This is a genomic window from Kitasatospora sp. NPDC043950, from assembly GCF_056435345.1.
Genome location: NZ_JBWKER010000009.1, coordinates 57,276 through 114,946, shown reverse-complemented (window position 1 = coordinate 114,946; position 57,671 = coordinate 57,276). Strand labels below are relative to the sequence as shown.

At 73.3% G+C, this 57,671-nt stretch carries 46 protein-coding genes, 1 tRNA gene and 2 riboswitches (2 of these 49 cut by a window edge); of the genes, 21 read left to right on the top strand and 26 right to left on the bottom strand.

Going from position 1 to position 57,671, the window contains the following annotated elements:
* From hpnE to AC07BF_RS08755, 9 genes are all read right to left on the bottom strand, one after another.
* Positions 1-911: the 5' portion of a hydroxysqualene dehydroxylase HpnE gene (hpnE, locus tag AC07BF_RS08795; protein WP_478333113.1), read on the bottom strand. It extends 526 nt beyond the left edge of the window; the window shows 911 of its 1,437 coding nt (coding positions 1-911); its start codon is at positions 909-911; the stop codon falls past the left edge of the window.
* Positions 912-1,053: 142 nt separating this feature from the next.
* The gene (gene hpnD / locus AC07BF_RS08790) at positions 1,054-1,911 is read right to left on the bottom strand and encodes a presqualene diphosphate synthase HpnD (RefSeq protein WP_350875695.1); all 858 of its coding nucleotides are present in this window, start codon (positions 1,909-1,911) and stop codon (positions 1,054-1,056) included.
* 41 nt (positions 1,912-1,952) lie between these two features.
* Positions 1,953-2,933: a squalene synthase HpnC gene (hpnC, locus tag AC07BF_RS08785; RefSeq protein ID WP_400984499.1), complete on the bottom strand. Its 981-nt coding sequence runs from the start codon at positions 2,931-2,933 to the stop codon at positions 1,953-1,955.
* A gap of 258 nt (positions 2,934-3,191) precedes the next feature.
* The gene (locus AC07BF_RS08780; protein WP_350875547.1) at positions 3,192-4,001 is read right to left on the bottom strand and encodes an ABC transporter ATP-binding protein; all 810 of its coding nucleotides are present in this window, start codon (positions 3,999-4,001) and stop codon (positions 3,192-3,194) included.
* Entirely contained in the window at positions 3,994-4,935 is a 942-nt protein-coding gene (locus AC07BF_RS08775; RefSeq protein ID WP_363585864.1) for an ABC transporter permease, read from the bottom strand. The genes AC07BF_RS08780 and AC07BF_RS08775 overlap by 8 nt, the downstream gene beginning before the upstream one ends.
* A 136-nt stretch (positions 4,936-5,071) precedes the next feature.
* Positions 5,072-5,971 carry a glycosyltransferase family 2 protein gene (locus tag AC07BF_RS08770; RefSeq protein ID WP_363585863.1) on the bottom strand — a complete coding sequence of 300 codons (900 nt, stop codon included), beginning with the start codon at positions 5,969-5,971 and terminating at the stop codon, positions 5,072-5,074.
* Positions 5,968-6,705 (bottom strand): CDP-alcohol phosphatidyltransferase family protein, encoded by a 738-nt coding sequence (locus AC07BF_RS08765; protein WP_363585903.1) that lies wholly within the window; start codon positions 6,703-6,705, stop codon positions 5,968-5,970. Before AC07BF_RS08765 ends, AC07BF_RS08770 begins: the two co-directional genes overlap by 4 nt.
* 91 nt (positions 6,706-6,796) lie before the next feature.
* Complete coding sequence (locus tag AC07BF_RS08760; protein ID WP_063350092.1) at positions 6,797-7,858, bottom strand: iron-containing alcohol dehydrogenase family protein; 1,062 nt, start codon at positions 7,856-7,858, stop codon at positions 6,797-6,799.
* Positions 7,846-8,601: a phosphocholine cytidylyltransferase family protein gene (locus AC07BF_RS08755; protein WP_478333112.1), complete on the bottom strand. Its 756-nt coding sequence runs from the start codon at positions 8,599-8,601 to the stop codon at positions 7,846-7,848. The genes AC07BF_RS08760 and AC07BF_RS08755 overlap by 13 nt, the downstream gene beginning before the upstream one ends.
* Positions 8,602-9,093: 492 nt before the next feature.
* On the opposite strand from AC07BF_RS08755, the gene idi reads away from it, so the two are divergent.
* Positions 9,094-9,750 carry an isopentenyl-diphosphate Delta-isomerase gene (idi, locus tag AC07BF_RS08750; RefSeq protein WP_350875539.1) on the top strand — a complete coding sequence of 219 codons (657 nt, stop codon included), beginning with the start codon at positions 9,094-9,096 and terminating at the stop codon, positions 9,748-9,750.
* Positions 9,751-9,782: 32 nt separating this feature from the next.
* On the opposite strand, the gene AC07BF_RS08745 is transcribed toward idi, so the two are convergent.
* Positions 9,783-10,274, bottom strand: a complete 492-nt coding sequence (locus AC07BF_RS08745) for an ATP-binding protein (RefSeq protein ID WP_478333122.1) — start codon at positions 10,272-10,274, stop codon at positions 9,783-9,785.
* 384 nt (positions 10,275-10,658) lie between these two features.
* On the opposite strand from AC07BF_RS08745, the gene AC07BF_RS08740 reads away from it, so the two are divergent.
* Together AC07BF_RS08740 and AC07BF_RS08735 are read left to right on the top strand one after the other, a co-directional pair.
* Positions 10,659-10,743, top strand: a tRNA-Leu gene (locus AC07BF_RS08740).
* Between the two features lie 339 nt (positions 10,744-11,082).
* Complete coding sequence (locus AC07BF_RS08735; RefSeq protein ID WP_363585862.1) at positions 11,083-12,756, top strand: APC family permease; 1,674 nt, start codon at positions 11,083-11,085, stop codon at positions 12,754-12,756.
* A 130-nt stretch (positions 12,757-12,886) separates the two neighbouring features.
* Here AC07BF_RS08735 and AC07BF_RS08730 read toward each other — a convergent pair whose 3' ends face one another.
* Positions 12,887-13,876 (bottom strand): class I SAM-dependent methyltransferase, encoded by a 990-nt coding sequence (locus AC07BF_RS08730; protein WP_363585861.1) that lies wholly within the window; start codon positions 13,874-13,876, stop codon positions 12,887-12,889.
* A 591-nt stretch (positions 13,877-14,467) separates the two neighbouring features.
* Between AC07BF_RS08730 and AC07BF_RS08725 the strand changes: the two genes are divergently transcribed.
* The gene (locus tag AC07BF_RS08725; RefSeq protein ID WP_363585860.1) at positions 14,468-15,898 is read left to right on the top strand and encodes an aldehyde dehydrogenase family protein; all 1,431 of its coding nucleotides are present in this window, start codon (positions 14,468-14,470) and stop codon (positions 15,896-15,898) included.
* Between the two features lie 106 nt (positions 15,899-16,004).
* Here AC07BF_RS08725 and AC07BF_RS08720 read toward each other — a convergent pair whose 3' ends face one another.
* Positions 16,005-17,495 carry a glycine hydroxymethyltransferase gene (locus AC07BF_RS08720; protein ID WP_478333111.1) on the bottom strand — a complete coding sequence of 497 codons (1,491 nt, stop codon included), beginning with the start codon at positions 17,493-17,495 and terminating at the stop codon, positions 16,005-16,007.
* A 29-nt stretch (positions 17,496-17,524) separates the two neighbouring features.
* A riboswitch (ZMP/ZTP riboswitch) is annotated at positions 17,525-17,620 on the bottom strand.
* A gap of 305 nt (positions 17,621-17,925) precedes the next feature.
* Between AC07BF_RS08720 and AC07BF_RS08715 the strand changes: the two genes are divergently transcribed.
* The 4 genes from AC07BF_RS08715 to AC07BF_RS08700 all read left to right on the top strand — a co-directional run bounded on the left by AC07BF_RS08715 (position 17,926) and on the right by AC07BF_RS08700 (position 23,578).
* The gene (locus tag AC07BF_RS08715; RefSeq protein ID WP_478333110.1) at positions 17,926-18,888 is read left to right on the top strand and encodes an ABC transporter permease; all 963 of its coding nucleotides are present in this window, start codon (positions 17,926-17,928) and stop codon (positions 18,886-18,888) included.
* 75 nt (positions 18,889-18,963) lie between these two features.
* Complete coding sequence (locus tag AC07BF_RS08710) at positions 18,964-20,715, top strand: ABC transporter substrate-binding protein (protein ID WP_478333109.1); 1,752 nt, start codon at positions 18,964-18,966, stop codon at positions 20,713-20,715.
* 123 nt (positions 20,716-20,838) lie between these two features.
* Positions 20,839-21,831 carry an ABC transporter permease gene (locus AC07BF_RS08705; RefSeq protein ID WP_063350084.1) on the top strand — a complete coding sequence of 331 codons (993 nt, stop codon included), beginning with the start codon at positions 20,839-20,841 and terminating at the stop codon, positions 21,829-21,831.
* Between the two features lie 106 nt (positions 21,832-21,937).
* Entirely contained in the window at positions 21,938-23,578 is a 1,641-nt protein-coding gene (locus AC07BF_RS08700) for an ABC transporter ATP-binding protein (RefSeq protein ID WP_363585856.1), read from the top strand.
* Here AC07BF_RS08700 and AC07BF_RS08695 read toward each other — a convergent pair.
* Entirely contained in the window at positions 23,575-23,841 is a 267-nt protein-coding gene (locus tag AC07BF_RS08695; RefSeq protein ID WP_363585855.1) for a hypothetical protein, read from the bottom strand. The two genes, AC07BF_RS08700 and AC07BF_RS08695, sit on opposite strands and share 4 nt — an antisense overlap.
* A gap of 41 nt (positions 23,842-23,882) precedes the next feature.
* On the opposite strand from AC07BF_RS08695, the gene AC07BF_RS08690 reads away from it, so the two are divergent.
* The gene (locus AC07BF_RS08690) at positions 23,883-24,314 is read left to right on the top strand and encodes a cytidine deaminase family protein (protein WP_363585854.1); all 432 of its coding nucleotides are present in this window, start codon (positions 23,883-23,885) and stop codon (positions 24,312-24,314) included.
* A gap of 118 nt (positions 24,315-24,432) precedes the next feature.
* Positions 24,433-24,996: an EF-hand domain-containing protein gene (locus AC07BF_RS08685; RefSeq protein ID WP_363585853.1), complete on the top strand. Its 564-nt coding sequence runs from the start codon at positions 24,433-24,435 to the stop codon at positions 24,994-24,996.
* Between the two features lie 82 nt (positions 24,997-25,078).
* On the opposite strand, the gene AC07BF_RS08680 is transcribed toward AC07BF_RS08685, so the two are convergent.
* Positions 25,079-25,654, bottom strand: coding sequence for a TetR/AcrR family transcriptional regulator (locus AC07BF_RS08680; RefSeq protein ID WP_363585852.1), 576 nt, complete (start codon positions 25,652-25,654; stop codon positions 25,079-25,081).
* Positions 25,655-25,803: 149 nt separating this feature from the next.
* Between AC07BF_RS08680 and AC07BF_RS08675 the strand changes: the two genes are divergently transcribed.
* The 6 genes from AC07BF_RS08675 to AC07BF_RS08650 all read left to right on the top strand — a co-directional run bounded on the left by AC07BF_RS08675 (position 25,804) and on the right by AC07BF_RS08650 (position 30,419).
* Positions 25,804-26,397: a dihydrofolate reductase family protein gene (locus tag AC07BF_RS08675; RefSeq protein WP_363585851.1), complete on the top strand. Its 594-nt coding sequence runs from the start codon at positions 25,804-25,806 to the stop codon at positions 26,395-26,397.
* A 120-nt stretch (positions 26,398-26,517) separates the two neighbouring features.
* The gene (locus AC07BF_RS08670) at positions 26,518-26,937 is read left to right on the top strand and encodes a gamma-glutamylcyclotransferase family protein (protein ID WP_063350078.1); all 420 of its coding nucleotides are present in this window, start codon (positions 26,518-26,520) and stop codon (positions 26,935-26,937) included.
* A 103-nt stretch (positions 26,938-27,040) separates the two neighbouring features.
* Positions 27,041-28,279 carry a precorrin-6y C5,15-methyltransferase (decarboxylating) subunit CbiE gene (gene cbiE, locus AC07BF_RS08665; RefSeq protein WP_478333108.1) on the top strand — a complete coding sequence of 413 codons (1,239 nt, stop codon included), beginning with the start codon at positions 27,041-27,043 and terminating at the stop codon, positions 28,277-28,279.
* Complete coding sequence (cobM, locus tag AC07BF_RS08660; RefSeq protein WP_478333107.1) at positions 28,276-29,037, top strand: precorrin-4 C(11)-methyltransferase; 762 nt, start codon at positions 28,276-28,278, stop codon at positions 29,035-29,037. Before cbiE ends, cobM begins: the two co-directional genes overlap by 4 nt.
* Positions 29,038-29,042: 5 nt before the next feature.
* A complete protein-coding gene (locus AC07BF_RS08655) occupies positions 29,043-29,786 on the top strand; it encodes a cobalt-precorrin-6A reductase (protein WP_478333106.1) in 744 nt (247 codons plus the stop codon).
* A 129-nt stretch (positions 29,787-29,915) separates the two neighbouring features.
* Positions 29,916-30,419 (top strand): DinB family protein, encoded by a 504-nt coding sequence (locus AC07BF_RS08650; protein ID WP_363630616.1) that lies wholly within the window; start codon positions 29,916-29,918, stop codon positions 30,417-30,419.
* Positions 30,420-30,490: 71 nt separating this feature from the next.
* Here the strand turns inward: AC07BF_RS08650 and AC07BF_RS08645 are convergent, their stop codons facing one another.
* A complete protein-coding gene (locus AC07BF_RS08645; RefSeq protein ID WP_363579107.1) occupies positions 30,491-32,020 on the bottom strand; it encodes a UDP-N-acetylglucosamine 1-carboxyvinyltransferase in 1,530 nt (509 codons plus the stop codon).
* 137 nt (positions 32,021-32,157) lie between these two features.
* A complete protein-coding gene (locus tag AC07BF_RS08640; RefSeq protein ID WP_478333121.1) occupies positions 32,158-33,327 on the bottom strand; it encodes a cobalt-precorrin-5B (C(1))-methyltransferase in 1,170 nt (389 codons plus the stop codon).
* A 398-nt stretch (positions 33,328-33,725) separates the two neighbouring features.
* Here AC07BF_RS08640 and AC07BF_RS08635 point away from each other — a divergent pair, with 398 nt between their 5' ends.
* Positions 33,726-35,465, top strand: coding sequence for a TIGR03767 family metallophosphoesterase (locus AC07BF_RS08635; protein ID WP_478333105.1), 1,740 nt, complete (start codon positions 33,726-33,728; stop codon positions 35,463-35,465).
* Between the two features lie 88 nt (positions 35,466-35,553).
* Here the strand turns inward: AC07BF_RS08635 and AC07BF_RS08630 are convergent, their stop codons facing one another.
* From AC07BF_RS08630 to AC07BF_RS08620, 3 genes are read right to left on the bottom strand one after another with little or no spacing between them, the layout of a single operon-like run.
* Positions 35,554-37,074, bottom strand: coding sequence for a precorrin-2 C(20)-methyltransferase (locus AC07BF_RS08630; protein WP_478333104.1), 1,521 nt, complete (start codon positions 37,072-37,074; stop codon positions 35,554-35,556).
* Positions 37,071-37,697: a precorrin-8X methylmutase gene (locus AC07BF_RS08625; RefSeq protein WP_063350072.1), complete on the bottom strand. Its 627-nt coding sequence runs from the start codon at positions 37,695-37,697 to the stop codon at positions 37,071-37,073. The genes AC07BF_RS08630 and AC07BF_RS08625 overlap by 4 nt, the downstream gene beginning before the upstream one ends.
* Entirely contained in the window at positions 37,694-39,007 is a 1,314-nt protein-coding gene (locus AC07BF_RS08620; protein WP_400843578.1) for a hypothetical protein, read from the bottom strand. The genes AC07BF_RS08625 and AC07BF_RS08620 overlap by 4 nt, the downstream gene beginning before the upstream one ends.
* A 167-nt stretch (positions 39,008-39,174) precedes the next feature.
* Positions 39,175-39,260, top strand: a riboswitch (cobalamin riboswitch).
* Between the two features lie 301 nt (positions 39,261-39,561).
* Here AC07BF_RS08620 and cobN point away from each other — a divergent pair.
* On the top strand, positions 39,562-43,260 hold the full coding sequence (cobN, locus tag AC07BF_RS08615) for a cobaltochelatase subunit CobN (protein WP_363579119.1): 3,699 nt from the start codon (positions 39,562-39,564) through the stop codon (positions 43,258-43,260).
* A gap of 89 nt (positions 43,261-43,349) precedes the next feature.
* Positions 43,350-45,020 (top strand): apolipoprotein N-acyltransferase, encoded by a 1,671-nt coding sequence (lnt, locus tag AC07BF_RS08610; RefSeq protein WP_363579121.1) that lies wholly within the window; start codon positions 43,350-43,352, stop codon positions 45,018-45,020.
* A 64-nt stretch (positions 45,021-45,084) separates the two neighbouring features.
* On the opposite strand, the gene AC07BF_RS08605 is transcribed toward lnt, so the two are convergent.
* From AC07BF_RS08605 to gdhA, 4 genes are all read right to left on the bottom strand, one after another.
* Entirely contained in the window at positions 45,085-45,849 is a 765-nt protein-coding gene (locus AC07BF_RS08605) for a VOC family protein (RefSeq protein ID WP_400805088.1), read from the bottom strand.
* Between the two features lie 76 nt (positions 45,850-45,925).
* On the bottom strand, positions 45,926-46,834 hold the full coding sequence (locus tag AC07BF_RS08600) for an NADP-dependent oxidoreductase (RefSeq protein WP_363579125.1): 909 nt from the start codon (positions 46,832-46,834) through the stop codon (positions 45,926-45,928).
* Positions 46,835-47,077: 243 nt separating this feature from the next.
* Entirely contained in the window at positions 47,078-47,947 is an 870-nt protein-coding gene (locus AC07BF_RS08595) for an AraC family transcriptional regulator (protein ID WP_363579127.1), read from the bottom strand.
* A 116-nt stretch (positions 47,948-48,063) separates the two neighbouring features.
* Positions 48,064-49,452, bottom strand: a complete 1,389-nt coding sequence (gene gdhA / locus AC07BF_RS08590) for an NADP-specific glutamate dehydrogenase (protein ID WP_363579129.1) — start codon at positions 49,450-49,452, stop codon at positions 48,064-48,066.
* A gap of 349 nt (positions 49,453-49,801) precedes the next feature.
* On the opposite strand from gdhA, the gene AC07BF_RS08585 reads away from it, so the two are divergent.
* Positions 49,802-50,431, top strand: a complete 630-nt coding sequence (locus AC07BF_RS08585) for a GTP cyclohydrolase II (protein WP_363579131.1) — start codon at positions 49,802-49,804, stop codon at positions 50,429-50,431.
* Between the two features lie 43 nt (positions 50,432-50,474).
* On the opposite strand, the gene AC07BF_RS08580 is transcribed toward AC07BF_RS08585, so the two are convergent.
* The 3 genes from AC07BF_RS08580 to AC07BF_RS08570 form a co-directional block, all read right to left on the bottom strand.
* Positions 50,475-53,891, bottom strand: coding sequence for a protein kinase domain-containing protein (locus AC07BF_RS08580; RefSeq protein ID WP_363579133.1), 3,417 nt, complete (start codon positions 53,889-53,891; stop codon positions 50,475-50,477).
* Positions 53,892-54,123: 232 nt separating this feature from the next.
* The gene (locus tag AC07BF_RS08575) at positions 54,124-56,238 is read right to left on the bottom strand and encodes a putative bifunctional diguanylate cyclase/phosphodiesterase (RefSeq protein ID WP_478333103.1); all 2,115 of its coding nucleotides are present in this window, start codon (positions 56,236-56,238) and stop codon (positions 54,124-54,126) included.
* 157 nt (positions 56,239-56,395) lie between these two features.
* Positions 56,396-57,202: an SAM-dependent methyltransferase gene (locus tag AC07BF_RS08570; RefSeq protein WP_363579137.1), complete on the bottom strand. Its 807-nt coding sequence runs from the start codon at positions 57,200-57,202 to the stop codon at positions 56,396-56,398.
* A 276-nt stretch (positions 57,203-57,478) separates the two neighbouring features.
* On the opposite strand from AC07BF_RS08570, the gene AC07BF_RS08565 reads away from it, so the two are divergent.
* Positions 57,479-57,671 carry the 5' portion of an SRPBCC family protein gene (locus AC07BF_RS08565; RefSeq protein WP_400325588.1) on the top strand. The gene runs 272 nt beyond the window's last position, so 193 of the gene's 465 nt are visible here — the first part of the coding sequence; it begins with the start codon at positions 57,479-57,481; its stop codon lies off the right edge, out of view.

The window sequence follows — 57,671 nt, the reverse complement described above, 5'->3', positions numbered from 1 at the left end:
CCGAAGTCGGCCAGCCGGTCCTGGCCGGGGAGGGCGTTCGGGGGCAGCAGGGCGGCCGCGCTGTCCTGGGCGCCGGCCAGCACGACGGTCTCGGCGGCGAGCGGCTCCGCGTCGCCTTCCAGATGGACGGCGTGCTGGGGCACCGCCGGCTTGAGCTCCGCGACGCGGGCGCGCAGCAGCACCTTCACGCCGGCGCGTTCCAGCTCGGCGAGCGCCCGGTCGTGGTGGATCACGCCGAGCGGGACGGCGGCCGTGCCGATGTCGGAGGCGCCCGGGTCGGAGAGCAGGCCGGTCTTGAAGACCATCGCCGCCAGCGCCAGCGACACCTGGTCGGCCCGGGCGTTCAGGGTGGCGACGCCGACCAGGTCCCAGAGCGCGGCGAGGGTGTTCGCGTTCTGCCCGTTGCGGCGCAGCCACTCGCCGAAGGAGATCTCGTCCAGTGCCGGGTCGGCGAGGTCCAGGCCCTGGAGCGCCAGCGCGCCGCGGACCACCCGGGCGCGGTCGGCCGGCCCGAGGTGCGGGTAGCGGGCGAGGCTGCCGGCCAGGTGCAGCGGGACGGGCAGGCCGGCCCGGCGCAGCCGCCCGAGGGTGCGCACCGGGGCCGCGTCCGGCCCGGAGACGGAGAGCACCGGGACGTCCAGCCGGTCCTGCAGGTGGACCAGCCGGGCGGCGCCGAGCCGCTCCAGCAGGCCGCGGTAGGCGGTGCAGCAGCGCAGGTACACGTGCTGGCCGTTGTCGACGGTCAGCTCGCCGCGCTGGAAGGAGAACGCCAGCCCGCCGAGCCTGGGCCGCCCCTCGACCAGCGTGACCCGGTGGTCGGCCTCGGCCAGCCGCAGCGCGGCGGTGATCCCGGCCAGGCCGCCGCCGACCACCACGGCGGCCGGGCGCGCGGCATCGGCTCGCCCGGTCATCGGCCCTCCCCCTCGCGATTGCTGGACCGCCCTGCGGCGGTCGCTCCGGCCGGCACGCTCGTGACCGGCCCGGTCGTGGTCAACACTGCCCTGCCCGCTTGTGATTCCCCGCTGACACAGCGTGACAGAACTGCGGTGAGAATCAAGAACGCCCCCCGGCGAGCCCGGAAAGCGCGACGTACGCCTTCTCCCAGCCCGGCAGCGAGACCCGGCCGCGCAGTACGGACTCGGGGTCGGCGGCGATCCGGCCGAGCAGCCGGTGGTAGATCCCCGCCATCGCGGCGGTGCAGGCCCGGCTGCGGCGGTCGAGCATCGGCAGCAGCCGCAGGCCCTCCTCGAAGGCGGCCTGGGCGCGGGCGGCCTCGAAGGCCACCAGGCCGGTGAAGTCGGCGCCGACCGGCGGCCTGGGCAGCGCGAAGCCCTGCTCGCAGCCGAACCGGGCCAGGTCCTCGGCGGGCAGGTAGGTGCGGCCGTTCAGGGCGTCCTCGCGCAGGTCGCGCAGGATGTTGGTGAGCTGCAGGGCCAGGCCCAGGGTGTCCGCGTAGCCCGCGCCGCGCTCGGGGTCGTCGCAGCCGTACACGCCGAGCGAGAGCCGGCCGACCGAGCCGGCCACGCAGCGGCAGTAGACCTTCAGTTCCTCGTAGGTCTGGTACTCGGCGCCCTTGAGGTCCATCTCGACGCCGTCGATCAGTTCGTCGAAGCCGCCGAGCGGGATCGGGAAGCGCCGGGCCGCGTCGGCCAGGGCGACCTTGATCGGGTCGGTGTCGTCCTCGGCGACCGCCCCGGCGCGGACCTCGTCCACCAGTTCCCGGGTGCGCACCAGCGCCTCGGCCTTGCGGTCGGACGGGAGGTCCCCGTCGCCGATGTCGTCGACCCGGCGGGCCAGGGCGTACAGGGCCGACATGGCCAGCCGCTTGGGTTCGGGCAGCAACCGGATGCCGTAGCTGAAGTTGCGTGCCTGAAGTCCGGTGACTGCCTCGCAGTACCGGTACGCCGCCATGACCTGGGCCGACGCCAGTGGTGATGCCGCCACTCGGGCGTTCACCTTCCCTTCGCGAAGATGGCCGCCGCCTTCGCTGCGAGGCGGCGCTTGTCAGGCTTCGCCTGCTGCGCGAGCACGTCGTACCCGGCGTCCTCGATGGCCGCCAGGGCCGCGTACCCGCCGGCGGTGAATCCCGCCAGGAGCAGTCGAAGCCTCCCCCGAACCGTACCTACCAATGGCGCGCCGCGGTCGAGCAGGGTGCGGGCCCGCTGCACCTCGAAGGCGATCAGCTCGCGCACCGGGCCGCCGGCGGTGGGAGCGGCGAGGTCCGCCTCGGTGACGCCGAACCGGGCGAGGTCCTCGGCGGGGAGGTAGATCCGCCCGTGGGCGAGGTCCTCGGCGACGTCCTGAAGGTGTTCGACCACCTGGAGGGCGCTGCAGATCGCGTCGGACAGCTCGATCCGCTCGGGGGTGGAGACGCCGGCGATGGCCAGCACCAGGCGGCCGACCGGGTCGGCGGAGAGGGTGCAGTAGCCGATCAGGTCGTCGTAGCCGGCGTAGCGGGTGGTGGTCTGGTCCACCCGGTTGGCCTCGATCAGGCGGCGGAACGGCTCCGGGGTGAGCCCGTGCCGGTCGACCAGCGGCACGAGGCTGCGCAGCAGCGGGTGACGGGGGCCCTCGGAGGCTCCCGGGTGGAACGCCGCCTCGAAGACCCGGTCGAGATCGCGCTCCAGTCCGTCCAGCAGTGCGAGGCGGAAGGCGACCTCCTGCGGAGTCGGCGGGCCGGACTGGGCCGAAGGGGTGGCGGGAGGCGTGGCCTCGACCCCGAGCAGGGCGGCGGTGGCGGCCGGATCGGCCAGGTCGCCGTCGCCGGCGTCGTCGACCAGCCGGGCGTAGCCGTAGACGGCCATCAGGTCGTCGCGCCAGGCCGCGGGCAGGAAGAACGGGGCGACCGGGAAGTTCTCCGCGCCCGCCTTGTCCAGGGTCTCCCCCGCGGAGCGGTTCACCGACGTATCTCTGGGCTGGGCCGAAGCCGACACTGCTGTCACTCCCCCGTTCTACACCGCTGGGCATCACCGGCCCGACTCGGACACGCGTCCGAGCGGGGGCGCCACCTCCGGCACACCGCCCCCGCGCATACAGCCTGACACCACGGGGCGCGCCGGAGAAGAGCGCCCCGCCCGGCGCACGGGGGCGCTCACCCCCGCGGCGGCGGGCCACCCGGGGTACCGGCGGGGGCGCACGAACAGGGGGCCGGCCCCGGAAACCCCGGAACCGGCCCCCTGGACGGCCTGCTGCTACGGGCGCTCGCCGCGCTCGTAGCGGCCGACGACCTCTTCGGTCGGGCCGTCCATGATCAGCTCGCCGGCCTCGATCCAGATCGTCCGCTCGCAGACCTCGCGGATCGAGCTGTTGTCGTGGCTGACCAGGAAGACCGTACCGGCGGACTTGCGCAGTTCGTCGATCCGCTTCTTGCTGCGCTGCTGGAACGCCTGGTCGCCGGTGGCCAGCGCCTCGTCGATCAGCAGCACGTCGTGGGTCTTCGCGGCGGCGATGGCGAAGCGCAGGCGAGCGCCCATGCCGGAGGAGTACGTGCGCATCGGCAGCGAGATGAAGTCGCCCTTCTCGTTGATGCCGGAGAACTCGACGATGTCCTGGTAGCGGCTGCGCACGTCGGCCGGCGCCATGCCCATCGCCAGGCAGCCGAGGATGACGTTGCGCTCACCGGTGAGCTCGTTCATCAGCGCCGCGTTCACGCCCAGCAGCGAGGGCTGGCCATTGGTGTAGATGCCGCCCTTCTCGGTCGGCAGCAGGCCCGCGATCGCGGCCAGCATGGTCGACTTGCCGGAGCCGTTGGAGCCGATCAGGCCGATCGCCTCGCCCTTGTAGGCGGTGAAGCTGACGCCGCGCACGGCGTGCACCTCGCGCACGCCCGCGGAGCGCTTGCGGCTGATGATGCGGCTCAGCGCCGAGGTGGCGCTGCCCTTGCCGGAGCCGGCGCCGTGCACCCGGTAGACGATGTGCACGTCGTCGACGACGACGGTGGGCTCGCGGGCGACGTCCGCGTCCCGGATGGTGTCCAGCTTGCTCAGTTCGACGTCAGCCACGGCCGTACTCCTCCTCGGCCTTCCAGAAGAAGACGTATCCGATCACGAACATCACGACCGCCCACCCGATGGCGTAGGTCCACTGGTGGTGCGGAAGTACCTGGTGCTGGGGCTGGTGCGGGTTGTAGATGATCGGCGCGAAGGCGTGCCGGAGCAGGTCCATGTAGACCGACGCCGGGTTGAGGGACATCAGCGTCTGGATGTAGTCCGGCCATTCCTTGATCTTGTCCTCGATGCTGAACATCACGCCGGACAGGAACATCCAGGCCCGCATCACGAACGGGATCAGCTGGGAGATGTCGCTGGTCTTGGAGCCGAGCCGCGCCATGACCAGGGCGATGCCCGTGTTGAACATCATCTGCAGCAGCAGGGCCGGGATGATCAGCAGCCAGGTCCGGCCCGGCTTGATGCCGCTGACCAGCACGGTGCCGACCAGCACCACCATCGAGATCAGCAGCTGCTGGAGCTGGATCACGGTGAACGCGATCGGCAGCGAGGCCCGGGGGAAGTGCAGCGCCCGGATCAGCCCGAGGTTGTCGGCGATCGCCCGGGTGCCGGACTGCACCGCGTTCTGGGTGAACTGGAAGACGAAGACGCCGATGCAGAGCCAGGCGATGTAGGTGTCCGGCGGGAAGTTGTCCTTGCTCTTCAGGATCACACCGAAGACCAGGTAGAACACCGCGCAGTTCAGCAGCGGCGTCACGACCTGCCACAGCTGGCCGAGCTTGGCGTCGGTGTACTGGGCCACCAGGCGGGCGGTGGCGAAGGCCCAGATGAAGTGGCGCCGGGCCCAGAGCTGCTTGGTGTAGGAGATCAGGCCGGGCCGCCTGCCGCTCACGGCCAGGCCGTACTTGTCCGCAAGCTGCTTGGGGGTCAGGCCCGCGTCCACCCCCCTGGGGGATGAGAGGCTGACGGGTTCACTCACTGTCGACACATTCGTCCTTCACGCGGGATCGGTCGGGGCGGCCGGTCGACGGGGGTCCGCCGGCCTTGCGCCGATGGGGATCCACTGGATCACGGGGAGAGTCCGGCCGGTGTGTGGTCACCGGCCGCAGCGATCGATCATTCGATCAGATGACCGGTGGCCGGCCCAGCCTGGTCAATCGCCAAACGGTACGCCATCGCATGGGCCGCCGCGGACCGCAGGGTTCGCGCCAGCCCGCCCGGAACCCGCCCCACCAGGCCTTCAGCGCCTCCGAGGAGGGGCGGCGGGCCAGGGTCAGCAGGAACCAGGTTCCCAGATAGAGAGGCACCAACAGGGCCGGAAGGTTCCGTCTGGCGAGCCAAACCCTGTTACGGGCAATGTTGTGGAAGTAGGTGGCGTGCCGGGCGGGCGAGGTCGTCGGGTGGTGCAGCACCACGTCCGCGCGGTAGTCGATGGCCCAGCCGGCGTCCGCCGCGCGCCACGCGAGGTCGGTCTCCTCGTGGGCGTAGAAGAACTCTGCGGGCAGCTGCCCGGCCTGCTCGAACACCGCGCAGCGCACGGCGGTCGCGCCACCCAGGAAGGTGGTCACCCGGGACGAGCGCAGCGGGTCGCTGGCGCGCAGCCGGGGGACGTGCCGGCGCTGGGTCACGCCGGTGTCGGGGTCGGCGATCCGGAAGGCCACGATGCCCAGCTCCGGGTCGGCGGTGAAGGCCTCGCGCAGCAGGCGGGCCGAGTCGGTGCGCGGCAGGTGCCCGTCGTCGTCCAGGAAGAGGACGGCGTCCACGTCCCGGCCGTCGCGGCCGAACAGCTCGATGCCGACGTTGCGCCCGCCCGGGATGCCGAGGTTCTCCGGCAGCTCGACGCTGCGCACGCCCTCCGGCAGCGGCGGCAGCTGGGCGCCCTGGCCCACCACGGCCAGCTCGACCGCCGCGCCCTCCTGGGCGCGCACCGATTCGATCAGGGCGGCCAGTTCCTCGGGGCGGTTGCCCATGGTGATGATGACGGCTCCGAGGCGGAAGCTCTCCGCGCTGGTCGGGGCGCTCATCGCAGCCTGCTGGAGAGGACGATGCTCAGCAGGTGCAGCACGGTCTGCAGCATGGCGATCGCCGCCAGCGCCACCACCGCGACCCGGGTGAAGAACAGCCCGCCGTGGACGGCGTCGGCGATCCCGGCCGCGAGGATCAGCAGCGAGGCCTCGACCGCACCGACCAGTCGGTGGAACTTCAGGAAGGAGGCCGCCCGGCGGGCCTTGGCCACCGAGGACGAGCGCGGCACCGAGGCGCTGTCCTCGACCGCCGTCAGGCCGCTGCGGGCCCGGGCCACGTCCACCAGGTCCGTCTCGGACTTGATCAGGATCGCGCCGAGCGCGGCCAGCGTGCCCAGGAACGCCCACTCCCAGTGCGAGCCGCCGCCCTCGCGGTGCAGCAGGTCGGTGGCGCGCAGGCCCAGCCCCGTGAGCAGGGCCGCCTCGGACATGTAGTGGCCGACCCGGTCCAGGTAGACGCCGGTGAGCGAGGTCTGCCGGCGCCAGCGGGCCACCTCGCCGTCCACGCAGTCCAGCAGCAGGTAGACCTGGATCAGCAGGGCCCCCAGGACCGCGCCCGCGATGCCCGGCACGACCAGCGCGGCGCCGGCCAGGACGCCGGTGAACATCATCAGGTACGTCAGGCCGTTCGGCGTGATCGCCGTCACGGTGGAGAGCACGCGGGTGATCCGCAGCGAGATCCGCCGCATGTACAGGCGCCCGGCCCAGTGCTCGGCGCTGCGGCGCTGGAGCATGCCCTCCGGGTGGATCACCGCGCGCAGTTCCTCGATCGAGGGCCGGCGGGTCAGGTCCACCGGGGGCCGCTCGGCGCCCGCGGTGGAGGGGTCAGCTGTTGACGGCTTGGACATAGTCGGCGTACGCGTCCCTGATTGCTGAGGGGGAGAGGTCGAGGTGCTCAAGGATGGTGAAGCGCCCCGGGCGGGTGTTCGGAGCGTAGTGCACCGCGTCGGTGAACTCCGCCTCGGTGAAGCCGATCTGAGCTGCGGTCACCGGCAGCCCGTGGCTCGCCAGGCGCTCCACGATCAGACCGGTCAGCTCGCGCTCGCCCCGCAGGAAGCTGGCGAACGCGGCGCCGAGGCCGACCTGTTCGCCGTGCTGGGCGGAACGCTTGGGGTACAGCACGTCCAGGGCATGCGAGATCTCGTGGCAGGCGCCCGAGGAAGGCCGGGTGCTGCCCGCGATGTTCATCGCGATGCCGGACAGTACCAGGGCTTCCGCGAGGGCCGTGAGGAGGTCCTGATCCTGAGTGTTACCTGGGTGCCGCAGCAGGTTCTCGCCGGCCGAGCGGGCCATCGCCACGGCCAGTCCGTCCACCGGCTCGCCGGTGACCGCGTGCGACAACTCCCAGTCCGCGCAGGCGGAGATGTTGGAGACCACGTCGCCGATGCCGGCTGCCACGAAGCGCGGCGGGGCCTGCCGGATCACATCCAGGTCGACGATGATGCCGATCGGGCTGGGCACCCCGTAGGAGCCGCGGCCGGCGTCGTTGTCGAGCGTGGAGACCGGCGAACAGATGCCGTCGTGGGCCAGGTTGGTGGCGACCGCGACCAGCGGCAGTCCGACCCGGGCGGCGGCGTACTTGGCGGCGTCGATGATCTTGCCACCGCCGAGGCCGACCATCGCGTCGTAGTGCCCGCCGCGCACCGACTCGGCCAGGCGCACCGCGCTGTCCAGGCTGCCGTCGTCCACGTTGTACCAGTCGGCACCGGGCAGGGCCGGCTCCAGGCGCCGGCGCATCGCCGCTCCCGAGCCGTTGCTGATCGCCACCGCGATCCGGCCCGATGCGGACAGCCGCTGGTCGGCGAGGATGCCGCCGAGCGCGTCCAGCGCGCCCGGGCGGACCTCGACGAACAGCGGCGACGGAACCAGCCGGGTCAGTACTGGCACGCGATCTCCCGCGCCTTCGCCAGGTCGTCGTGGTTGTCGACCTCGACCCAGGAGACCTCGCCGATCGGCTGCACGTCGATCCGCAGGCCGCGGTTGACCATCTCCTGGTAGCCGTCCTCGTAGTACAGCTGCGGGTCGCGCTCGTAGGTGGCGCGCAGCGCGTCGGTCAGGTCGACGGCGGCGGCGGGGTTGATCACGGTGACGCCGATGTACTCGCCGGTGGCCTCGGTCGGGTCCATCAGCTTGGTGATGCGGCGCATGCCGGCGGCCGGGTCGACGACGACCTTCATCTCCTCGTCGGCGAGCTTCTTCACCGTGTCGAGGGCCAGCAGGATGCCGGGGGCGGTGCCGGCCTCGACGAGGCGCTGGTTGCCCTCCAGCATGGTGCGCTGCACGGACGCCGGGTGCACGGTGTCGCCGTTGGCCAGCAGCAGGCCCTCGGCGAAGAGCTCGCGGGCGCACCAGAGCGAGTACGCGTTGTTCCACTCCTCGGCCTTGTCGTTCTCGACCAGGTGGAGCTTGACGCCGTACTTGCTCTCCAGGGCGTCCTTGCGGTCGTACACCGCCTCCTTGCGGTAGCCGACGACGATCGCCGCCTCGCGGATGCCGACCTCGGCGAAGTTGCCGAGGGTGAGGTCCAGCATGGTCCGCTCCCCGTCGACCGGCACCAGCGCCTTGGGCAGGGTGTCGGTGTACGGGCGCAGCCGGCGGCCGGCGCCGGCTGCCAGAACGAGGCCGATCATGCGGGGTCTCCTGATCCGTCGTGCGGTGCGCGGGGCGGTGCGCGCGGGGTGCCGGGGCACCGGCTTTCCGTCCGGCCGGGCCGCGAATCGGCGCGCCGGTGCCGCCGCGAGTGCGGGCACCGTGCCGTAAGCGATGGTAGGCGACCCGGGCGGCCGGCCCGAACGCGGCCGGGGGCTGCGAGGTGACGGGAGGGTGGCGAAGGAGTGATCGAACGCGCGGGCGAGGCGGCGATCGAACGCGAGGGGAACGGATACCGAACAGTCCTGCTATTCCGATGACCCTTCCGGGAACGTATCGGGCCCATCTCTGCCCGGAATCGACCTGCCGACGGTCATGATCCGCCCGGTTGTGCGTGGGACCCGTACCCACCGCCACCCATACGGCAGACTGGAGCCCGACGCCGGCGCCGGTGCCCCCGCTGCGTCCGCTGCACCCGGTGTACCGGACGTACCCCGATGCTTCCGTTGCTCCCCCCTCCCGAAAGAGGCCCCATGCCCCAGAGCCTGCCGACCAACCCGACACACTTCGACTCCGAGATCGACACCGGTCTCGACGTCGAGACGGACGTGACGGTCGCCCCGGGGGCCTCGACCGGGACCGCCGGCGCCGGTCCCGAGATCCTGCTGGAACTGGTCGACGACGAGGGCGTCACCACCGGCACCGCCGAGAAGCTCTGGGCACACCAGCAGCCCGGCCGCCTGCACCGCGCGTTCTCGGTGTTCCTCTTCGACCGCCAGGGGCGGCTGCTGCTCCAGCGGCGGGCGCTCGGCAAGTACCACTCCCCCGGCGTCTGGTCGAACACCTGCTGTGGCCACCCGTACCCGGACGAGCCGCCGTTCGTCGCCGCCGCCCGCCGCACCGCCGAGGAACTCGGCATCGCGCCGGCGCTGCTCTGCGAGGCGGGCACGGTCCGTTACGACCTGCCGGACGAGGCCTCCGGGCTGATCGAGCGGGAGTGGAACCACCTGTTCGTCGGGCTGGTGACCGCGCCCGTCGAGCCCAACCCCGACGAGGTGGACGACTACGCCTTCGTGACCGCGCAGGAGCTGCGGGAACTGCGCGCCGAGCGGCCGTTCTCGGTGTGGTTCGAGACGGTCTTCGAGGCGGCGCTGCCGGGGATCCGGGAGATCGCCGGGCGGGACTGGTAGGCGGGCGGGACCGGTCGGCGGGCCCGCGGCGCTCAGTCGTCGGTCTCCGGGGGGACGGGCAGCGAGGCCCAGATGACCTTGCCGCCCTCCCCCGTCCGCTCCACGTCGCACACCCCGCCGGCCTGCAACGTCACGCTCTTCACCAGCAGCAGGCCGCGGCCGCCGGTCCGCCCGGTGTCGCTCTCCAGCGCCTTCGGCCGGTACGGGTCACCGTCCTCGACCGACACCCGGACCCAGCCCCGGCGGACCGCCAGCTCGGTCGTCACCTCCGGCGACAGCTTCGCCGCGTGCGTCACCGCGTTGCTCACCAGCTCCGAGACGATCAGCAGCACGTCGTCCACCAGCTCCTGGTAGCGCACCCCGGCCATCCCCTGGGCCAGCAGGCGGTCACGGACCGCGTGCCGGGTCAGCGGCACCGAGGCCTCCTCGGCCGGCACCGGGAAGCGCCACACGCCCTCGACCGGTCCGGCGGGTGCGCGTTCCGGCCCGGCGCGTCTCGGCTCGGCCTTCGCCGCCCCGCTGATCTGCTCCACGTCCAGCCGCCCTTCGTCCGCGACCCGGGGGTGTCCGCGACCCGGGAATCAGGCGTTCCGCTCATGGCGCCCTCGATCCACAGAGGCTAGGAGAGGCACCGACGGGACCGTGGCACCGTCGACAACTTGCCCGTGTCGGACCGCTTCCGGCCGGAACGGACCGCAGCCACCGCCGGGGTCGACCGTTTCCTTCGCGCTCGCCACCACTTCGGCCGGGGTTCGCGCACCGTGGCGACCCATCCCAACCAGCCCGACCACCCCTGCCGACCCGGACGTCCCCCCACCCGGGGAAACGCAGGTGAGAAGCACTCCAGAACCCTGGTAATGTTCTCTCTGTCGCCGAGGGGGCGAGAAAAACCCCGAAGCACACACCCTGTCCGGGTGGCGGAATGGCAGACGCGCTAGCTTGAGGTGCTAGTGCCCTTTATCGGGCGTGGGGGTTCAAGTCCCCCCTCGGACACAACCGAATTCCCCGTGGGATCCGAAAGGAACCCGCGGGGAATTTCTTTTTCCCGGCGCGCCGCCGCCGTCCACGGGTTCTCGCGGGTTCTCCCGGATTCTCCCTGCGGACCGGGTGGCCGCCGCGGCGCTCGCGACCCCCCGCAACCGCTGTGACCCAGGCGACTTCTGCGGCTGTCGTGACCCGGAAAGCGGACACGAGATGGCAACGATCGGACAGTTTGAGCTTCCCTTGAGGTATTCGCCCCTTTTGGCCCCATAGGCTGTCTCCGTTTGTCCGGAAACCAGCACAAAAACCACGACACCACCCGATGAAACCCCGAGCGAGAGGACCGATACGTTGAGTGAGCCAGAGTCTCCGACGGCATCACATCAGAACTACCGGCGATCGCTCGGCACCATCAGCCTGACCGCCGTGGGGCTCGGATCCATCATCGGATCCGGGTGGCTGTTCGGCGCCGAGCGCGCCGCCCGGCTGGCCGGCCCCGCGTCGATCCTGGCCTGGGTGATCGGGGCCGCGGTGGCACTGACCATCGCGCTCACCTACAGCGAGCTCGGGTCGATGTTCCCCAAGGCCGGCGGCATGGTCCGGTACGGCCAGTACTCGCACGGCTCGCTGGCCGGCTACCTCGCCGCCTGGGCCAACTGGATCGCCATCGTCTCGGTCATCCCCGGCGAGGCCACCGCCTCCGTCCAGTACATGAGCTCCTGGCACTTCGGCTGGGCGCAGGGGCTGTACAACGGCAAGGAACTCACCCTGAGCGGGGTGGCACTGGCCAGCGTGCTGCTGGTCGGCTACTTCGTCCTCAACTGGTTCGCCATCACGATGTTCGCCAAGACCAACACGGCGATCACCGTCTTCAAGGTCATCGTCCCGACCCTGACCGCCGGCGCGCTGCTGTTCGCCCACTTCGACACCGCCCACTTCACCGACCACGGCGGCTTCGCGCCGAACGGCTGGAGCGCCGTGTTCACCGCCGTCGCGGTGTCCGGCATCGTCTGGGCCTTCAACGGCTTCCAGTCCCCGCTCAACCTGGCCGGCGAGGCCCGCAACCCCGGCAAGTCGCTGCCCAAGGCCGTCATCGGCTCGATCCTGATCGCCCTGGTGATCTACGTCGCGCTGCAGATCGCCTTCCTCGGTGCCATCCCGGCCGCCGACCTGTCGCACGGTTGGAGCAGCCTCGCCTACACCTCGCCGCTCGCCGACCTCGCGATGGTCTGGGGCCTCAACTGGCTCGCCCTGCTGCTGTACGCGGACGCCTTCGTCTCCCCCAGCGGCACCGGCATGATCTACGCCGCCACCACCTCGCGCATGATCCACGGTGTGCAGGAGAACGGCCACCTGCCGAAGATCTTCGGCAAGGTCGACGCCAAGACCGGCATCCCGCGCCCGGCCCTGGTGCTCAACCTGGTGGTCGCCTTCCTGTTCCTCGCGGTCTTCCGCGGCTGGGGCTCGCTGGCCGAGATCGTCTCGGTCGCCACCGTGATCTCGTACGTCACCGGCCCGGTCGCCGTGATGGCACTGCGCCGCCTCGCCCCGGACCTGCCCCGGCCGGTCCGGCTGCGGGCCATGCCGGTCATCGCCCCCGTGGCGATGGTGTTCGGCTCGCTGGTCCTGTACTGGGCCCGCTGGCCGCTCACCGGCAAGGTCATCCTGCTGATGGCCGCCGGTCTGCCGATCTGGGCCTGGTACGAGCTGCGCAAGCCGTGGGCCGAGCTGAAGCCGCACCTGAAGGCGGGCGCCTGGATGGTCGCGTACCTGTTCGTGATGGCCGGTGTCTCCTGGGCCGGCAGCACCGACTTCGGTGGCCAGGGCTACCTGCCCGAGGGCTGGGACCTGCTGGTCGTCGCGGCCATCGCGCTGGCCTTCTACCACTGGGGCGTCGCCAGCGCCTGGGCCAACCCGTCCCTGGCCGCCGTCCGGCGCGAGCTGGCCGAGGAGGCCGCGGCCGGCGAGGGCGCCGACGGCCCTGCGGGCTCCGGGCGGGAGCCGCGGGAGGCCTCGCGGGCCTGAGGGAGCGTGCAACGCCGAAGGGTCGGTCGAGTCGTCGACCGGCCCTTCGGCGTTGACGGGGGCCGGATGGGACAGGACGGGGCGGGGTGCCGGGTCCCGGTCGGACCCGTCGGCCGTCGGGGGGCGGCCGTCAGCCGCGGCGGGCGCGGCGGATGACGGCGGTGACGACCGGGGGGAGCAGGTCGCGGGCGGCGCGCTTGGCGACATTGGCCGGGCGGCGCAGTTCGGCGGCGCGGGCCCGGCGGGCGGCGAGGTCGCGGGCGGCCTCCTCCTGGGCCTCCTGGGCCGCCCGGCGGGACTGCGAGGCCTCGTTCCGGGCCGCCTCGGAGGTCAGCCGCCGGTGGTGGCGGGAGGGGCGGAACGCGTCGATCCCGTCCGAGCTTCCGGTCATCCGGAGCACCTGCTGCCCGTTCAGGGTCTCGGAGCTGAGGTAGCAGCCCTCGGCGAGGTCCACCCGGTCGAGCAGGTCGCGCTGGAACGGCTCCGGATCCCCCCAGGTGCCGTAGAACTTGCACTCGGTCAACATGATCGGCTTGAGCCCGTGGTTGAAGACCGCGCCCCAGGTCGCGGCGGCCACGCCCGGGGTGTGCTGCGAGCGGTAGTCGTCCAGGACGACGACACCCTGGTCCTGGAGCGCGACCCGGGCCACCTGGAGGTCGCCCACGACGTGCTCGTACAGGTGCGAGGCGTCGATGTGGATGAAGCGGAACGTGCCCGCCGCGATCCGCCCGCCGGCCAGGACGGAGGTCGGGGCCTGGATTATCTCCGGCAGTTCCTCGTGGAAGGCGAGGTAGTTGACCTCGAAGGCCGAGCGGGTCAGCGACTTCCGGTAGGAGATGTCCATCTCGGCCGCGTTCTCGTCGTCCGGCGCGTCCGAGTCGAAGAGGTCACAGACGGTGAAGGACTCGCCGGGCTGGAGGTGCTCGCCGATCACGATCGCGCTGCGGCCCAGGTACGCACCCATCTCCAGCAGGTCGCCGGTGACCCCGGTCTTCTCCTGCCGTCCCATGAACCAGTCGAACGAGTGCCGGTCATGCTCCCAGAACCAGCCCGGAACGTCGTCCAGCACGGCTGGTTCGGCAGGCCGCTGCGACTCGTCCTTCAACGCGGCATCGGTCACGGGATGCTCCTTATGCGGTACGGATGACCTGCGGATTTGAGCCAGATCTCAGCCCGGTGGCAGCCCCCGCCCGACCGTGGGACACGCTGGTCCCGGACCATGTGCACCACTACGAACCACTGGCAACAGTAGTGCCTCACCGCTGAGTTCGCTGCAATCTACAGCGGTGCCCGCGGGCGTGAGGAGCTTTTCGCGCAATGATTTTCGCGGACCGTCGTTTCGCTGCCGGAGGGTGAACACGGAGCCTTCGGGACAGTTCGTCCGGTGTCCCGCGGCGGCGGACCACGGCGCGACCGGTCGCGCCGCACGCTGATCGTCAACTGGACGTCCAACGGCGGGCGGTGGAGCTGACGGCGGAGGCGGTGGGGGGCGGCCCGGTGCCGTGGCCGTGCGAGGCCCTTGAGCGGTCGGACGAGCGGCGCGCGGGCGCGGGGCCGAGCCGTCCGACGAGTACACCGCGCGGTTCGCCCCGGGGTGACCCGTCGGCCCACCGGGCCGGATTGGCTCTTGCGCGCGGCCGACCGGGCCGCCTTGACTGGCCCTTTGACTAGCGCTGTTGGTCAATCGGCCGACCGGATGAGAGGACACTCGGTGCAGCAGCACGCGGAGTACGGCGACCAGTACATCGACGGCGCCTGGCGGCCCTCCCTGGATGACGCCGGGTCGATCGAGGTGCTGAACCCGGCGACCGAGCAGGTGCTCGCCACCGTGCCGGCCGGCGGGCCCGCCGACATCGACGCCGCGGTCGCCGCGGCCCGCCGGGCGGCCCGCGGCTGGGCGACGACCGCCCGCGCGGACCGGCTCGCCCTGCTGACCCGGTTGCGGGACGGAATCGCCGCCGCCCAGGAGGAGATCACCGCCACCGTGGTCGCCGAACTCGGCGCCCCGGTCGGCTTCGCCGCCGCCGTGCACGCCGGAGCGCCGCTGACCGTGGCGACCTCCTACCTGACACTGCTCGCCGAGCACCCCTTCGAGGAACGGATCGGCAACTCGGTGGTGCTCGCCGAGCCCGCCGGGGTGGTCGCGGCGATCACGCCGTGGAACTACCCGCTGCACCAGATCGTCGCCAAGGCCGTCCCGGCCCTGGCGGCCGGCTGCCCGGTGGTCCTCAAGCCCGCCGAGGACACCCCGCTGGTGGCCCGGCTGTTCGCCCGGCTGGTGCACGAGGCGGGCTTCCCCGCGGGCACGTTCAACCTGGTGACCGGCACGGGCGTGGTGGCGGGTGCGGCGCTCGCCGCCCATCCGGGCGTGGACATGGTCTCGTTCACCGGATCCACCGCCGTCGGCCGACAGGTCGCCGAGACGGCGGGCCGGGGCCTGAAGCGCGTCGCCCTGGAACTCGGCGGCAAGTCCGCCAACGTGGTGCTGCCGGGCGCGGACCTGGCCCGGGCGGTCAACGTCAACATCGCCAACGTGTTCGCCAACTCGGGCCAGACGTGCAGCGCGTGGACCCGCCTGCTGGTGCACCAGGACCAGTACGAGGAGGCCGTCGCGACGGCCGCGAAGGCCGCCGCCAAGTACGCCCCGGGCGATCCGACCGACCCGCAGACCCGGATCGGCCCGCTGGTCAACGCCAAGCAGCTGGCCAGGGTGCGCGGTTACGTCGAGGGCGCGCTCGCCGCGGGCGCCCGGCTGGTCGTCGGCGGCGCGGAGCCCGTCCCCGGCCTGCCCGCCGGCTTCTACGTCCACCCGACCGTGCTCGCCGACGTCACGGGGGACATGGCGATCGCCCGGGAGGAGGTGTTCGGCCCCGTCCTGGTGGTCCTCCCCTACCGGGACGAGGACCACGCCGCCGAACTCGCCAACGACACCGAGTACGGCCTGGCCGGCGGCGTCTGGGCCGCGGACACCGACACCGCCGCCGCCTTCGCCCGCCGCCTCGACACCGGCCAGGTCGACCTCAACGGCGGCCGCTTCAACCCGCTCGCGCCGTTCGGCGGCTACAAGAGCTCCGGCCTCGGCCGCGAACTGGGCCGCCACGGCCTGGAGGAGTTCCTCCAGTGCAAGTCGCTCCAGTACTGACCGCGGCGCCGAGCGGGGTACCGGCCGCGGCACCGGCTCCGGGCCCGCCGCACGTGGGGCGGCGGGCCCGGGGGTTCGGGCATCGAGGCCGGTCGGGCGGGGCCGGTCAGGTGAGGTCGACGCCCGGGTAGAGGGGGAAGGGGGCGAGGAGGTCGGCGGCGCGCTTGGCGGCGCCGTCGCGCACGGCGTCGTCGAGGCGGTACTGGGCCTTGGAGGGGGCGCCGCCCGCGGTGGTGGTCGGGGTGGTGGCGCGCAGCACGGTGTCGATCAGGGCGGCGATCTCGTCCATCTCGGCGGTGCCGAGGCCGCGGGTGGTGAGCGCCGGGGTGCCGAGGCGCACGCCCGAGGTGTACCAGGCGCCGTTCGGGTCCTGCGGGACGGAGTTGCGGTTGGTGACGACGCCCGAGTCCAGCAGCGCCGCCTCCGCCTGACGACCCGTCAGGCCGTAGCCGGAGACGTCGGCGAGGACGAGGTGGTTGTCGGTGCCGCCGGTGACCAGCCGGCCGCCGCGGCGCAGCAGGCCCTCGGCGAGCGCCCGGGCGTTGTCCACGACGGCGCGGGCGTAGGTCCGGAACTCGGGCCGGCGGGCCTCGGCGAAGGCGACCGCCTTGGCGGCCATGACGTGCGAGAGCGGCCCGCCGAGCACCAACGGGCAGCCACGGTCGACGTGTTCGGCCAGTTCGGTGTCGCACAGCACCATGCCGCCGCGCGGGCCGCGCAGCGACTTGTGGGTGGTCGTGGTGACGATCTGGGCGTGCTGGACGGGGTCGTGGTCGCCGGTCAGCACCTTGCCCGCGACGAGGCCGGCGAAGTGCGCCATGTCGACCATGAGGGTCGCGCCGACCTCGTCCGCGATCTCACGCATCCGCCGGAAGTCGACCAGTCGAGGGTAGGCGGAGTAGCCGGCGACCAGGATCAGCGGGCGGAACTCCCGGGCGGTCTCGCGCAGCGCGTCGTAGTCGATCAGGCCGGTGGCCGGGTCGGTGCCGTAGCTGCGCTGGTCGAACATCTTGCCCGAGATGTTGGGTCGGAAGCCGTGGGTGAGGTGGCCCCCGGCGTCCAGGGACATGCCGAGCATCCGCTGGTTGCCGAGCGACTGGCGCAGCTGCGCCCAGTCCTGCTCGGTGAGGTCGTTGACGCCCCGGACCTTGGCCCGCTCCAGCGCCGGGCTCTCCACCCGCCGGGAGAGGACGGCCCAGAAGGCCGTGAGGTTGGCGTCGATGCCGGAGTGCGGCTGGACGTAGGCGTGGTCGGCGCCGAACAGGGCGCGGGCGTGCTCGGCGGCGATGGTCTCGACGGTGTCGACGTTGCGGCAGCCCGCGTAGAAGCGCCGGCCCGCGGTGCCCTCGGCGTACTTGTCGCTGAGCCAGTTGCCCATGGCGAGCAGCACGGCCGGGGAGGCGTAGTTCTCGCTGGCGATCAGCTTGAGCGAGGCGCGCTGGTCCTCCAGCTCCCGGCCGATGGCGGCGGCGATCCGCGGCTCCACGCCGGCGACCACGTCGAGGGCGCTGCGGAAGGCGGTGTCGGCGGCCTCGCCGGCGGCGGTGTGCGGGGCCTGAGCGGCCTCAACGGCATGAGGGGTGTGCGGGGTGGCCAAGGCGGTCTCCTCGTGGTGCACGGACGAGTACGGACGGCCCAGGCGCTCGGCAACTGTCGTGCGGGTGCACGGAGCCGCTTCCCGATGGTCGGTTCCATCCGTGCGCGCCAGTCGCGGCTCCCCGGGATCGTACCAATGCCCGGGGGGATGTGGCGGAGATCTCAGGATTCGGGACGGCACGCCCGTTTCGCCCCTCGATGTCCGTTCTTCCGCAACGCCGGTATTGCGGCGCAATGACGCCGAATGAAGCCGCAATACGCGCCGAAACAATGCCGGGAAAAACCGCCGGAGGTGATTTGCGGACCTCCCCGCGCATCCGGTCTGATGGCGCTCGAACGGCCGACGGGAAACCCCCGGGGGCCGGTTCGGAAATGCACACCAGCGCACCCTCACCCACAGGGCGACGGAGAATTCGGGGAGTACGCCTCTCATGGCCGTGGTCGAAACAGCAGCGGGCTCCGTCCCCGCACCCGCGCCGAGGCTGCTCGGCCGGCTCCTGCGCGACCGGGTCGGCGCCGCCGCCCTCGCCGTCGTCCTGCTCTTCCTGCTGCTCGCCCTCGCCGCCCCGCTGATCGCCGCCCTGTACGGGAAGAACCCGGTCGAGCACTACGGCCAGAACTCCCCCGGCCTGCTCAGCGACAGCGGCCTGCCCGTCCTGCCGAACGGCGGCATCTCGGGCGACTTCTGGTTCGGCCTGGAGCCGGGGCTCGGCCGGGACGTCCTGACCCAGTTGCTCTACGGCATCCGCACCTCGCTGCTGATCGCCTTCGCCTCCGCCGCCGTGACCACCACGCTCGGCGTGCTGGCCGGGGTCGCGGTCGGCTACCTCGGCGGGATCGCCGACCGGCTGTTCGGCTTCCTGGCCAACGTGCTGCTGGCCTTTCCGACCCTGCTCCTGCTCCTCGCGCTGAGCCCCGTCATCCAGTCCCGACTGGTCGATCCGGGCACCGCGGAACCGGAGTGGATGCAGTTCCTGGTGCTGATCCTGGTCTTCTCCGCGTTCGGCTGGATTCCGCTCGCGCTTTCCCTGCGGGCCACCGTGCGGTCGCTCCGGGAAAGGGATTTCGTGCAGTCCGCCCGGGCCCAGGGCGCCGGCCGATTCCATGTCGTCGTCCACGAACTGCTGCCGAACGTCCGCTCGCAGCTGCTGGTGCACGCCACCATGGCGGTGCCGACCTTCGTCGCCTCCGAAGCGGTGCTGTCCTTCCTCGGCGTCGGCATCACGGAGCCGATCCCGGACTGGGGGCGGATGATCTCCCGCGGCTCCGAGGTCTTCCAGGCCGATCCGACCTACATGGTCTTCCCCGGTGTCGCCCTGCTGCTCTTCGTGCTCGCCTTCAACCTGCTCGGCGACGCCGTCCGGGACGCGCTGGACCCGCGCGCCGCCCGCTGAGCCCCGCCCTTCTCCGTCCATCACCCCAAGCCCGCCCCGACCCGCCCCGGCTCCCGGGGCAAGGAGAGATTCGCCATGCGCTGGACCAGACCGTCCCTCGCCGTCGTCGCCACCGCCCTGCTGGCGACCGCCTGCTCGGCCGGCGCGGGCACCGGCCCGGCGCCCGCCGGGGCGGCCGCCAAGGAGACGTCCCCGCTGACCGCCGCGCTCGGCGGCGAGAAGGAGAGCGCCGGACCGGCCCCCGCCGTTGCCGGCGCCCGCGTGGGCGGCATCGTGAACGTGTACAACAGCGTCGAGTTCCGCCACCTCGACCCGCAGAAGGTCTACGCGGGCGCGACGTACAACGCCTCGCTGCTCTGGGGCCGCCAGCTGACGCAGTACCAGGTCGTCGACGGCAAGGCCAAGCTGGTCGGCGACCTGGCGACCGACACCGGCACCTCCGGCGACGGCGGGCGCACCTGGACGTACAAGCTCAAGGACGGCGTGGCCTGGGAGGACGGCAAGCCGATCACCGCCCAGGACGTCAAGTACGGCATCGAGCGCAGCTTCGGCAAGGGCTACGAGGTCGGCCCGCCGTACTGGCCGCAGTGGCTCACCGGTGAGGCCAGCTACGAGGCGGCGCGCGCCAAGTACGCCGGCCCGCAGGACGGCGACCTGGCCGCGATCGAGACGCCCGACGAGCACACCATCGTCTTCCACTTCCCGCAGCCGGAGGCCGACGTCCCGTACATGGCCGCGCAGTCCTCGTCCTCGCCGGTGCGCCGGGACAAGGACACCGGGACGGACTACGACCGGCAGCCGTTCGCCACCGGCCCCTACCGGATCGTCGAGCACGTCCAGAACACCCGCATGGTGCTGGAGCGCAACCCCGCCTGGAAGGCCGAGACCGACCCGATCCGCAGCCAGTACCCGGACAAGTTCGTCTTCACGTTCGGCAAGGAGGCGCTCAACATCAACCAGGAGATCCTGTCCGGGCGCGACGGCGGCGCCAGCGCCACCACCGCCTCCGACGTGCTCTCCCCCGAGCTGTACCAGACCGCCGACACCGACCCGAAGGCCAAGGACCTGGTCGTCTCCGGGCGCCAGGGCGCCTTCGTCACCCAGCTGGTGATCAACAACGAGCGGGTGCCGGACGTCGAGGTCCGCAAGGCCCTGCACCTCGGCTACCCCCGCCAGCAGGCCCGCCAGGTCCAGGGCGGCTCCCGGATCGGCGAACTCGCCACCACGCTCAGCTCGCCGGCGCTGATCGACTGGGAGAAGTACGACCTCCACCCGGTCAAGCCCGAAGGCGACCCGGAGGCCGCCAAGGCCGCGCTCGCCAAGGCCAAGCAGGCGCCGACGAGCCTGACCTACGGGTACAAGAACACCCCGGACGGGCAGCGCACCGCGCAGGTGCTGGTGGACGGCTTCGCCAAGTCGGGCATCACCATCGTGCCCAAGCCGATCGACCCCAAGGCGTTCCTGGACGAGGTGCACCGCGCCGACTCCCCGTACGACCTGTTCGAGGAGACCTCCTCCGTCGACTGGCCGACCCCGTCCACGCTGATCCCGTTCTCCTTCGACGGCCGCGCCGGCAGCGACCTCAACTCCGCGCGCTACCGCAACCCGGCGGTGGACAAGGAGATCGACCGGATCAACCAGATCGGCGAGCCGCGCGCCAAGGCCAAGGAGCTGTACGCGCTGGAGAAGACCGTGATGCAGGACGTCCCGGTGCTGCCGTTCGTCTACGCGAACGTCAACCAGGTGCGCGGCTCCAACGTCGGCGGGGCGTTCATCCACCCCATCTACGGCACGGTCAGCCTGGCGTGGCTGTACCTGAAGTCCTGACCGCCGCACCCGCCCCCGCGCCGGTCGGTGCGGGGGCGGGCCCCTGAACTCCCGCACTCCCCGTGCACTCCACGTAGTCCTGCCCCGCGTACGCCTCCCCGTCCCGTCGACCCCGGACCGGCCATGCTCTCCTTCGCCCTGCGGCGGACCCTCCAGGCCCTCGCCGTCCTGGTCGCGGTCTCCGCCGCCGCCTTCGCCCTCTTCTACGCCGCGCCCGCCGACCCGGCCCGCGCCGCCTGCGGCCCGCGCTGCGACAGCGGCCAAGTCGCGGCGGTGCGCCAGAGCATGGGCCTGGACCAGCCGCTGCTCACCCAGTACACCGACTACCTCACCGGGGTCGTCGCCGGGCGCGACATCAGCGACGTGGACGGCTCGGTCATCCACTGCGACGCGCCCTGCCTCGGCTACTCCTACCGGCTGCACCAGCCCGTCACCGAGGCCCTGGCCGACCACCTGCCGGTCACGTTCTCGCTCACCGCCGGCGCCCTCGCCGTCCTGCTGGTGCTCGGCCTCGGCACCGGGTTCGTCTCCGCGCTACGGCACGGCGGCCGCACCGACCGGCTGCTCTCCGGCTTCACCCTCGTCGGCGCCAGCGTGCAGATCTACTTCCTCGGATACGTCGCCCAGTGGGCACTGGTCTACTCCACCGGCCTGCTGCCACTGCCCTCCTACACCCCGCCGACCGAGGACCTCGCGGCCTGGGCGGGCGGGCTGCTGCTCCCCTGGCTCGTCCTCGGATTCGTCAACTCCGCCGTGTTCGCCCGGCTTTCACGCTCCCAGCTGCTGGAGACGATGAACGAGGAGTACGTCCGCACCGCGCGCGGCAAGGGCCTCGGCCGGCTGCGCGCCCACCTCAAGTACACCTCGCGCGGCGCCGCCGGGCCGCTGGTGCAACTGCTCGGCCTGGAGGCCGGAGTGCTGCTCGGCGGGGCGGTCATCACCGAGACGGTGTTCGGGCTGAACGGGGTCGGGCGGTTCGCCGCCCAGGCGGTGTCCGGGCAGGACCTGCCCGCAGTGGTCGGCGCGGTACTGCTGGCCGCCTGCTTCGTGGTGCTGTTCGTCGCGCTGGCCGACCTGGTGGTGGCCTGGCTCGACCCGCGAATCCGCCTGAGCTGACTGGAGCCGTTCGATGACGTCCACTGTTGAGTCCGTGCCCGGGGGCGCGCCCGGAGCCGTGTCGGAGGCCGTTCCTGGGCCTGGTGCCGCGCCTGCCGCAGAGCCCGTGCTGAGCGTTCGCGATCTGACCGTCACCTTCGCCGACCCGCGCGGCGGCGCTCCCGTGACCGCCGTCCAGGGGCTCTCCTTCGACCTGGCCGCCGGTGAAGTCCTCGGCCTGGTCGGCGAGTCGGGCTCCGGCAAGTCGGCCACCGGACTCGCCGTCCTCGGCCTGCACGACCCGCGCACCACCACCGTCACCGGCTCGATCCGGCTGGACGGGCAGGAGCTGGTGGGCGCGACGGAGTCAGCGCTGCGTCCGGTCCGGGGCGGCCGGGCCGCGCTGGTCTTCCAGGACGCGCTCACCTCGCTCAGCCCCTTCCACGGCGTCGGCGCCCAACTCGCCGAGATGTACCGGCTGCACCACCCCGGCGCCGGTCGCGCCGAGGCCCGCCGACGCGCCGCCGCGATGCTCGACCGGGTCGGCATCCCGGCCGCCCGGGTGCGTGACTTCCCGCACCAGTTCTCCGGCGGGATGCGCCAGCGGGTGATGATCGCCATGGCGCTGATGAACGACCCGCAGGTGCTGATCGCCGACGAGCCCACCACCGCCCTGGACTCCCGAGTGCAGCGGCAAGTCCTCGACCTGCTCAGCGAGTTGCAGCGCGAGCACGGCACGGCGGTGCTGCTGGTCAGCCACGACCTCGGCGTGGTCGCCGGAACGACGGACCGCACGCTCGTGCTGCGCGGCGGCGTCCAGGTCGAGTCCGCGCCGACCGCCGAGCTGCTGGCCGCGCCGCGCGAGCCGTACACCCGCGCACTGGTCGGGGCGGCGCTCACCCTGGACTCCGTACCCGGCTCACCACTGCCGACAGTTGACGATCCGTCACCCGTCGCCGCATTCGCGCCCCGGGCTGTCGGGCGCCCCGAGCGCTGGCTCGTCGAGGTGGCGGACCTCGCCGTCCACTTCCCCGGACGGCGCCGCCTCCCCAGCCTGCGCGCCGAGCCCGTCCGGGCAGTGGAGGGCGTAGGACTGCGGATCGCCCCCGGCGAGACGCTCGGACTGGTCGGCGAGTCCGGCTCCGGCAAGTCCACCACCGCCCGCGTCCTGGCCGGCCTCCAACAGCCCACCTCGGGAACGGTGTTGTACGACGGCCAGGACGTCACCCGCCCGGGCCGGGAGCTGCGGCGCCGGCTCAGCCGGGAGATCCAGCTGGTCTTCCAGGACCCGTACGCCTCCCTCAACCCGCGCCGCACCGTCGCCCAGACCCTCGACACCCCGCTGCGCCTGCACACCTCACTCGACGCGGCGCAGCGGCGGGAGCGCTCGGCCGAACTGCTGGACCAGGTCGGGCTGCCCGCCGCCCACCTGGACCGCTACCCGCACGAGTTCTCCGGCGGACAGCGCCAGCGGATCGGCATCGCGCGGGCCCTCGCCCCGCAGCCGCGCCTGATCATCGCGGACGAACCGGTGTCGGCCCTGGACGTCTCGGTCCAGGCGCAGGTGCTCAACCTGCTGATGGAGCTGCGCGAACGCCTCGGCGTCGCCTTCCTGTTCGTCTCGCACGACCTCGCCGTGGTACGGCACTTCTGCGACCGGGTGGCCGTGATGCACCGGGGCCGGCTGGTCGAGTCCACCGACCGCGACCGCCTGTTCAGCGCGCCGCACACCGAGTACACCCGGGAACTGCTGGCCGCAGTGCACTAGCGCTGGCGCCGGTCCTCGCGGGGGGCGGCGGCCGTGAGGGGACTGGCCGTGGCCTCGCGGGGGTCGGTGGGGAGGAGTGCGTAGAGGCGCATGTCGCGGCGCTCGTCGTCGTACCCGGCGGAGGCGGCCGGGACGGTCGTGACCAGCGGGACGTACGGGTCGGTGCCCGCCTCCCGGACCACGGCGAGGTCGGTGAGGCGCCAGGGGCGAAGGATGAAGGGGCCCTCGTAAAGCGTTGGCACGATCAGGGGCGGTCGGTCCATGCTCGAAGCCTGTCATGTGCGATCAAGGAGCCCCAGCGAATATGTCCACCAGCGATCAACCCGACTCCGCAGGAGACCGCGCAGCCGTCGACCGCGAGCTCGTCGAGGCCGCCCGGGCGGTGGCCCGGCGCTACTGCCGGGGCGACAACCACACCGTCGCGGCCGCCGGGCGCAACGCCGACGGGCGGATCGTCACGGCCGTGAACGCCTACCACTTCACCGGCGGCCCGTGCGCGGAGCTCGTCCTCATCGGCGCGGCCGCCGGCCAGGGCGCGTACGACCTCACCACGGTCGTCGCGGTCGGCGACCAGGACCGGGGCGTCGTGCCGCCGTGCGGCCGCTGCCGGCAGGTGCTGCTCGACTACTTCCCGACGGTCGAGGTCATCGTCAAGCGGGGAACGGAGCTGCTCGCCCTGCCCATCCTCGACCTGCTCCCCGAGGCGTACGTCTGGGCCGAGCACCAGGACGGCTAGCGGCCCTGCCTTCGAGTCGCCCGAGTGGCCGTTCGCCCGTCGTTCGGCTGCGCGAGCGCGACTCCAGGCACTAGCGTGCTGGCGACGTGTCGTAGTGATCGCCAACCGAGGGGGCACATTGTCGGACGACCTGCTCACAGCAAAGATCAACCACGGGTTCGACCACCTCGACGCCGACGGCGACGGGCTCCTCACCGAACGGGACCACGCCCTCATGGGCATCGCCGTCGCCCGCTCGCTCGGCCACCAGGAGGGCTCGGAGGCCGAGGCCGTCATCGTCCGCGCGTACCTGACGGTCTGGCACGACCTGCACCTCGCCCACCTGCCCGCCGGCACCGAGGCGATCACCCGCGAACAGTTCGTCCGCTCGACCGGCGCCCTCTCCGATGACCCCGAGGCCGCGCGGACCAGCTTCGGCGCACTCGCCGACGCCTTCCTCGCCGTCGCCGACACCGACCGCAGCGGAACGGTCGACGCCGGCGAGTTCTTCGTCTTCCAGCGCGGCCACTTCGCCGGCCTCTCCCGCGACGACGCCGACGAGGCCTTCCGCCACCTCGACCGCGACGGCGACGGCACCCTCTCCGCAGCCGAGTTCACCAGCGCGATCATCGAGTTCTGGACCAGCCGCGACCCCGACGCCCCCGGCAACTGGTGGACGGGCAAGCCCCCGCACACCCTCTGACACCCCCTCCGGCAGAGCCGCCCCCTCGCCCGCCGGAACGCGAGGCCGGCGGCCCGCCCAACTCGCCGTGCCCGCCGGGTGGTCAGGTGGCGGGGACGATGCGCTCGACGATGGTCTCGATCAGGGCGGGCAGGGTGTCGGTGCCCAACACCTCGGGCAGGGTGAGGTGTTCGACGATCAGGCCGGTCATCGCGAGGTAGAGGACGAGGACGGTCTCGCGGTCGCCGGGCAGTCCTCCGTCGAGGTGGTAGGCGACGTTGGCCTCCAGCTGCTCGCGGATGGTGCCGGTGAGCTGGGCCCGCAGGCCGGGGCGGCGGGTGGCCTCCAGGCGCAGTTCGAGCATCGCGAGGTAGCCGGCCCGGTCGGCGGAGATGCGGCGGATCAGGTCGTGCATCAGGGCGGTGACCAGGGCGCGGTCACGCGGGGCCCGCAGCAGGTCGGCGATGACGGCCGGGTCCGGGGTGAGCCGGTGGTGGATGTGCCGGGCGGTCTGGTGGAGCAGGTGGTCGCGGTTGGCGAAGTAGTTGGAGGCCGTGCCGTTGGGGACGCCGGCCTGCACGTCGACCGCGCGGAAGGTGAGGCCGCGGGCGCCGTCGCGGGCGAGGACCTCGATGGCGGCGTCGGCGAGGGCGGTGCGGCGGGCGGGGTTCTGGACCATGGGCCGATTCTCTCTCGCGGGGTTTTCGGGGACCGGGGCGCCCGGGCCTGAAAACATCCCGGCAACCACTATGGCTGGAGTACTATAGTCGGAGTGGTTAGGCGACAGGCCGCGCGGTCCGCGCCGCTTCCCGACTCCAGAGGACCTGCATGCGCAAGCTCAGCTACTTCATCGGCACCACCATCGACGGCTTCATCGCCGGCCCGGACGACAGCTTCGACTTCTTCGCGCCGTTCCTCACCGAGGACTACACCTCGGCGCTCTTCGCCGAGTACCCGGAGACCATCCCCACCCCCGGCCGCGCGGCGTTCGGCATCGCGGAGGCGCCCAACAAGCGCTTCGACACCGTCGTCATGGGCCGCGGCACCTACGCACCGGGGCTGGCCGTGGGCCTCACGAGCCCCTACGCCCACCTGCGGCAGATCGTGGTCTCCCGCACCCTCGGTGCCGGCCCGGACCCGGCGGTGGAGGTCACCGCGGAGGATCCGGTGGCCCTGGTCCGCAGGCTGAAGCAGCAGGACGGGCTCGACATCTGGCTCTGCGGCGGCGCCGACCTGGCCGGCCAGCTGCTGCCCGAGATCGACGAGTTGATCATCAAGCAGTACCCGGTGGTGGCTGGGTCGGGCATCCCGCTGTTCCGCGCGGAGTTCGAGCCCCGCGCCTTCACGCTCACCGACAGCCGCGTCTTCGAGCACGGCAACGTCGTCCTCACCTACGCGCGGACCACCCCGGACGCCGCCTGACGCCCACCACGGGGCGGACGCGCGGGGCGCGGGGCACGGGACACACGGGGCGAGAGGCGCTATCGCGGCGCGGGCACGAGGACGTACCGTGGGCGCTCCCCAAGCCGAGAGGTCGAACCCGTGTCCGAGGAGGCCCTGCCGTTCTTCGTCTACGGCACCCTGCGCAGCGGCGGCCGCAACCACGCCGCCCACCTGGCCGGACGCTGCGCCGACATCCGCCCGGCCGTGCTGGACGGCGCCACGCTGCACGACGGCCCCGGGTACCCGTACGCGGTGCCGGACGCGACGCCCGGGCGCCGGATCGTGGGCGAGCTGATCACCGTACGGCCCGGCGCGTACGCCGGAGCGCTCGCGGCGCTGGACCGGCTGGAGGACTGCCGGGCGGACGGGACCGGCCTGTACGTACGGCGGCGGCTGCCGGTGCGGACGGCGGCGGGCGAGGTGCGGGAGGCCTGGGTGTACTTCGCCGGGCCCGTCGTCGAGAGCCGGCTGCGGGAGCGGCCCGCGGTGATCGACTCGGGGGACTGGGCGGACCGGTAGCGGGGGACGGGCGGGAGACGACCGGCCGGATACCGCCAGGTAGGCTGCCCCGACAGTTGTTCTCTCTACTCACGGCGCCCGCCGAACGACAAGGAGCCACCCGGTGCCCGAGCTGCCACCCCCGATCACCGTCGTCGGGATCGGGGCCGACGGCTGGCCCGGCCTCTCCACCATCGGCCGCGCCGCCCTGCGGGCAGCCGAGGTGGTCGTCGGCGGCCCCCGGCAGCTGAACCTCCTCCCCCACGACGAGGTCGCCGCCGAGCGCGTCCCGTGGCCGTCCCCCCTGCGCCCGGCCGTCCCCGAACTGTTCGCCGCGCACGCGGACCGCCGGGTCGCCGTCCTGGCCAGCGGCGACCCGATGTTCCACGGCATCGGCCGCACCCTCGCCGAGACGGTCGGCGCCGGGCGACTGCGCGTCCTGCCGCACCCCTCCTCCGTCTCCCACGCCTGCGCCCGACTCGGCTGGCCGCTGGAGTCCACCGAGGTGGTCAGCCTGGTCGGCCGCCCGCTGGACACCCTCGCCCTGGCCCTGAACCCCGGCCGCCGCCTGCTCGTGCTGAGCGCCGACGCCACGACCCCGGCCGCCGTCGCCGCGCTGCTCACCGCGCGCGGCTACGGCGCCGCCCGCCTGCGCGTGCTCGAACAGCTCGGCGGCCCGACCGAACGACAGCTCGACGGCACCGCCGACGGCTGGCCGCACCCGCCCGGCGACCCCCTGAACGTCATCGCGGTCGACCTCGGCGACGGCCCCCGCAGCTCGCTCGTCCCCGGCCTGCCCGACGCCGCCTACGAGAGCGACGGCCAGCTCACCAAACGGCACGTGCGCGCCGCCACCCTCGCCGCCCTCGCCCCCTCCCCCGGCGAACTGCTCTGGGACGTCGGCGGCGGCTCCGGCTCGATCGCCGTCGAGTGGCTGCGCGCGCACCGCGACTGCCGGGCCGTCAGCATCGAACGCGACCCGGTGCGGGCCGAGCGGATCGCCCGCAACGCCGCCGCCCTGGGCGTGCCACGACTGCGCGTGGTGACCGGTCCGGCCCCCGCCGCGCTCGCCGAACTCCCCACCCCCGACGCGGTGTTCATCGGCGGCGGCCTCACCGCGACCGGTCTGCTGGACAGTTGCTGGGCCGCCCTGCGGCCGGGCGGCCGGCTGGTCGCCAACACCGTGACGCTGGAATCCGAGGCGCTGCTCACCGAGTGGTACCGGCGCCACGGCGGGGAGCTCGTCAAGCTCGCCGTCGCGCACGCCGTCCCGGTGGGCGGCTTCACCGGGTGGCGGCAGGCCATGCCGGTCACCCAGTGGTCCGCCGTCAAGCCCAACACCCCTCAGGAGAACGCGTCGTGACCGTCCACTTCATCGGAGCCGGCCCCGGCGCCGCCGACCTGATCACCCTGCGCGGCCAGCGCCTCCTGGCCCGCGCCGAGGTCTGCCTCTACGCCGGCAGCCTGGTGCCGCGCGAACTGCTCGACGAATGCCCGCCCGGCGCCCGCCTCGTCGACACCGCGCAGCTCAACCTGGACCAGATCATCGCCGAGCTGGTCCGCGCGCACCAAGCCGGACAGGACGTGGCCCGGCTGCACTCCGGCGACCCGTCCGTCTTCTCCGCCGTCGCCGAGCAGATGCGCCGCCTCGACGCGGCCGGCGTGCCGTACGAGATCGTCCCCGGCGTGCCCGCCTTCGCCGCCGCAGCGGCCGCGCTCAAGCGGGAGCTGACCGTCCCGACCGTCGGCCAGACCATCATCCTCACCCGGATCGCCAAGCGCGCCACCCCGATGCCCGAGGGCGAGGACCTGGCCACCCTCGGCCGCAGCGGCGCCCTGCTGGTACTGCACCTGGCCGCCGGATACGTGGACGACGTCGTCGAGCAACTGCTCCCGCACTACGGCGCCGACTGCCCGGCCGCCGTCGTCGCGATGGCCAGCCGGCCGGACGAGCTGGTGCTGCGCGGCACCCTCGCCGACATCGCCGGGCAGGTCAAGGCCTCGGGCGTGGTGCGCACCGCCGTCATCCTGGTCGGACGGACGCTGGCCGCCGAACAGTTCCGCGACAGCCACCTCTACTCGGCGGAGCGCGAACGCCCGCACGAGCCCTGCGGGGCGTGAACCCCATGACCCGGCACGTCCTGATCCTCGGCGGGACGACGGAGGGGCGGGCGCTGGCCGCCGCACTCGCCGAGCTGCCGTCCCTGCGGGTCACCAGTTCGCTGGCCGGCCGGGTCGCCCAACCCCGGCTGCCCGCCGGAGAGGTGAGGATCGGCGGCTTCGGCGGCCCCGAGGGGCTGGCCGACTGGCTGCGCGGCGAACGGGTCGACGCGGTCGTCGACGCCACCCACCCGTTCGCCGCCGGGATGTCCCGCAACGCGGCCCTCGCGGCGGCGGCCACCGGCGTACCGCTGCTGGTGCTACGCCGCCCCGGCTTCGCACCGGTCGCCGGGGACCGCTGGCTCCCCGTCCCCTCGCTCGCCGCCGCGGCCGAACTCCTGCCCGGCCTCGGGCGACGGGTCTTCCTCACCACCGGGCGACAGGGCATCGCCACCTTCGCCCACCTCGACGGGGTCCACTTCCTCGCCCGGTCAGTCGACCCGCCCGAGCCCCCGTTGCCACCGTCCTTCGAAGTCCTGCTGGACCGGGGGCCGTTCACGCTCGACGGCGAACGGGCACTCCTGCGCGAGCACCGCATCGACGTCGTGGTCACCAAGGACAGCGGCGGCGCCGCGACCGCACCCAAACTCACCGCCGCACGCGAACTCCACCTGCCCGTGGTCATCGTGCGGCGTCCGCCGGTCCCGGACGGCGTACCGGTGGCCCCGGACGTACCGGGCGCGGTGCGGTGGTTGCAGCACCTGCGCTAGAACGGCGGGTCGGGTCGGCCGAACCGACCGGGCCCGGGCGGACCGACCGGGCCGACCGGGCCGACCGGGCCGACCGGGCCGCGAGAAATTACCGGGCGGGTTTCGGCGCCGCACCGGCAGGATGGGCCGATGGCAGACGATCACCGCACCACGACCCTGCGCACGGCCGACGAACGGGCCACCCTGGCCAGCTTCCTGGACTACCAGCGCGACACGCTCGCGTTGAAGTGCGCCGACCTCACCCCCGAACAGCTCCGCATCCGGGCCCTCGAACCCTCCGGCCTCTCCCTGCTCGGGCTGGTCCGCCACCTCGCCGAGGTGGAGCGCAGCTGGTTCCGCAACGTCCTCAACGACGAGGCCCGGCCCGGCTTCTGGAAGAACCCCGACGGCTCCTTCGCCGAGTTCGACGCCGACACCGCCGACCCGGACGAGGCCTTCGCGGTCTGGCGCCGCGAGTGCGACCACGCCCGGCAACTCGTCGCGGCCACCGAGTCGTTGGACGTTCTGGGGCACTACGGCGAGGAGGTCTTCTCGCTGCGCTGGATCCTCACCCACATGATCGAGGAGTACGCCCGCCACAACGGCCACGCCGACCTCCTGCGCGAACACCTCGACGGCACCACCGGCGAGTAACCGAAACGGCCGACCAGCCCCAACGCGTGGGGCCGGTCGGCCATCCGACTGCCATTCGGATCCGGATCGGATCAGATGTCGCGGAAGGTCTCGATCTGCGCGCCGATGGAGTTGAGGCGCTCGGCGAGGTCCTCGTAGCCGCGGTTGATGACGTAGACGTTGCGCAGGACGGAGGTGCCCTGGGCGGCGAGCATCGCGAGGAGGATGACGACCGCGGGGCGGAGCGCCGGCGGGCACATCATCTCGGCGGCGCGCCAGCGGGTGGGGCCCTGGACCAGGACGCGGTGCGGGTCGAGGAGCTTGACGTCGGCGCCGAGGCGGGTCAGCTCGGTGAGGTAGATCGCACGGTTGTCGTAGACCCAGTCGTGGATCATCGTGGTGCCGTGGGCGGCCGCGGCGATGGCCGCGAAGAACGGCACGTTGTCGATGTTGATGCCGGGGAACGGCATCGGGTGGATGGTGTCGATCGGCGCGGTCAGCTTGGACGGGCGCACGGTGAGGTCGACCAGGCGGGTGTGGCCGTTGTGGGCCCGGTACTCGGGGGTCCGGTCGTAGTCGAGGCCCATCCCCTCCAGCACCGCGAGTTCGATCTCCAGGAACTCGATCGGCACCCGGCGGATCGTCAGCTCGGAGGAGGTGACGACGGCGGCGGCGAGCAGGCTCATCGCCTCCACCGGGTCCTCGGCCGGGGTGTAGTCGACGTCGCAGGTGATCTCCGGGACGCCGTGGACGGTGAGGGTGGTGGTGCCGATGCCCTCGATCCGCACGCCCAGCTTCTCCAGGAAGAAGCACAGGTCCTGGACCATGTAGTTGGGCGAGGCGTTGCGGATGACGCTGACGCCGTCGTGCCGGGCGGCGGCCAGCAGGGCGTTCTCGGTGACGGTGTCCCCGCGCTCGGTCAGCACGATCGGACGGTCCAGCGGGGTGCCCGGCTCGACCGAGGCGTGGTAGGCGCCGCCGGTGGTGGCGACCTCCAGCCCGAAGCGGCGCAGCGCGGTCAGGTGCGGCTCGACGGTGCGGGTGCCGAGGTCGCAGCCGCCCGCGTACGGGATGGCGAAGCGGCTGGCGCGGTGCATCAGCGGGCCGAGGAACATCAGCACGCTGCGGGTGCGGCGGGCCGCCTCGACGTCCATCGCCGCGAGGTCGAGCTCGGCGGGCGGGGTGAGTTCGAGGTCGCGGCCGTCGTTGGTCCAGCGGCTCTTGACGCCGATGCTGGTGAGCACCTCGAGGATGCGGTAGACCTCTTCGATCCGGGCGACGCTGCGCAGCGTGGTGCGTCCGGTGGTCAGCAGTGAGGCGCAGAGGATCGCGACGCAGGCGTTCTTGCTGCTGCGGACGTCGATGGCGCCGGAGAGTCGGGTGCCGCCGGCGACCCGCAGGTGCATCGGGCCGGAGTAGCCGAGGGAGACGATCTCGCTGTCGAGGGCTTCGCCGATGCGCGCGATCATCTCAAGGCTGACGTTCTGCTTGCCCTGCTCGATGCGGTTGACCGCGCTCTGGCTGGTGCCGAGGGCCTCGCCGAGCTGCGCCTGGGACCAGCCGCGGTGCTGGCGGGCGGTACGGATGAGGGTGCCGATACGGGTGAGGTAGTCGCCTGTCACTCGCCAGACCATATCTCATGGTTGAGATGACAACAGAGCCGGGGGTGGGTGCGACACTCCTTTTGTCCGTTTCTCGCCCCGTATGAACGTCAGATCTTCACATCACCAGGCGGTATTGCCGCGATTCTGTGAGAGCGTCACGGCCCGAGCGGCTCCGCCCGGCCGACGACGGTGCCCGCGCGGTCGATGCAGATGACGTCCACCGCCACCGGCGAACCGACCAGCACGCCGAGCGCCGTCGCCCGCGCCGCCTCGGCGACCAGATCGCCCAGCGGCACCCCGGCCGCCCGGCACAACTGCACCGCCTCCAACCCGGTGTTGGCGGCGGCCACCGCCTCGGCCAACACCCCGTCGGCCCCGCCGCGCCGCGCCAGTTCTGCCAGGTACCCCTTGTCCACCTGGGAGCGCGCCGAGTGCAGGTCGAGGTGGCCGGCGGCGAGCTTGGACAGCTTGGCGAAGCCGCCCGCGATCGTCAGCCGGGGCACCGGGTGGCGCTTGAGGTACTTGAGGACGGCGCCCGCGAAGTCGCCCATGTCGAGCAGCGCGTCCTCGGGCAGTCCGTGCACGGCGACGGCGACCTTCTCGGAGGTCGAGCCGGTACAGCCGGCCACGTGGGTGCGGCCCGCCGCCCGGGCCACGTCCACGCCGCGGCGGATGGAGTCGATCCAGGCGGAGCAGGAGTAGGGGACGACGATGCCGGTGGTGCCGAGGATGGACAGGCCCCCGAGGATGCCCAGCCGTGGATTCCAGGTGGAACGGGCGATCTCCTCGCCGTGGTCCACGGAGATCTCGACCACCACGTCCCCGCTGCCGCCGTGCGCGGCGGCCACCTCCGCCACGGCGTCGCGGATCATCTGCCGGGGCACCGGGTTGATCGCGGGCTCGCCGACGGGCAGCGGCAGGCCCGCCTTGGTGACCGTCCCCACCCCCGGTCCGGCCCGGAACACCACTCCGGCGCCGGGCTCGCCGACCCGCACCGTCGAGCGGATCAGCGCGCCGTGGGTGACGTCGGGATCGTCGCCGGCGTCCTTGACCACGGCGGCCATCGCGCTCGCCGGCTCGGGCGGGACGGCGGCTCGACCTCCGGCCGCGAGGACTCCGGCGGCCAGTCCCCCGGCCCTGGGGGCGAGTTCCTCGGCGGTGAGCTCCTCGGCGGCGAGGGCGAAGGCCGGCTGCTGGCCCTTGGGGAGGGTGATGGTCACCGGGTCCGGGAACTCGCCGGTGAGCAGCGCGGTGTACGCGGCCTTGGTGGCGGCGGTGGCGCAGGCGCCCGTGGTCCAGCCGTGCCGCAGGCCGCTGCTCTTCAGCTGGCCGGCCCGGCCCCCGGCCTCGGCCGCCGCTTCGGCCCCGGCCTTGCCCCCGGCCTCGACTCCCGCTTCGGCTCCCGCTTCGGCTCCCGCTTCGGCCACCTGCGTCTCGCTTCCGACTCCGTTGAGGTGCGGCCGCACCGACCGTCGGTACCGATTTTCCCCCATTCGCCTGACCGCGCCCCGACCGGGGGCGGTCAGCAGGGCCCCGCGACCCGGTGTCCGAGTCGGGGAGTGGCCGCTGCCCCGCGTTCCCGAAGAGTTCTCCGCACGGGCCTCGCACCTCGTGCCTACCAGTGAGTAATCTGGCGGTCCGCCAGAGGCGGGTTCATGACACGGGGTCCGGTGTCCGGGTTGTCCGGCCGGGCCATCAGCATGTGGGGGTTCTTGTGGCAGGGATGAGTCGGCGCACGTTCCTCACCGGTACGTCGGTGGCCGCCGCCTGGTCGGCCTTGTCGCTGGGCGGCGGGCAGTTCGCCTCGGCGGCGGAGCGCGAGCGCGCACTGGCGGCCACCGCCGCGCGGGCGGTCAGGACGACAGGCACCACGCTCGACCAGGTGGCCACGCCCGTCGGCACCGGCGGGTACAAGCGACTGACGGCCGGGCCGGGCTGGCCGCTGGTGGTACGCGGCGACCTGGCGGCGCCGGGCACCGGGCGGGACGACCGGCGGACCGGGCTGGCCAGCTTCGTCCAGTTCAGCGACCTGCACCTGGTGGACACCGAGTCCCCGGTGCGATTCGAGTACCTGGCCCGGTTCAACGGCAGCGCGTACCGACCGCAGGAGGCCCTGAACGCCCGCGGCGTCTCGGCCCTCGTCGAGCGGGTCAACGCGCTCGACGGCGGCCCCTACACCGGGATGCCGTTCAGCATGGTGATGGCCACCGGCGACAACACCGACAACCACGAGCAGGCCGAACTCGACTGGTACCTCACCGTCATGGGCGGCGGCCGACTCGCCCAGAACACCGGCGACCCGAACCGCTACGAAGGCGTGCAGAACTCGGGCAACGCCGCCTACTGGAACCCCGAACTCACCTACAGCGACGGCTACAAGGCGAAGGGCTTCCCGCAGATACCGGGCTTCCTCGACGCCGCCGGCCGGCCGTTCGACGCGCCGGGCCTGCGTACGCCCTGGTACACGACAGTCGGCAACCACGACGACAGCCTTGAGGGTTCGCTGCCGGACCTCGGGCTGCTGAACGACCTCTACACCGGCCAGTACAAGCTGGAGGGCTGCAACGACGCGGACGCGGCCCAGCTGATGGACTCGCTGCGCCGCGACCCGGCCGGCGCCGCGCTCCTGCTCGCGAAGCTGCTCGCGAGCGGCGACGCGGTGCGCCGGATCACCCCGGACGAGCGCCGACGGCCGTTCACGCTCAAGGAGTTCGCCAAGGCCCACCTGAACCCGGCGCACACCGGCGCCGGCCCGTACGGGCACGGTTTCACCTCGGACATGGTGGGCAGCGGCAGGCTCTACTACACCTTCCGCATCTCGGAGAAGGTGGTCGGCATCAGCCTGGACACCACCAACCAGGCCGGATTCGCGGACGGTTCACTGGGCACCGCGCAACTGCGCTGGCTGGAGCAGCAGTTGAAGGCGCACAGCGGGCACTGGTACGACACCGACGGACGCAAGGTGACGGGCGGCAGCACGGACGAGGTGATCCTCCTGTTCAGCCACCACACGAGCACCACCATGGGCAACCTGCTGCCCGACCCGCGCAACATCTTCGAGAAGCGGCACGACGGCAACGAACTGGTGGCGCTGCTCCAGCGCTACCCGAACGTGATCGCGTGGGTGAACGGGCACACCCACATGAACAAGGTCACGGCGCACGGCCACGCCGTGCCGGAGCGGGCGTTCTGGGAGATCAACACCGCCTCGCACATCGACTACCCGCAGCACGGGCGCATCATCGAGATCGCGGACAACGGGGACGGCACGCTCTCCCTGTTCACGACGCTGATCGAGTCCTCCGCACCGTACGGCACGGACTTCGGCAGCGCCTCGGACGCCAACCTCGCCGCGCTGTACCGCGAACTGTCGTACAACGACCCGAACGGCCGGCCGGCGGCGCTGCTGGGCGCGGGCGAGGACCACAACACGGAGCTGGTGATCGCCAAGCCGACCCGGTGACGGAGGCAGCGGCGAACAAGTAACAGAAAACAGATGACAGCTAACAGATGATGAAATCTGTTAGCTGTCATCTGTCAGTCGTCGCCCGCTACTCCTCCGGGTACCGCCGCGGCGTCCAGACGACCTCCACGCCGCCGCCCCGCTCGACCGCCCGGGTCTGCGAGGAGCCGATCAGCAGGATCGTCCGCATGTCGACCAGCGCCGGATCCAGCTCGCCCAACCGGACGATCCGCACGCGCTCGGTCGGCCCGCCGACGTCGCGCGCCATCACCACCGGCGTCTCGGGCGCGCGGTACTCCAGCAGTAGGTCCCGGGCGAGGGCGACCTGCGTGGTGCGCGACTTCGAGCCCGGGTTGTAGAGCGCGAGCACCAGGTCCGCCTCGGCCGCCGCGTGCAGCCTGCGGGCCACCACGTCCCAGGGCTTGAGCCGGTCCGACAGCGACACCACCGCGTAGTCGTGCCCGAGCGGGGCGCCGGCCCGGGAGGCGGCCGCGTGGGCCGCGGTCATCCCCGGGACGATCCGCACCGGGACGTCCCGGTAGGCCTCCTCGCAGGCGACCTCCAGGACGGCGGTGGCCATCGCGAAGACGCCCGGGTCGCCCGAGGACACCACCGCGACCTTGTGCCCGCGGCGGGCCAGTTCGAGGGCGTACTCGGCGCGCTCCGACTCCACCTTGTTGTCCGAAGCGTGCCGCCGCTGCCCCGGCCGCTCGGGCACCCGGTCCAGGTAGGTGGTGTAGCCGACCAGGTCGGTCGCCTCGGCCAGGACGCCGCGCGCCTCGGGGGTGAGCCAGAGCGGCCCGGCCGGACCGGTGCCGATGACGGCCACCGCGCCGGCACCGTCCGTCCGCCGCTCCACCGGCTCCAGCGGCGCGACCTTGCTCGGCAGCACCGCCACCGAGAAGTACGGGACGGTCTCGCCCTCGACCTCCGCGAGCGGCAGGATGCGCTCCCCGTCCATGAACGCGCGCTCGACGTACTGCGCGTCGTCGAGCCGTCCGGCCCGCTCCAGCGCCCGCCGGACGGCCGGGAAGGTGCGCCCCAGCTTCATGATCACGGCGGAGTCGGCGGCGGCGATCCGCGCCGTCAGCTCCTCCTCGGGCAGCGTGCCCGGGATGACGGTGAGCGTCTCCTCGGCCTCGGTCAGCGGCTGGCCGAGCCGGGCGGCCGCGGCGCTGACGGAGGTCACACCCGGCACCACCTCGGTCGGGTAGCGGTGCGCGAGCCGCTTGTGCATGTGCTGGTACGAGCCGTAGAACAGCGGGTCGCCCTCGGCGAGGACCACGACGTCGCGGCCGGCGTCCAGGTGGGCGGCCAGCCGGGCGGCGGCCTCCTCGTAGAAGTCGTCCAGCGCGCCCCGGTAGCCGCCCGGGTGGTCGGTGGTCTCGACCGTGATCGGGTAGACCAGCTTCTCCTCTACCTGACCACCCGTCAGATAGCGCTCGGCGATCGAACGGGCGATGGACCGGCCGTGCCGGGCACTGTGGTAGGCCACCACGTCGGCCTTGCCGATGAGTTCGGCCGCCCGGACGGTCACCAGCGACGGGTCGCCGGGGCCGAGCCCGACGCCGTAGAGCCGGCCGACACCAGGGGTCTGACGATCCGTCACTCTTCTTCGCTCGCAATCGCGTTGACGGCGGCGGCGGCGATCGCGCTGCCACCGCGCCGGCCGCGCACCACCAGGTGCTCCAGGCCGGACGGGTGCTCGGCCAGGGCCTGCTTGGATTCGGCGGCGCCGATGAAGCCGACCGGGACGCCGATCACCGCGGCCGGGCGCGGCGCACCGGCCTCGATCATCTCCAGCAGCCGGAACAGCGAGGTCGGCGCGTTGCCGACGGCCACCACCGCGCCCTCCAGCCGGGGCAGCCACAGTTCCATGGCGGCGGCGCTGCGGGTGTTGCCCATCTTCCGGGCGAGTTCCGGCACGGACGGGTCGGTGAGGGTGCACACGACCTCGTTGTCGGCGGGCAGCCGCTTGCGGGTGACGCCGCTCGCCACCATGTTCACGTCGCACAGGATCGGCGCCCCGGCCCGCAGCGCCGCGCGCGCGGAGGCGACCACGCCCGGCGAGTACACCAGGTCCTCGACCAGGTCGACCATCCCGCAGGCGTGGATCATCCGCACCGCGACCTGGGAGACGTCCGCCGGGAGGGCGGCCAGGTCGGCCTCCGCACGGATGGTGGCAAAGGACTGGCGGTAGATGGACGCGCCGTCCTTCTCGTACTCGATCACTTCGTGGTCCTCCTGGCCTCGGCGACCGCCTCGGCCATCTCCTCGTTCGTCACGTCCACGGCCGCCCCGGCGGACGCCGGACCGTTCACCGTCACCCGGTAGCCCTGCCCAGTGGCGAGCACGTCCACCCACCGCCCGGCCGGATGACCGCAGCGCCGTTCACACCCCGACCAGTGCACCGGGAGACCGGCGGCCGGAAGGCCCATAACCGGCGGGCTCCCGGCGACGGCCGCCGCATCGAGCGCCCGCGCCGCGTCGGCCCGGACGTCGGCCCGCGAGTTGGCGCACCCCGGCAGCCCGGTGCAGGCGGTGGCCCGCTCCCAGGGCGAGCCGGGCGCGGTCCGGAACCCGGCCGCCGCCAGCGCGGGCAGCCGGTCGGCCGGCGCCCCCGGCAGCACCGCGCCGCGCCAGGGCGTCAGCCGGATCTCCCCGGCGCAGGCGCCCGCGAGTTCCCGCCACTGCGCGGCACCGGCCCGGCCGAAGCGCATGCCCACCGACAGCCCGCCCGCCACGGCCCCGCCCGCCACCGTGGCGAGCGGGCCGACCGTCCGGACCACACCGGCCGTAGGGACCACGCCGACCGCGGGCGCGGCCCCGGCGAAAGCGGGCACCGGCACGGGCCCGGCCGGCAGCAGCTCGGGGACCTCGCGCAGGTGCCAGGCCTTGCGCCCGCTCTCCCGCAGCACGTCCAGGAAGGTCCGGGCCGCGTCGAGCACGGCCGTCACCTCCTGCCCTGCCGGCACCGGACGCCCGTGGGCGGCCCGTCCGAGGCGCAGCAGCGCCGACCCGTCCGGGCCTGCGATCAATGTCACATCGGCGTCGAACGCGGCGACGTCGCCCCGCCCGTCGTCCAGCGCGAACAGGAACTTGCCGGAGAGTCCGGCCGCCCAGTCGCTCGCGCACAGCCGCGCGTCCAGCTCCCGCACCCAGGCCTGCACGTCGGCGAAGCCGTGTCCGTCGAGCCCGGCGAGCGGGGAGGCCACGATGTTGCGGACCCGTTCGTGCGTGTCCGAGGGCAGCAGGCCGACGGCGCGCAGCCGTTCGGCGAGTTCGGCCCCGCAGTGCGAAGCCAGGCCGCGGAGTTGGACGTTGCCGCGGGAGGTGGTCTCCAGTTCGCCGTCGCCGAGCGCCTCGGCGGCGTCGGCCAGCGCCAGCGCCTGACGGACCGTCAGCAGGCCGCCGGGCAGGCGGACCCGGGCCAGGGCGCCGTCGTCGGCCGGGTGTAGACGAAGGGCCCCTGGGCAGGCGTCCGCGCGCCCCCGGTCGGGCACCGCGGCGCCCGGCGCGGTGGCGTCGGGTGTCGGTGGCATGGCCGCGAGCATACAGATGATCCGATCGGTTGCCTTTGTCCGTCGCCTCACACCCCGGGCGCTCCGGGCGGCCTCCCCGGGATCGCCCTCCCCCAGGTCAGCCGCACCCCGTACGATGCTGGCGGACGGTCCCCGCGGGCCGTCCGCACGCCAGCGACGGCGCAGGGGAGGAAACCGGTGCAAGCCCGGTGCGGTCCCGCCACTGTGACCGCGGTTCACCGGGAGACCGGACGGCCGCGGGAGCCAGGAACTCCTGCCGTCCTCCACCGGCCCGGGGCGCGGACCCCGAGGAAGGCTCGAAGAGCAATGCGCTGCCGCATGCCCGCGCCCGGGTCCCCGGGCGCCTCACGCCCGCCCGACTCCGGGCGCTTCGCCGACGCCTCGGCGCCCCTTCGGTCGCCGGCCACGCGCCGTCGCTCGCTTTCGTCCGCCAGATGCCACGCGCCTTCGTCCGCCGCGCACCACGCGTTTTCGTCCGTCGCTCGTCACTCGTCACTTTCCACGCCGGCGCGCCCTTCGGCTCGGGGCGGCTCCGAGGCCGGGAGGGCCTTCGCATGATCCTGCTGCTGTCGACGTCCGACACCGACCTGCTCAGTGCCCGCGCCGCCGAGGGCCCGGTCCGCTACCGGCTCGGCAACCCGGCCCGGCTCACACCCGAGGACCTGCCCGCGCTGCTGGAGGGCACCGACCTCGTCGTGGTCCGCCTGCTCGGCGGTCGCCGCGCCTGGCAGGAGGGCCTGGACACGCTGCTGGCCGGCCCCCGCCCGGTGATCGTGCTGACCGGTGAACAGGCCCCCGACGCCCAGCTGATGGAGCTGTCCACCGTCCCGGCCGGCATCGCCGCCGAGGCGCACGCCTACCTCGCGCACGGCGGCGCCGCCAACCTCGCCGAGCTGGCCGCCTTCCTCTCCGACACCGTGCTGCTGACCGGCCACGGCTTCGCCCCGCCCGCCTCCGCCCCGGCCTGGGGGCCGCTGGAGCGCGAAGCCCGTACGCAGGACGGCCCGACGGTCGCGGTGCTCTACTACCGCGCCCACCACATGAGCGGCAACACCGCCTTCGTCGAGACGCTCTGCCGGGCGATCGAGGACCAGGGCGCGCAGGCCAGGGCCTACTACTGCGCCTCGCTGCGCGGCGCCGAGCCCGAACTGCTGGCCGCGCTCGGCGAGGCCGACGCGCTCGTCACCACCGTGCTCGCCGCCGGCGGCACCCGCCCGGCGGACGCGCAGGCCGGCGGCGACGAGGAGGCCTGGGACGCGGGCGCGCTCGCCGCCCTGGACCGGCCGATCCTCCAGGCGCTCTGCCTCACCTGGTCACGCGCCCAGTGGGAGGCCAGCGACGACGGCCTGTCCCCGCTGGACACCGCCACCCAGATCGCGGTGCCGGAGTTCGACGGCCGGCTGATCAGCGTCCCGTTCTCCTTCAAGGAGCTGGACGAGGACGGCCTCACCGTCTACGCCGCCGACCCGGAGCGCGCCGCCCGGGTGGCCGGCACCGCCGTCAAGCACGCCCGGCTGCGGCACATCCCGGCCGCCGAGCGCCGCCTCGCGCTCGTGCTGTCCGCCTACCCGACCAAGCACGCCCGGGTCGGCAACGCCGTCGGCCTGGACACCCCGGCCAGCGCGATCCGCCTGCTGAACCGGCTGCGCGCGGAGGGCATGGACCTGGGTTCGGACCTCCCCGGGGTGGACGGAACGAACGGGGACGGCCACGACGGCTCCCACGACGCGTCCTCCGACGGCTCCCGCAAGGGCTCCCACGACGCGTCCCAGGACTCCTCGCTCGACGCCTCCCACGAGGGCGACGCCCTGATCCACGCCCTGATCGCCGCCGGCGGCTACGACCAGGACTGGCTCACCGAGGACCAGCTGGCCCGCAACCCGGTGCGCATCCCCGCCGCCGACTACCGCCGCTGGTACGCCACGCTCCCCCAGGCGCTGCGCGAGCAGGTCGAGGAGCACTGGGGCCCGGCCCCCGGCGAGCTCTACGTCGACCGCTCGCAGAACCCGGACGGCGACATCGTGCTGGCCGCGATCCGCTCCGGGAACCTGCTCGTCCTGATCCAGCCGCCGCGCGGCTTCGGCGAGAACCCCGTCGCCATCTACCACGACCCCGACCTGCCGCCGAGCCACCACTACCTGGCCGCCTACCGCTGGATCGAGGTCGCGCAGGCCGACGGCGGGTTCGGCGCGCACGCCGTCATCCACCTCGGCAAGCACGGAAACCTGGAGTGGCTGCCCGGCAAGACCGCCGCGCTGTCCGCCGAGTGCGGCCCGGACGCCGTCCTGGGCGATCTGCCGCTGATCTACCCGTTCCTGGTCAACGACCCGGGCGAGGGCACCCAGGCCAAGCGCCGCGCCCACGCCACCCTGGTCGACCACCTCGTCCCGCCGATGGCCCGCGCCGACTCCTACGGCGACATCGCCCGCCTGGAGCAGCTGCTGGACGAGCACTCCAACATCGCCGCGATGGACCCGGCCAAGCTGCCCGCGATCCGCGCGCAGATCTGGACCCTCATCCAGGCCGCCAAGCTGGACCACGACCTCGGCCTGGACGAGCGCCCCGAGGACGACGGCTTCGACGACTTCCTGCTGCACGTCGACGGCTGGCTGTGCGAGATCAAGGACGCCCAGATCCGCGACGGCCTGCACGTCCTCGGCCAGGCGCCGGCCGGCACCGACCGGGTCAACATCGTGCTCGCCATCCTGCGCGCCCGCCAGATCTGGGGCGGTGTCAGCGCGCTGCCGGGCCTGCGCGAGGCGCTCGGGCTGGACGAGGCCGCGCTCACCCTCGGGGCCACCGACGCCGCCGAGGCCCAGGCCCGCGCCCTGGTCGAGGCCATGGAGGCGCAGGACTGGGCGGTCGAGGCGGTGGAGAAGGTCGCCGCCGGGCTGCCGGAGGCCGTCCACGAGGTGCTGACCTTCGCCGCCACCCAGGTGGTGCCGCGACTGGCCGCCACCACCGACGAGCTGGACGCCGTGCTGCACGCGCTGCGCGGCGGCTTCGTCCCGGCCGGGCCGTCCGGCTCGCCGCTGCGCGGCCTGGTCAACGTGCTGCCGACCGGCCGCAACTTCTACTCCGTCGACCCGAAGGCCGTCCCGAGCAAGCTCGCCTGGGAGACCGGCCAGGCGCTCGCCACCTCGCTGGTCGAGCGGTACACCGCCGACAACGACGGCGACTACCCGCCCTCGGTCGGGCTGTCGCTGTGGGGCACCAGCGCGATGCGCACCGCCGGCGACGACATCGCCGAGGCCTTCGCCCTGCTCGGCGTCCGCCCGGTCTGGGACGACGCCTCGCGCCGGGTCACCGGCCTGGAGCCGATCACCCTCGCCGAGCTGGGCCGCCCGCGCATCGACGTGACGCTGCGCATCTCCGGCTTCTTCCGCGACGCCTTCCCGCACGTGGTCGCCCTGCTGGACGACGCGGTGCGCCTGGCCGCCGCCCAGGAGGAGCCCGCGGAGCAGAACTTCGTACGCGCCCACGTCCAGGCCGACCTCGCGGTGCACGGCGACGAGCGCAAGGCCACCGTCCGCGTCTTCGGCTCCCGCCCGGGCACCTACGGCGCGGGCCTGCTCCAGCTGATCGACAGCCGGGACTGGCGCACCGACGCCGACCTGGCCGAGGTGTACACGGTCTGGGGCGGCTACGCCTACGGCCGCGGGCTGGACGGGCGGCCGGCCCGCGAGGAGATGGAGACCGCGTACAAGCGCATCACCGTCGCCGCGAAGAACACCGACACCCGCGAGCACGACATCGCCGACTCGGACGACTACTTCCAGTACCACGGCGGCATGGTGGCCACCGTCCGGGCGCTCACCGGCAAGGCGCCGACCGCCTACATCGGCGACTCGACCCGCCCGGAGACGGTCCGCACCCGGACGCTGACCGAGGAGGCCGCCCGCGTCTTCCGCGCCCGGGTGGTCAACCCGCGCTGGATCGAGGCGATGCGCCGGCACGGGTACAAGGGCGCGTTCGAGATGGCCGCGACGGTGGACTACCTGTTCGGCTACGACGCCACGACGGGCGTGGTCGCGGACTGGATGTACGAGAAGCTCACCCAGGAGTACGTGCTCGACCCGGTCAACCGGGAGTTCCTGACCGGCGCCAACCCGTGGGCGCTGCACGGGATCAGCGAGCGGCTGCTGGAGGCGGCCAGCCGCGGGCTGTGGGAGCAGCCCGACCCGGAGCTGATCGCGCAGTTGCAGGCCGCGTTCCTGGAGACCGAGGGGGACCTGGAGGGCGACGAGGGCTGAGTCACGGGGGTGGCCACCAGTGTTCCCGTAGCCCATTCGGGTGACAGGAACACTGGTGGCGTAGTCCGTCCAAGCGGACAATACGGGGCATGCCCCGCCGCCTCGCCCTCACCAGCCCCGCCCGGCGCACGCCGCACTCCTCGCACCCCGATCACCCCGGGCACTCCGGACACTCCTCGAATCCCGGGCACCCCCGGCGCCCCGAACCTCCCGGGCACCCCGAACACGGCGGGCACCCCGGAAACGGCGGCCACCCGCAGGCGCGCCCGCACCGCTACCGCGCGCGGTTCGGTGCCCTGGCGGCCGGGGCCGTACCGGTGCTCGCCTTCCCGGCGCCGGGGCAGGCCTGGCTGGCATGGGTCGCGCTCGTCCCCGGGATGCTGCTGATGCAGCGCGCGCCCGGCGGGCGGGAGGCGGCGGTGCGCGGGTGGTGGTTCGGGGCGGGCTTCATCCTGACCGCGATGTACTGGCTGGTCCCGTCCATCGGGCCGGGACTACCGGTGCTCGCCGTGCTGTTCGGGGCGCTCCAGGGCGGCTTCGGGTACGCCGTCCACCGGCTGCTGCACCCGCCACTGACCGGCCGTCGGGCACTGCTCGCGCTGCTCGTCGTCCCGGCGGTCTGGGTGACCACCGAGTACGCGCGCTCCTGGGACGCGCTCGGCGGGCCGTGGGCGCTGCTCGGCGCCACCCAGTGGCAGCACCCGGCGATCCTCGGGCTGGCCTCGACCGGCGGGATCTGGCTGGTCAGCGCGGCCGTCGCGGCCGCCAACACCGGGGTGCTGATCGTCCTGACCGCCGTGCACCGGCGGCCGCGCGCCCTCGCGGCGCTGACCACCGTCCTGGTCCTGGCCGCCGGCCCGCTGCTGTTCGCGCTGCGCGACGCCCCCGCCCCGGCCGGGGCGGTCACCGTCGCGCTGGTCCAGCCCGGCATCGTGGACGACCCGCAGGCCCGGTTCGAGGCCAGCGCCCGGGCCACCGCCGCGCTCGGCGGGCAGCCGGTGGACCTGGTCGTCTGGGGCGAGAGCAGCACCACCGCCGACCTCGACCGCGACCCGGCCGCGCTCGACCGGCTGCGCCAACTCTCCACCGTCACGGGGGCCCAGATCATCGCCGGGGAGGACGCCCGCAAGGCGGACGGGCGGATCTCCAAGGACGCGGTGCTGGTCTCCCCCGCGGGCGTGCTGGACCGCTACCGCAAGATCCGGCTGGTGCCCTTCGGCGAGTACATCCCGCTGCGGCCGGTGCTCGGCTGGATCGCCGGCGTCAGCCGGGCGGCCGGCGAGAACCGGGCGCCCGGCACCGCCTTCCACGTCCTGCCGGCCACCGACCGGGCCGGCGGGCCGCTGCCGGTCGGCGCGCTGATCTGCTTCGAGTCGGCCTTCCCCGACCTGGCCCGCACCGCCGCGCGGGACGGCGCCCGGGTGCTGGTCTACCAGTCCTCCACCTCGACCTTCCAGCACACCTGGGCACCCGAACAGCACGTCTCGCTGGCGGCGATCCGGGCCGCCGAGACGGGCCGGCCGGCCGTGCAGGCCTCGCTGACCGGGGTGTCGGCGGCCTTCGACGCGCAGGGCCGCGAGCTCGCCCGGCTCGGTACCGACGGCACCGGAGCGCTGACCGTCCGACTGCCGCTCACCGAGCCCGGGACGCTGACCTGGTACGACCGGATCGGCGACGTGGTGCCGATCGGCGCGCTGCTCGTCACGGCGGGCGCGACGGCGGCGGCGTGGCGCTCCAGCCGCAGTCGGCGCCCGGCGTGAGGGCGGCGGGGTCCTCGGCAGGGGCGTGGGCAGGGGCGTGGGCAGGGGCGTGGCCTCCGGCGGGTCAGCCCTCGGTGCCGGCCAGGTAGACGCCGAACGACGCGCCCTGCGGGTCGCGCAGCACGGCGATCCGGGGGCCGCCCGGCACGTCGGTGGCCGCCATCAGCACGTCCGCGCCGAGGCCGCTCGCCCGGGCGACGGTGTTGTCGACGTCGGCGACCGAGAAGTACGGCAGCCAGTGCGGCGGCACCTGCGGCGGAAAGCGGTCGTCCATCACCAGCATGCCGCCGAAGTCATCGCCGCCCAGGCCCCACTGGGTGTACTGCTCGGACGGGCTAACGGACCAGCCGAAGACCGCCGGGTAGAAGGCGGTCGCACCGGCCGGGTCGCGGGTGAGCAGTTCCACCCAGCCGAGCGAGCCCGGCTCGTTGAACACACCGGCGCCCGCGAACGCGCGGGCCTGCCAGAGCAGGAAGACCGCGCCGGAGCTGTCCCCGACCACCGCGAAGCGGCCGAGGTCGGACGCGTCGGTGGGCTCCTTCAGGACCTTGCCGCCGGCGTCCTCGACCTTCGCGACCGTGGCGTCGGTGTCGGTGACCGCGAAGCAGGTCGACCAGGCGATGGGCTGCTGCGGCGCGAACCGCGGGCTGACGGCGGCCGCCGGGGCGTCGCCGAGGAACATCTGGGTGTAGCCGTTGGCCTCGGGGCGCACATCGGCCTCGGCCCGCCAGCCGAACAACTCGCTGTAGAAGGTGCTGGCGGCGGCCGGGTCGGAGGTGCCCAGCTCGACCCAGCAGGGGCCGCCGATGGTCACGGAGTTCTGCTTCATGGCTTCTTCTCTCGACTTCTTCTCTCGGTTCTCGATCTCTCGGTCTTCACTGACTGATCGTCACTCTTGATTCGCGTCAAGCGACTTCGATGACCACCTTGCCGCTGGCGTGGCCGGACTCGACGAAGGCGAGCGCCTCGGCGGCCCGGGCCAGCGGGTAGCGGCCGGTGATGTGCGGGTCCAGCTCACCGGCGGCGACCAGGGCCGCCAGCGCGGACAGGGTCTCGGACGTCGTCGAGCGGGTGATGTAGCGGCCGCCGAGTTCCGCCACGGTGGCCGGGTCGGCGGTGCTGACCAGTTCCGTACGGTCCGTGCGCACGGGGGCGGCGGCCCGCAGGGCGTCGCCGCCGACCAGGTCGAGGATGCCGTCGACGCCGTCGGGCGCCGCGGCCGCGATCCGTTCGGCGACGCCGTCGCCGTAGCGGACCGGCACCGCCCCGAGGGACTCCACGTACGCGTGATTGGCGTCGCTCGCGGTGCCGAGAACGGTCAGGCCGCGACTGCGGGCGATCTGGGCGGCCGCGCTGCCGACACCGCCGGCGATGCCGAGGATCAGCAGCGTCCGGCCGGCGCCGAGGCCGAGGTCACGGACGGCGTCGTCCGCGGTGGCCGCCGACACGGGCAGGACGGCGGCCTGGTCGAAGCCGACACCCTCGGGTTTGAGGGCACTCAACTCGGCGAGCATCAGCGTCTGTTCGGCGTAGGCACCGGCGGCCGCGAGGCCGAACACCTCATCGCCCGGGGTGAACCCGGTGACCCCGGGGCCGACTTGCAGGACCACGCCCGAGGCCTCCTGGCCCATGACGGCGGGGAGTTCGCGCTCCCGGCCGAGCAGGCCCGTGCGGATCTTCCAGTCCACCGGGTTCACCCCGGCCGCACCGACCGCGATCGCCAGTTGCCCGGGGCCGGGCTCCAGCGCCGGGCGGTCCAGGAACTCCTGTGTCTCCGGCCCGCCGTAGTCGACGAAGCCGAATGCCTTGGCCATCGGTGATCCCACTCCTCGGGTAGCGGCTGCGATCCCCCGTCCTCCCCCGCCCCAGCATGCGGGCGGGGGAGGACGGGTGCGGGCGCTGCTGGGCCGAACGGGGGCGGGCGGGGCGGCGGGCGGCGGCAGTGGGCGTTGGCGGGCATTGGCGGGCGAACAAAAAACAGATGACAGATAACAGATTTCGAAATCTGTTATCTGTCATCTGTTTTTTGTCAGTTGTCAGCTGTCAACGGCCGTCCGTCAGCGCGGCGCCCGTGCCACCGGGATCCACAGCTGGGCTTCCGCCTGGCCGTCCGGCAGGAACCGGGTACGCAGGATCTCCGGCCCCGGCCGGAACTCGTACGGATTGGACGGGAACCACTGCGTGAAGACGTCCCGCCACATCTCCTGGAGGGCCTTCGGGAAGGTCCCGGTGTTGGAGAAGGCCGCCCAGGTCCCCGCCGGCACCTCCCGAACGTCCAGGCCGTCCGGGACGACGGTGCCCGCGTCCGCCACCACCGCGTGGTAGTAGTCGAGTTCGACACCCTCTTCGCGGCTCTCCGAGAAGAACTCGGTGACCGAGAGGATGCCTTCCGGCTCACGGCCCGAGAGCGCCGAGATCCGGTCGACGGTCTCCTGGCCGAGCCCCTTGATGAACGAGGCGATGGCCGGGTTCACCCCCTCGTGCACCAGCGGGACCCGAGCCCGCCGACCGATGATCCGGAAGTCCGGCTGCTCGATGATCCGGTATTCCATACTGCTGCTTCCCTCCACGACGAGTCGGAAGGACATCCGGGGTTGGGACTTGAGCACCGCGCCCTCGCGCCGGGCCTCACCGGGCCCGACCCCGTGCATCGCCCGGAACGCCCGGGCGAACGCCTCCCCCGAGGTGTAGCCGTACCGGATCGCGACCTCCAGCAACGTCCGCTCCCCGCCGAGGACTTCGGCCCCGGCGACGGTCAACCGCCGGCGCCGGACGTAGTCCGACAGCGGCATCCCGGAGAGCATCGAGAACAGCCGCCGGAAGTGGTACTCCGACGTCATCGCGATCCGGGCCAGCTCGGCGACCTCGACCTCCTGGTCCAGGTTCCGTTCGATGTGATCCATCGCCCGGTTCAGGTGTTCCAGCACTCCGACCCCGTCCTTCCCTTACTGATCACCACCGTAGGAAGGACCCACCCTGCCGCACCCGACAATCGGTGCCCGATCCGGTCGGGTACCGATCGCCGGGTGGCGGGCGGCAGGGCTCAGATCAGGCCCTGGGCCAGCATCGCGTCCCCGACCAGCTCGAAGCCGGCGATGTTCGCGCCCACCACGTAGTCGCCCGGGTGGCCGTAGCGCTCGGCGGTGGTGAAGCAGGAGTCGTGGATGTGCTTCATGATCCCGGCCAGCCGCTCCTCGGTGCGGGCGAAGGTCCAGGAGTCGCGCGAGGCGTTCTGCTGCATCTCCAGGGCGCTGGTGGCGACGCCGCCCGCGTTCGCCGCCTTGCCCGGGCCGAAGGCCACCCCGGCTTCCTGGAACACCCGGACCGCCTCCGGGGTGGTGGGCATGTTGGCCCCCTCGGCGACCGCCAGCACCCCGCCCCGCACCAGGGCCAGCGCGTCCGTCTCGGTCAGCTCGTTCTGGGTGGCGCAGGGCAGCGCGACGTCGCAGGGCACGCTCCACACGCCCGGGCCCTCGACGAACCGGACGTGACTGCCGCGCAGTTCGGCGTAGTCGGCGACCCGGCCGCGCCGGACCTCCTTGACCTCCTTGAGGAGCGCGAGGTCGATGCCCTTCTCGTCCACCACGTAGCCGGTGGAGTCGGAGCAGGTGAGCACGGTCGCGCCGAGCTGCTGCGCCTTCTCGATCGCGTAGATGGCGACGTTGCCGGAGCCGGAGACGACGACCCGGCGCCCGTCCAGGCTCTCGCCGCGGCTGTGCAGCATCTCGGCGGTGAACAGCACGCAGCCGTAGCCGGTCGCCTCGGTCCTGGCCTGCGCGCCGCCCCAGCCGAGGCCCTTGCCGGTGAGCACGCCGGTCTCGTAGCGGTTGGTGATCCGCTTGTACTGGCCGAACAGGTAGCCGATCTCCCGGCCGCCGACGCCGATGTCCCCGGCGGGGACATCGGTGTGCTCGCCGAGGTGGCGGTACAGCTCGGTCATGAAGGACTGGCAGAACCGCATGACCTCGGCGTCCGAGCGGCCCTTGGGGTCGAAGTCGGAGCCGCCCTTGCCACCGCCGATCGACAGCCCGGTGAGCGCGTTCTTGAAGATCTGCTCGAAGCCGAGGAACTTGACGATGCCGAGGTTCACCGAGGGGTGGAAGCGCAGCCCGCCCTTGTACGGGCCGAGGACGCTGCTGAACTCCACCCGGAAGCCCCGGTTCACGTGGATGTCGCCGGAGTCGTCCGTCCACGGCACCCGGAACATGAGCTGCCGCTCGGGTTCGCAGATCCGCTCGATGATCCGGGCGTCGACGAACTCGGGACGGCGGGCGAGCACCGGCCCGAGGGTCTCCAGGACCTCGTGGACCGCCTGGTGGAACTCCGTCTCACCCCTGTTCCGGCGGACCACGTCCGCGTAGAGCGCCTCGATCACGCGCTGCTCGGCGTCGAAGGAGGTCGGGGAGGTGGCGGCGGGAGGGGTTGTGGGCATCTGATCAGGACCTTCCGTGGTCGTCGGTGCTCGTTCGCGAGGCATTCCCGTGCCCAGGAAACGGGGGAATCCTCGCAGTGTCCACAGTCCGGCTCCCGACGCATCCACATGCTGAAACCCCCACGCCTCGCGGACCGTACGATCCACCAGCGCCCTCGCGTCCGCACGGAGCCCGGCTGAACCACGGTCCGTAGTCGCATCGGGCACGGGCGGTATTTAGTTGTTCAAATTGGAACTACCGAGTACGGTCATCGACATCCGCTCCACCCCGGGCCACCCGGTCCGCCCCTCTCGACCCCATCGGTTCGTCGGTTCGCCGACCCATCTCCTCATCGACGGAGGCCCACCCATGCCGCAGCCCGGTCCCGCCACGGTGCGCTCGCGTGTGCGCATCCCGCTGACCTTCTCCGACGGCTACCGCGCCGAGGCGGAGGCCCTCACCTTCCACGACCTCGCCGACGGCGCCGAACACCTGGCGCTCGCGTTCGGCGAGGTGCCGGAGGGCGGGACGCCACTGGTGCGCCTGCACTCGGAGTGCCTGACCGGCGACGTCTTCGGCTCGGACCGCTGCGACTGCGGCCCGCAGCTGCGCGAGTCGGTCGAGCGGATCACCGAGGCCGGCGGCTACCTGCTGTACCTGCGGCAGGAGGGCCGGGGCATCGGGCTCTACAACAAGCTGGAGGCCTACTCCTTGCAGGACTCCGGATTGGACACGTACGACGCCAACACGGCGCTCGGCCTGCCCGAGGACGGCCGGGACTACACCGCCGCCGCCCAGATGCTCACCACCCTCGGCGCCACCGGCATCGACCTGCTGAGCAACAACCCGGACAAGGCGCAGCAGCTGGCCGACCTCGGGATCACCGTGCGGCGGCGGGTGCCGACCGGCGTGCATCTGTCCGCGAGCAACGTGCGCTACCTGCGGGCGAAGGTGGAGCGGACCGGGCACTCGATCGAACTGTCCCGGCTGGTCGGCTGAGCCGGATGACGGCCGGACCGGATGACGGCCGGACCGTCAGCCGTCAGCCGTCCACCCCCGCACCCGCCCCCCGCGCCCGGACCGTGCGCAGCACCCCGTACGCCGCGAGCGGGAGCGCGACCAGCAGCGCGGCCCAGAACGCGCCGTGCCCCCAGAACTCCGCGACGGCCGCGAGCTGCCCCTTGAACACCGGGATCCGCAGCGCCTCGACCGGGCCGAGCGGTCCGGGCCAGGCGCCGAGCACCAGGGTGGCGGGGATCCAGCAGCCGAGGAGCGCCCGGGCGGTACCCGGCGTCCCCAGGGTGCTCGCGAGGGAGACGACGGCCAGCAGGACGACGAACCCGGACTGGTAGGCCGCGCCGGTCCGGCCGGTCCCCCAGGAGTCCGGCGTCGGGTGGTGCCCGGTGGCCGCCAGCCGCACCTCGACCGCCGCCCACAGCAGCAGGGCCAGCACACAGGTGCTCCCGAGCGCGAAGAGCACGCGGTCACGGGCGCCCACGGGGCCCGTCCGCCACTGCTTGCCGTCCCACCGTGCCGCCGCGCCCCGCCCGGCGAGCCGCCGCCAGGCCTCCCGCACCTGCCGCCGGGCCTCGTGCGCGGGCTTCAGCAACCGGTCCGCAGCGCGCTCGATCAGCGCGAACGACGCCACGATCGCCGCCACCGCCGCGAAGCCGGCCCAACTGCCCATCCCGCCCTCGAACATGACCACCCGCTCAGCCACCGGTCTCGGCATCTCCAGGCCCGTCATCGGCGGTCCGAGCCGCAGGTAGCCGATGGCGAAGGCCCCGACGCCGGTCAGGGCCGCCGTGCCGAGGCCGACCCGGGCGGGGAAGAAGGCCAGGACGGCGGCGGCGACCAGTGCCGCCCCCAGTTGGCCGACCACCTGCTGGGCCGCGTGCTCGCCGGCCTTCTTCAACGGCCCGCCGAAGGCGCCGTCCGGCGAGATCCTGAGCTGGACCCCGGCCTCGACGGGGTAGCGGAACACCGCCCCCGCCCACAGCAGCAACCCGAGCGCGAGGAACAGCAGCAGCACGGCGCCCGCCCGGCGCGGCAGGCCGGTCCGGGCGTGCGGCCACCACGCCCGCAGCCGGGCCGCCCAGTCCACCGGCGTCCGTCCACGCCCGCCCTGCCACAGCCGCCCCAGCCACCGGTCCCGGCCGGCCCGGCTCTCCCGCCCGGCCCCGCCCTCCCGGCCATCCGCGTCGTCGGGCCGCTCGCCCCGGCCCCGGCCGCGCGGGCGCAGCGTCTCGGCGGCGACCAGGGCCGCGCGCCCGGCGTCGTCCCCCGGGTCGGCGCCCACCGCCCGCCGCCGCAACGCCGACCAGCGGCGCCGGACCGCCTCCGGCGCGGCGGTCGGGTCCGGCGCGGGCCGGCGCACCGCGGCGCGTACGGCCGTGCGGATCCCGGAGCCGGCGGCCAGGGCCGCGTCCACCACCACCGCCGCGACGAGGGCGGCGAGCTCCGCCATCCGTTCGGGCAGCGGCAGCCGGTGCAGGGCGGTGGGCAGCGGCGAGAGCCGGCCGAGCAGCCGGTCGCGCTCCTCGGGGCGCACGCTCAGCCACACCACCAGCCGGTGTGCCTCCTCGCGCTCCTGCGGGCTGAGCCCGTCGCCGCCCCGCCGGCCGCCGCCGACGGTGCGGGCGGCACGGTCCACTTCGGCCAGGACGTCCGGGAGCCGGGCCAGGGCGAGCAGTCGGGAGCAGTGTTCGCCGGAGCACTCAGGGTGGAAGCAGTCGTAGCGGGCGGCGACGGCCGGGGCGCCGCCCCGGACCAGCGCGTCGATGAACACGGCGCCGTCCGGTTCGGTGGCGATGCGTTCCAGCCCGGGGGTGTCGATCGGGCGGTCGAGGTAGTAGGGGGTGGCGGAGGGGGCGAAGGCGGCGCCGAAGGCGAGCACCGCGAGGGCTCCCGCCGCGTCGCGGCGGGAGCCGGGCGCCCGGGCGACGTCGGTCAGGTGGTGCAGGTCGAAGATGTTGTCCTGGACGTCGTCGCGCAGCCAGTCGCGCAGCCGCTCCGCTCCCCCGGCGGAGAGCCAGCGGGCCGCGTCGCCGGAGCGCCTGAGCAGGACCTCGGCGAGCTTGGCCGGATCGGTGAAGGGGGAGCCGAGGAAGGTGATCGGCCGGTGGGTGCGGCCGGTGTCGGCCCGGGTCTGTCGCCGGACCACCGCGGGGCTGCCGCCGGCCAGCCAGCTGCGGACCTGCGGGGCGGTCCAGCGGTCCTCCGGGTTCTTGGTGAACAGCCCTTGGAGGAGCAGCAGTTGGCGGGGGTCGGCGAGGGCGGAGAGGTCGACCTCGTCCCCCAGGACCAGTTCCAGTTGCAGCACCTCGTCGCTGATCAGCAGGCCGTCCGCGCCGAGGAAGCGGGGGCGGCCGGTGAACAGCTCGTACAGGACGTTGCCGAGCGCCCACCAGGGCCCGGCCTCGTGATTGCGGCCGGCCAGGAGCTCGGGGGCCATGTACGGGATGGTGACGATCGTCTCGGGCGTGAAGCGGCGGCTGGCGGTGAGCCGGGCGACGCCGCCGAAGTCGGCTATCACGAACTCCCCGGGCGCGCGGCCGGGGCGGACCAGCACGTTGGCCGGCTTGAAGTCCAGCGGGTTGCGCTCGATCCGCCGTTGCCAGAAGTCGAGCAGGGCGACGAGCTCGTAGACGATCCGCTCGGCCTCCCGCGGGTCGGTGTACCGGCCGCGCTCGCGCAGTTCGGCGAAGTGGTCGGCGAGGGTGACCGGCAGGTACTCCATGGCCACCCAGTCGAGTTCGGCGCCGTGGTGGCCGACCCGCCCGAAGTCGACGATGTGCGGGACGTGGCGGCGGTAGTCGTCGTTGCGCAGGTAGCCGAGCAGGTCGGCGTCCATGGACTGGCCGGCGGCCGTCACCTTCACCGCGGCCTCGCCGCCGCCGTCGGTGCGCCGGACGTGCCAGACGGTGCCCTCGGTGCCGGAGCCGGCCACGCCGAGCGGGTCGAAGCGGCCGCGCAGGGCGTCCGGGAAAGCGCCCGCGAACCGTCCGCCGGTGGGCCCCGCACCCTCCGGCGCCCCGCCCGCCGATATCCCACCCCCTGACACCCCGCCCACGGGGCCCTCGCCCCTCCGGCTGGGCCCGGGGCCGACGTTGTCGGCCCAGCCGGGGGCGGCGGCGCGCCCGGTGCCCGCGCGCCGCTGGACCTTGGTCGGCGCCTCCGGGTCGACCCGCTCCGGCGCGGCCCGCTGGACCCTGGTCGGCGCCTCCGGGTCGAAGCGGGCCCCGCCGTCCGGCTCCCGCCCGGTCGCGGCGTCGGGGTCCGTCCGGGTGCGCGGGACGGCGCCGAGCCGGGACGGCCGGTCCGGCACGACACCGAGGCGCCGCCCCCACGGCCGCCGGTCCGCCCTGGTCGGGGGCTCGGGCCGGACCCCGGGGCCGCTCTCCGGCCAGGGGCCTCGTCGGTCGTCGTCGGCTGGGCCGGCGTCCTCCGGTGTGGCCATGGCGGCGCTCTCCTCCCCGCTTCCCGGGGCCGGCGCGGGGCCGTAGCCGCGCGCCGCACGGCCCCGGGTGGTGATTTTGACGCGCCATCATCCCGCATGGTGGGCCGTGGTGTTGGCCGATTTTCCGGAACGCGACCGAGCGGTTGCACGAACGCCGCCGAACGCCGCCGCGGGCCTCCCCCACCTGCCCGGCCCTGTCCCCTTCGGCCGCGGAGCCGACACCCCCGACGCGTCAGCCCCCGACCGGGCGTCCCCGGGGCTCCTCGGCGATCCGGCGGGCGATCTCGTCCGGCCGCACCGGGCGGCCGAAGTGCCAGCCCTGGGCCCAGTCGCAGCCGATGGTCCGCAGCCGTTCGGCGTCCTTGCGGGTCTCCACGCCCTCGGCGGTGACGGTCAGCCCGAGTGCGTGCGCCATCGACACCAGGCCGCTGACGATCCGCCACCCGGTGGACTCGTCCTTCTCCGGATCGTGCAGGTCTCCGACGAAGGAACCGGCGATCTTCAGCCCGGAGACCGGCAGGTCGCGCAGGTACGCGAGGTTGGACCAGCCGGTGCCGAAGTCGTCCACGGCCAGCGACACGCCGAGGTCCACCAGCCCGTGCAGGGTGCGCAGCGCCTCGTCCTCGGGCCCGACCACGGTCGACTCGGTGATCTCCAGTTGCAGCCTGGCCGGTTCGAGGCCGGTCGTGTCGAGGATCCGGCCGAGGTCGGTGACGAGCGCCGCGCTGCGCGCCTGGCGGACCGCCAGGTTGACGTTCAGCTGCGGCGCGGCGTCGCCGAACCGCTTGACCCAGTCCGCGGCCTGGCCACAGGCCTGCTCCAGCACCCAGCGACCGAGCGGCATGATCAGCCCGGTCTCCTCGGCGGTGGTCACGAACTCGTCCGGGCCGAGGACGCCGAGCTGCGGGTGGCGCCAGCGCACCAGCGCCTCCACCGCGGCCAGCCGGCCGTCCGCCAGCGCGTACAGCGGCTGGTAGTCGATGAAGAACTCGCCCCGGTCGAGGGCGGCCGGCATCCGCACCGACACCGCGTAGCGGCTGACCGCGCGGGCGTTCTCCTTGGGGTCGAACAGCGTCCAGCGGCCGCGGCCGGCCTCCTTGGCCCGGTACAGCGTCAGGTCGGCGGCCCGGACGGCCGCGCCCGGGGTGGTGGTGGACACCCGCCGCTCCAGCACGCCGACGCTCGCGCCCACGGCCAGCTTGTGGTCGCCGATCAGCACCGGCCCGGCCAGCGCCTTGAGCACCGTCTTCGCCGCCGCGACGGCCTCCTGCTCGCCCCGGCAGTTCTCCAGCAGCACCACGAACTCGTCGCCGCCGAGCCGGGCCACCAGGTGGCCGAGCGGGTTGAGCGCGGCCTTCAGCCGGGCCGCCACGGCGGACAGCAGCTGGTCCCCGGTGTCGTGGCCGAGGCTGTCGTTGACCACCTTGAAGCCGTCGAGGTCGACGTAGCAGAGGCCGAACCTGGCGCCCGGATCCGGATCCTCGAACAGCTTCTCCAGCCGCTCGAAGAAGGCCGCCCGGTTCGGCAGGCCGGTCAGCGGGTCGTGGGTGGCCTGGTGGCGCAGCCGCTCCTGGAGCCGGTAGCGGTCGGTGACGTCCTCCAGCATCGCGACCTGGTACTGCGGGACGCCGTCGTCGTCGCGGATCAGCGAGACGGTCAGATGGGTCCAGACCACCTCGCCGTCCTGGCGGTAGTACGGCTTGTCGAACTGGAAGTAGTCCCGCTTGCCGCTGATCAGCTCCTCGTACGCCTCCCACACGCCCGGGGTGTCCTCGGGGTGGACGAGATCGCCGACCCGGCGGCCGGTCATGTCCTCCGGGCTCGCGCCGAACAGCTCCTGGAGCGCCTTGTTGACCGCCAGGATGTTGCCGTCGGTGTCGCCGATGCCGATCCCGATGGCGGCGCTCTCGAACAGCGCCCGGAACCGGGCCTCGGAGGCGCGCAGCGCCCGCTCGGCCTCCTTGCGGGCGGTGTCGGCGGCGGTGCGGATCGCCTCCTGCTCCCGCAGCGTGCGCTCGCGCAGGGCGGCGGCCCAGCCGGCCGCGAAGGCGCCGGTCAGGGCCGGGCCGCGGTCGTCGCCGAGCGGCTGCGCCTGGAGCAGCTCCACCGCCCGGGCCAGCACCACCGGGTCGGTGAAGTGCGCGTCGACCAGTTCCGCGCCGGCCTGCTCGGCCAGCCGGGGCTCGAACGGCTCGCCCAGCTGCGCGCGGTGGAGCAGGGCGGCGGTCCGGGCGGTGAGGCGGCCGAGCAGCCCGGGGTGGACGGCCGTGCCGTGGTCGGCGGAAAGCAGTCGCGCCCAGGCCTCGTGGAACCGTTCGGCGCTGCCGGACACCGGGGCGGCGCTCATGCGTCCACCCGGGTGCGCGCGGTCACCGCTGCGGGGTGGCCGGCGCGGGCAGCGGTCCGGGCGGGGGGCGCAGTGGTCCGCGCGGCGGGCACGGCGGGGTGACCGGCGGCCGCTTCGCGGAGCCCGCGGCCGTCGGTCACTCGCCCGATCCGTCCGCTCAAGGGCGGAACCCCACGCCCGCCACCCCGGTCATCCGCTCGGGGTGCTCGCCGACCGTCTCCGGCTGGTCCGGACGCCACTGCGGCAGGTAGACCACGCCCGGTTCGACCAGCTCGAAGCCGGCGAACATCCCGCTGATCTGCTCGTGGGTGCGCATGGTCAGCGGGGTCGGCGTCTTGCGGTAGAGCTCCTGGTGGTCCTCCGCCTGGTCCGGGCGGCCCTCCAGGGAGGCGTGCGAGAGGACCAGCGCGCTGCCGGGCGGGAGCGCGTCACGGAGCGTGCCGATCAGCTTCCACGGGTCCTCGTCGTCGGTGACGAAGTGCGCGACGGCGACCAGCAGGACGGCCACCGGCTCGCCCTGCGCCAGCAGCGCGGCCACCTCGGGGCGGGCCAGCAGGTCGTGGACGTCGCGCAGGTCGGCCTGGACGACCTCGCTGCCGGGGTCGTCCTCCAGCAGCAGGCGGCTGTGCGCGACGGCGACCGGGTCCCGGTCCACGTAGAGGACCGTCGCCTCGGGGCGGATCGCGCGGGCGATCTCGTGCACCGCGCCGAAGGTCGGGATGCCGGAGCCGATGTCCAGGAAGCGGGTGACGCCGCGCTCGGCCAGGTAGGACACGGCCCGCCGCAGGAAGGCCCGGTTGGAGCGCATGATCTGCGGCAGCTCCGGCCACAGGGCCATCGCCTTGCGCGCCATCTCCCGGTCGACCTCGAAGTTGTGCGAGCCCCCCAGGTAGTAGTCGTAGACCCGCGCGGCGTTCGGTTTGTCCAGGTCCGTGCCCTCCGGTACCCAGCTCGGTCGCCGCATGCCTGTGACTCCTTCACTCCGTTTTCCGGGGATGCAGTGCCTCGCGACAACTGCTGTGACAGACGAGACTACAAGCACACAAGATCCTCCCCTGCACCCCGAACGGCTGCAAGCGGAACACCTCCCTCCTGGCATGCGACGTTTACGGAGCGTTCCCCTCCCGTCTCACCGGAACCGGTCCCGCCGACGGCCGGGCCACCGTAGGGCCCGGCTGTCGACGAGGGAACCCGACCGAAACGGGCCGGCCCCGGGCCGGGGCGCTCTAGGGTGGGGCGCGTGGACCCCAACCACTACCGCTTCCGGGGCATGTGGCGACTCGCGGCGCCGGCCCCCGACGTGTACGCGGCGCTGGAGGACGTACGGAGTTACCCGCTGTGGTGGCCCGAGGTCCTCGAAGTCCGGCAGACCGGCGAGGAGTCCGGGGACCTCGTGGTGCGCGCGCTGCTGCCGTACCGGCTGGTGATCCGCC

Bases quoted from the DNA above. Each gene is read 5' to 3' on its own strand.
- hpnD (WP_350875695.1), bottom strand. From the start codon at position 1,911: ATGGCGGCGTACCGGTACTGCGAGGCAGTCACCGGACTTCAGGCACGC.
- AC07BF_RS08770 (WP_363585863.1), bottom strand. From the start codon at position 5,971: ATGAGCGCCCCGACCAGCGCGGAGAGCTTCCGCCTCGGAGCCGTCATC.
- AC07BF_RS08765 (WP_363585903.1), bottom strand. From the start codon at position 6,705: ATGCTCCAGCGCCGCAGCGCCGAGCACTGGGCCGGGCGCCTGTACATG.
- AC07BF_RS08755 (WP_478333112.1), bottom strand. From the start codon at position 8,601: ATGATCGGCCTCGTTCTGGCAGCCGGCGCCGGCCGCCGGCTGCGCCCG.
- idi (WP_350875539.1), top strand. From the start codon at position 9,094: ATGCCCCAGAGCCTGCCGACCAACCCGACACACTTCGACTCCGAGATC.
- AC07BF_RS08715 (WP_478333110.1), top strand. From the start codon at position 17,926: ATGGCCGTGGTCGAAACAGCAGCGGGCTCCGTCCCCGCACCCGCGCCG.
- AC07BF_RS08710 (WP_478333109.1), top strand. From the start codon at position 18,964: ATGCGCTGGACCAGACCGTCCCTCGCCGTCGTCGCCACCGCCCTGCTG.
- AC07BF_RS08705 (WP_063350084.1), top strand. From the start codon at position 20,839: ATGCTCTCCTTCGCCCTGCGGCGGACCCTCCAGGCCCTCGCCGTCCTG.
- AC07BF_RS08695 (WP_363585855.1), bottom strand. From the start codon at position 23,841: ATGGACCGACCGCCCCTGATCGTGCCAACGCTTTACGAGGGCCCCTTC.
- AC07BF_RS08690 (WP_363585854.1), top strand. From the start codon at position 23,883: ATGTCCACCAGCGATCAACCCGACTCCGCAGGAGACCGCGCAGCCGTC.
- AC07BF_RS08680 (WP_363585852.1), bottom strand. From the start codon at position 25,654: ATGGTCCAGAACCCCGCCCGCCGCACCGCCCTCGCCGACGCCGCCATC.
- AC07BF_RS08675 (WP_363585851.1), top strand. From the start codon at position 25,804: ATGCGCAAGCTCAGCTACTTCATCGGCACCACCATCGACGGCTTCATC.
- AC07BF_RS08655 (WP_478333106.1), top strand. From the start codon at position 29,043: ATGACCCGGCACGTCCTGATCCTCGGCGGGACGACGGAGGGGCGGGCG.
- AC07BF_RS08650 (WP_363630616.1), top strand. From the start codon at position 29,916: ATGGCAGACGATCACCGCACCACGACCCTGCGCACGGCCGACGAACGG.
- AC07BF_RS08635 (WP_478333105.1), top strand. From the start codon at position 33,726: ATGAGTCGGCGCACGTTCCTCACCGGTACGTCGGTGGCCGCCGCCTGG.
- AC07BF_RS08620 (WP_400843578.1), bottom strand. From the start codon at position 39,007: ATGCCACCGACACCCGACGCCACCGCGCCGGGCGCCGCGGTGCCCGAC.
- cobN (WP_363579119.1), top strand. From the start codon at position 39,562: ATGATCCTGCTGCTGTCGACGTCCGACACCGACCTGCTCAGTGCCCGC.
- lnt (WP_363579121.1), top strand. From the start codon at position 43,350: ATGCCCCGCCGCCTCGCCCTCACCAGCCCCGCCCGGCGCACGCCGCAC.
- AC07BF_RS08605 (WP_400805088.1), bottom strand. From the start codon at position 45,849: ATGAAGCAGAACTCCGTGACCATCGGCGGCCCCTGCTGGGTCGAGCTG.
- AC07BF_RS08600 (WP_363579125.1), bottom strand. From the start codon at position 46,834: ATGGCCAAGGCATTCGGCTTCGTCGACTACGGCGGGCCGGAGACACAG.
- gdhA (WP_363579129.1), bottom strand. From the start codon at position 49,452: ATGCCCACAACCCCTCCCGCCGCCACCTCCCCGACCTCCTTCGACGCC.
- AC07BF_RS08585 (WP_363579131.1), top strand. From the start codon at position 49,802: ATGCCGCAGCCCGGTCCCGCCACGGTGCGCTCGCGTGTGCGCATCCCG.
- AC07BF_RS08580 (WP_363579133.1), bottom strand. From the start codon at position 53,891: ATGGCCACACCGGAGGACGCCGGCCCAGCCGACGACGACCGACGAGGC.
- AC07BF_RS08575 (WP_478333103.1), bottom strand. From the start codon at position 56,238: ATGAGCGCCGCCCCGGTGTCCGGCAGCGCCGAACGGTTCCACGAGGCC.
- AC07BF_RS08570 (WP_363579137.1), bottom strand. From the start codon at position 57,202: ATGCGGCGACCGAGCTGGGTACCGGAGGGCACGGACCTGGACAAACCG.